The sequence below is a fragment of the Stenotrophomonas lacuserhaii genome (assembly GCF_039674585.1).
Classification (GTDB): domain Bacteria; phylum Pseudomonadota; class Gammaproteobacteria; order Xanthomonadales; family Xanthomonadaceae; genus Stenotrophomonas; species Stenotrophomonas pennii_A.
Genome location: NZ_JBDJNU010000017.1, coordinates 1 through 57,671 on the forward strand (window position 1 = coordinate 1; position 57,671 = coordinate 57,671).

46 protein-coding genes (1 of these 46 running past the window's edge) are annotated in these 57,671 nt (G+C 63.0%); 23 read left to right on the forward strand and 23 right to left on the reverse strand.

Annotated elements, in window-relative coordinates; all coding sequences use genetic code 11:
* Nucleotides 1–56: 56 nt before the first annotated feature.
* From ABE522_RS08700 to ABE522_RS08715, 4 genes are all read right to left on the reverse strand, one after another.
* Nucleotides 57–857, reverse strand: a complete 801-nt coding sequence (locus tag ABE522_RS08700; RefSeq protein ID WP_346591350.1) for a siderophore-interacting protein — start codon at nucleotides 855–857, stop codon at nucleotides 57–59.
* Between the two features lie 54 nt (nucleotides 858–911).
* Nucleotides 912–1,439, reverse strand: a complete 528-nt coding sequence (locus ABE522_RS08705) for a PadR family transcriptional regulator (protein WP_346591351.1) — start codon at nucleotides 1,437–1,439, stop codon at nucleotides 912–914.
* 147 nt (nucleotides 1,440–1,586) lie between these two features.
* Nucleotides 1,587–1,967 carry an STAS domain-containing protein gene (locus ABE522_RS08710; protein ID WP_346591352.1) on the reverse strand — a complete coding sequence of 127 codons (381 nt, stop codon included), beginning with the start codon at nucleotides 1,965–1,967 and terminating at the stop codon, nucleotides 1,587–1,589.
* Between the two features lie 3 nt (nucleotides 1,968–1,970).
* Complete coding sequence (locus ABE522_RS08715; protein WP_346591353.1) at nucleotides 1,971–4,343, reverse strand: SpoIIE family protein phosphatase; 2,373 nt, start codon at nucleotides 4,341–4,343, stop codon at nucleotides 1,971–1,973.
* A gap of 249 nt (nucleotides 4,344–4,592) precedes the next feature.
* On the opposite strand from ABE522_RS08715, the gene aceE reads away from it, so the two are divergent.
* The 7 genes from aceE to ABE522_RS08750 all read left to right on the forward strand — a co-directional run bounded on the left by aceE (nucleotide 4,593) and on the right by ABE522_RS08750 (nucleotide 20,682).
* Nucleotides 4,593–7,280 (forward strand): pyruvate dehydrogenase (acetyl-transferring), homodimeric type, encoded by a 2,688-nt coding sequence (gene aceE / locus ABE522_RS08720; protein ID WP_042612723.1) that lies wholly within the window; start codon nucleotides 4,593–4,595, stop codon nucleotides 7,278–7,280.
* Nucleotides 7,281–7,443: 163 nt separating this feature from the next.
* Nucleotides 7,444–8,760 carry an ATP-binding protein gene (locus ABE522_RS08725; protein WP_346591354.1) on the forward strand — a complete coding sequence of 439 codons (1,317 nt, stop codon included), beginning with the start codon at nucleotides 7,444–7,446 and terminating at the stop codon, nucleotides 8,758–8,760.
* Nucleotides 8,757–9,476, forward strand: a complete 720-nt coding sequence (locus tag ABE522_RS08730) for an HNH endonuclease (protein ID WP_346591355.1) — start codon at nucleotides 8,757–8,759, stop codon at nucleotides 9,474–9,476. Before ABE522_RS08725 ends, ABE522_RS08730 begins: the two co-directional genes overlap by 4 nt.
* Nucleotides 9,477–10,506: 1,030 nt before the next feature.
* Nucleotides 10,507–11,802, forward strand: a complete 1,296-nt coding sequence (locus ABE522_RS08735) for a DNA cytosine methyltransferase (protein WP_346591356.1) — start codon at nucleotides 10,507–10,509, stop codon at nucleotides 11,800–11,802.
* Between the two features lie 207 nt (nucleotides 11,803–12,009).
* A complete protein-coding gene (locus ABE522_RS08740; RefSeq protein ID WP_346591357.1) occupies nucleotides 12,010–13,818 on the forward strand; it encodes a hypothetical protein in 1,809 nt (602 codons plus the stop codon).
* Nucleotides 13,815–15,251, forward strand: coding sequence for a hypothetical protein (locus ABE522_RS08745; RefSeq protein WP_346591358.1), 1,437 nt, complete (start codon nucleotides 13,815–13,817; stop codon nucleotides 15,249–15,251). The genes ABE522_RS08740 and ABE522_RS08745 overlap by 4 nt, the downstream gene beginning before the upstream one ends.
* Nucleotide 15,252: 1 nt before the next feature.
* Nucleotides 15,253–20,682, forward strand: coding sequence for a DNA translocase FtsK (locus tag ABE522_RS08750; RefSeq protein WP_346591359.1), 5,430 nt, complete (start codon nucleotides 15,253–15,255; stop codon nucleotides 20,680–20,682).
* A gap of 12 nt (nucleotides 20,683–20,694) precedes the next feature.
* On the opposite strand, the gene ABE522_RS08755 is transcribed toward ABE522_RS08750, so the two are convergent.
* Nucleotides 20,695–21,219, reverse strand: a complete 525-nt coding sequence (locus ABE522_RS08755; RefSeq protein ID WP_346591360.1) for a very short patch repair endonuclease — start codon at nucleotides 21,217–21,219, stop codon at nucleotides 20,695–20,697.
* 629 nt (nucleotides 21,220–21,848) lie between these two features.
* On the opposite strand from ABE522_RS08755, the gene ABE522_RS08760 reads away from it, so the two are divergent.
* Entirely contained in the window at nucleotides 21,849–22,484 is a 636-nt protein-coding gene (locus ABE522_RS08760) for a DUF1629 domain-containing protein (RefSeq protein WP_346591361.1), read from the forward strand.
* 35 nt (nucleotides 22,485–22,519) lie between these two features.
* The gene (locus ABE522_RS08765; protein ID WP_346591362.1) at nucleotides 22,520–25,849 is read left to right on the forward strand and encodes an XVIPCD domain-containing protein; all 3,330 of its coding nucleotides are present in this window, start codon (nucleotides 22,520–22,522) and stop codon (nucleotides 25,847–25,849) included.
* A 158-nt stretch (nucleotides 25,850–26,007) separates the two neighbouring features.
* Here the strand turns inward: ABE522_RS08765 and ABE522_RS08770 are convergent, their stop codons facing one another.
* The 4 genes from ABE522_RS08770 to ABE522_RS08785 form a co-directional block, all read right to left on the reverse strand.
* Nucleotides 26,008–27,330, reverse strand: a complete 1,323-nt coding sequence (locus tag ABE522_RS08770; RefSeq protein WP_346591363.1) for an XVIPCD domain-containing protein — start codon at nucleotides 27,328–27,330, stop codon at nucleotides 26,008–26,010.
* Between the two features lie 27 nt (nucleotides 27,331–27,357).
* The gene (locus ABE522_RS08775) at nucleotides 27,358–28,113 is read right to left on the reverse strand and encodes a hypothetical protein (RefSeq protein ID WP_346591364.1); all 756 of its coding nucleotides are present in this window, start codon (nucleotides 28,111–28,113) and stop codon (nucleotides 27,358–27,360) included.
* A gap of 439 nt (nucleotides 28,114–28,552) precedes the next feature.
* Nucleotides 28,553–28,846, reverse strand: coding sequence for a hypothetical protein (locus tag ABE522_RS08780; protein WP_346591365.1), 294 nt, complete (start codon nucleotides 28,844–28,846; stop codon nucleotides 28,553–28,555).
* The gene (locus ABE522_RS08785) at nucleotides 28,843–29,259 is read right to left on the reverse strand and encodes a hypothetical protein (protein WP_346591366.1); all 417 of its coding nucleotides are present in this window, start codon (nucleotides 29,257–29,259) and stop codon (nucleotides 28,843–28,845) included. Before ABE522_RS08785 ends, ABE522_RS08780 begins: the two co-directional genes overlap by 4 nt.
* 476 nt (nucleotides 29,260–29,735) lie before the next feature.
* On the opposite strand from ABE522_RS08785, the gene ABE522_RS08790 reads away from it, so the two are divergent.
* The 3 genes from ABE522_RS08790 (at nucleotide 29,736) to ABE522_RS08800 (ending at nucleotide 31,893) form a co-directional block, all read left to right on the forward strand.
* The gene (locus tag ABE522_RS08790; protein ID WP_346591367.1) at nucleotides 29,736–30,191 is read left to right on the forward strand and encodes a hypothetical protein; all 456 of its coding nucleotides are present in this window, start codon (nucleotides 29,736–29,738) and stop codon (nucleotides 30,189–30,191) included.
* A gap of 23 nt (nucleotides 30,192–30,214) precedes the next feature.
* The gene (locus tag ABE522_RS08795) at nucleotides 30,215–30,964 is read left to right on the forward strand and encodes a hypothetical protein (protein WP_346591368.1); all 750 of its coding nucleotides are present in this window, start codon (nucleotides 30,215–30,217) and stop codon (nucleotides 30,962–30,964) included.
* Between the two features lie 416 nt (nucleotides 30,965–31,380).
* A complete protein-coding gene (locus tag ABE522_RS08800) occupies nucleotides 31,381–31,893 on the forward strand; it encodes an XVIPCD domain-containing protein (RefSeq protein ID WP_346591369.1) in 513 nt (170 codons plus the stop codon).
* A gap of 90 nt (nucleotides 31,894–31,983) precedes the next feature.
* Here ABE522_RS08800 and ABE522_RS08805 read toward each other — a convergent pair whose 3' ends face one another.
* Complete coding sequence (locus tag ABE522_RS08805; RefSeq protein WP_346591370.1) at nucleotides 31,984–32,202, reverse strand: hypothetical protein; 219 nt, start codon at nucleotides 32,200–32,202, stop codon at nucleotides 31,984–31,986.
* A 319-nt stretch (nucleotides 32,203–32,521) separates the two neighbouring features.
* Between ABE522_RS08805 and ABE522_RS08810 the strand changes: the two genes are divergently transcribed.
* On the forward strand, nucleotides 32,522–33,682 hold the full coding sequence (locus ABE522_RS08810; RefSeq protein ID WP_346591371.1) for a YncE family protein: 1,161 nt from the start codon (nucleotides 32,522–32,524) through the stop codon (nucleotides 33,680–33,682).
* Between the two features lie 1,043 nt (nucleotides 33,683–34,725).
* On the opposite strand, the gene ABE522_RS08815 is transcribed toward ABE522_RS08810, so the two are convergent.
* The 7 genes from ABE522_RS08815 to ABE522_RS08845 form a co-directional block, all read right to left on the reverse strand.
* The gene (locus tag ABE522_RS08815) at nucleotides 34,726–35,133 is read right to left on the reverse strand and encodes a hypothetical protein (protein ID WP_346591372.1); all 408 of its coding nucleotides are present in this window, start codon (nucleotides 35,131–35,133) and stop codon (nucleotides 34,726–34,728) included.
* Nucleotides 35,134–35,239: 106 nt separating this feature from the next.
* Nucleotides 35,240–35,446, reverse strand: a complete 207-nt coding sequence (locus ABE522_RS08820) for a hypothetical protein (protein WP_346591373.1) — start codon at nucleotides 35,444–35,446, stop codon at nucleotides 35,240–35,242.
* A 26-nt stretch (nucleotides 35,447–35,472) separates the two neighbouring features.
* Nucleotides 35,473–35,817, reverse strand: a complete 345-nt coding sequence (locus ABE522_RS08825; protein WP_346591374.1) for a hypothetical protein — start codon at nucleotides 35,815–35,817, stop codon at nucleotides 35,473–35,475.
* 584 nt (nucleotides 35,818–36,401) lie between these two features.
* Nucleotides 36,402–36,704, reverse strand: a complete 303-nt coding sequence (locus ABE522_RS08830; protein WP_346591375.1) for a hypothetical protein — start codon at nucleotides 36,702–36,704, stop codon at nucleotides 36,402–36,404.
* A gap of 211 nt (nucleotides 36,705–36,915) precedes the next feature.
* Entirely contained in the window at nucleotides 36,916–37,389 is a 474-nt protein-coding gene (locus tag ABE522_RS08835; protein WP_346591376.1) for a hypothetical protein, read from the reverse strand.
* A 68-nt stretch (nucleotides 37,390–37,457) separates the two neighbouring features.
* A complete protein-coding gene (locus tag ABE522_RS08840; RefSeq protein ID WP_346591377.1) occupies nucleotides 37,458–38,015 on the reverse strand; it encodes a hypothetical protein in 558 nt (185 codons plus the stop codon).
* A gap of 522 nt (nucleotides 38,016–38,537) precedes the next feature.
* Nucleotides 38,538–41,228, reverse strand: a complete 2,691-nt coding sequence (locus ABE522_RS08845; protein WP_346591378.1) for a UvrD-helicase domain-containing protein — start codon at nucleotides 41,226–41,228, stop codon at nucleotides 38,538–38,540.
* A 636-nt stretch (nucleotides 41,229–41,864) separates the two neighbouring features.
* Here ABE522_RS08845 and ABE522_RS08850 point away from each other — a divergent pair.
* The 3 genes from ABE522_RS08850 (at nucleotide 41,865) to ABE522_RS08860 (ending at nucleotide 43,932) form a co-directional block, all read left to right on the forward strand.
* A complete protein-coding gene (locus ABE522_RS08850; RefSeq protein WP_346591379.1) occupies nucleotides 41,865–42,677 on the forward strand; it encodes an alpha/beta fold hydrolase in 813 nt (270 codons plus the stop codon).
* Nucleotides 42,678–42,751: 74 nt separating this feature from the next.
* Entirely contained in the window at nucleotides 42,752–42,916 is a 165-nt protein-coding gene (locus ABE522_RS08855) for a hypothetical protein (protein ID WP_346591380.1), read from the forward strand.
* A gap of 47 nt (nucleotides 42,917–42,963) precedes the next feature.
* Nucleotides 42,964–43,932 carry a polysaccharide deacetylase family protein gene (locus tag ABE522_RS08860; protein WP_346591381.1) on the forward strand — a complete coding sequence of 323 codons (969 nt, stop codon included), beginning with the start codon at nucleotides 42,964–42,966 and terminating at the stop codon, nucleotides 43,930–43,932.
* A 338-nt stretch (nucleotides 43,933–44,270) separates the two neighbouring features.
* On the opposite strand, the gene ABE522_RS08865 is transcribed toward ABE522_RS08860, so the two are convergent.
* From ABE522_RS08865 to ABE522_RS08885, 5 genes are all read right to left on the reverse strand, one after another.
* Nucleotides 44,271–45,116, reverse strand: coding sequence for a class I SAM-dependent methyltransferase (locus ABE522_RS08865; RefSeq protein ID WP_346591382.1), 846 nt, complete (start codon nucleotides 45,114–45,116; stop codon nucleotides 44,271–44,273).
* A gap of 72 nt (nucleotides 45,117–45,188) precedes the next feature.
* Nucleotides 45,189–45,476 carry a hypothetical protein gene (locus tag ABE522_RS08870; RefSeq protein WP_346591383.1) on the reverse strand — a complete coding sequence of 96 codons (288 nt, stop codon included), beginning with the start codon at nucleotides 45,474–45,476 and terminating at the stop codon, nucleotides 45,189–45,191.
* Nucleotides 45,477–45,533: 57 nt separating this feature from the next.
* The gene (locus tag ABE522_RS08875; RefSeq protein WP_346591384.1) at nucleotides 45,534–45,911 is read right to left on the reverse strand and encodes a MerC domain-containing protein; all 378 of its coding nucleotides are present in this window, start codon (nucleotides 45,909–45,911) and stop codon (nucleotides 45,534–45,536) included.
* A 59-nt stretch (nucleotides 45,912–45,970) separates the two neighbouring features.
* Nucleotides 45,971–47,575, reverse strand: coding sequence for an ATP-binding cassette domain-containing protein (locus ABE522_RS08880; protein ID WP_346591385.1), 1,605 nt, complete (start codon nucleotides 47,573–47,575; stop codon nucleotides 45,971–45,973).
* 156 nt (nucleotides 47,576–47,731) lie between these two features.
* Complete coding sequence (locus ABE522_RS08885) at nucleotides 47,732–49,333, reverse strand: EAL domain-containing protein (RefSeq protein WP_346591386.1); 1,602 nt, start codon at nucleotides 49,331–49,333, stop codon at nucleotides 47,732–47,734.
* 242 nt (nucleotides 49,334–49,575) lie between these two features.
* Here ABE522_RS08885 and ABE522_RS08890 point away from each other — a divergent pair, with 242 nt between their 5' ends.
* Complete coding sequence (locus ABE522_RS08890) at nucleotides 49,576–50,346, forward strand: lytic transglycosylase domain-containing protein (RefSeq protein WP_346591397.1); 771 nt, start codon at nucleotides 49,576–49,578, stop codon at nucleotides 50,344–50,346.
* Nucleotides 50,347–50,451: 105 nt separating this feature from the next.
* Nucleotides 50,452–52,527 carry an NHL repeat-containing protein gene (locus tag ABE522_RS08895; protein ID WP_346591387.1) on the forward strand — a complete coding sequence of 692 codons (2,076 nt, stop codon included), beginning with the start codon at nucleotides 50,452–50,454 and terminating at the stop codon, nucleotides 52,525–52,527.
* 29 nt (nucleotides 52,528–52,556) lie between these two features.
* Here ABE522_RS08895 and ABE522_RS08900 read toward each other — a convergent pair whose 3' ends face one another.
* Nucleotides 52,557–52,934: a YciI family protein gene (locus ABE522_RS08900; protein WP_346591388.1), complete on the reverse strand. Its 378-nt coding sequence runs from the start codon at nucleotides 52,932–52,934 to the stop codon at nucleotides 52,557–52,559.
* Between the two features lie 206 nt (nucleotides 52,935–53,140).
* Here ABE522_RS08900 and ABE522_RS08905 point away from each other — a divergent pair, with 206 nt between their 5' ends.
* The 5 genes from ABE522_RS08905 to ABE522_RS08925 form a co-directional block, all read left to right on the forward strand.
* A complete protein-coding gene (locus ABE522_RS08905) occupies nucleotides 53,141–53,560 on the forward strand; it encodes a YciI family protein (protein ID WP_346591389.1) in 420 nt (139 codons plus the stop codon).
* Between the two features lie 40 nt (nucleotides 53,561–53,600).
* Nucleotides 53,601–54,023: a VOC family protein gene (locus tag ABE522_RS08910; RefSeq protein WP_346591390.1), complete on the forward strand. Its 423-nt coding sequence runs from the start codon at nucleotides 53,601–53,603 to the stop codon at nucleotides 54,021–54,023.
* Nucleotides 54,024–54,025: 2 nt separating this feature from the next.
* On the forward strand, nucleotides 54,026–55,282 hold the full coding sequence (locus tag ABE522_RS08915) for an RNA polymerase sigma factor (protein ID WP_406846328.1): 1,257 nt from the start codon (nucleotides 54,026–54,028) through the stop codon (nucleotides 55,280–55,282).
* A 167-nt stretch (nucleotides 55,283–55,449) separates the two neighbouring features.
* Nucleotides 55,450–57,099, forward strand: a complete 1,650-nt coding sequence (locus ABE522_RS08920) for a M28 family metallopeptidase (protein ID WP_346591391.1) — start codon at nucleotides 55,450–55,452, stop codon at nucleotides 57,097–57,099.
* Nucleotides 57,100–57,510: 411 nt separating this feature from the next.
* Nucleotides 57,511–57,671 carry the 5' portion of a sensor histidine kinase gene (locus ABE522_RS08925; protein ID WP_346591399.1) on the forward strand. The gene runs 1,099 nt beyond the window's last position, so only the first 161 of its 1,260 coding nucleotides appear in the window; it begins with the start codon at nucleotides 57,511–57,513; its stop codon lies beyond the right edge, outside the window.

Here is a 57,671-nt window from a genome sequence, read left to right on the forward strand (position 1 = left end):
GGCGGGGGGCCGCCACATCCCGTATTGCGGGCCCGGGGCCGTCACTACCGGACAGTTCAGTCGCCGTCGGTGTCATCCGCGTGCGCCTTCCAGTACCCGGTGGACCGGATCCAGTCGCGCGGCACCGCATGGTGGCCTTCGAAGAACTTGCGCATCATCCGCGCGCGGCGCGATTCGGTGGCGATCCAATAGAACACATCGCCCTCCGGTGCCTCGAAGTCCACCAGCGCGTCTTCCAGCAACGAACTGCTGGCCGCAGGGAAGCCGTTGCGTTCCAGCCACTGGATGCGCACGTTGTCGCCCTGCGGCAGCTCCTGGCGCTCGGCTTCGTCGGCCACTTCGATCAGCACCTGCACTTCGGCGCCTTCCGGCAGGATCTCCAGCCAGCGCGCAATCGCCGGCAGCGCGGTTTCATCGCCGATCAGCACATAGCCGTCGTAGTCATCGGCCACCTGGAACGAACCACGCGGACCGCCCACCGCCAGCGTGTCGCCCGGCTGCGCGCGCGCGGCCCACGGACCGGCCACGCCGTGGTCGCCGTGCAGCACGAAATCGATCGCCAGCTCGCCGGCGTCATGGTCCCAGCCGCGCGGGGTGTAATCGCGGGCGGGTGAAGGCTCCTTGCCCTCCGGGTAGCGCGGGCCTTCGGCGGTCATGGTCGGCAGCACCATTTCGCCGCTGCTGTTGGGGAAGAACAGCTTGATGTGGTCATCCGGGCCGGGTGAATCGAAGCCGGCCAGGTCGGCGCCACCCAGCACCACGCGGCGCATGTTCGGGGTGACTTCTTCGGTGCGCAGCACGGTCAGTTCGCGGAAGCGGACATCCAGGCGCAGGCGCTTGTTTTCATGGGAAGACATGGGGATTCCTGAAGAGGGAAGGGGGCGCGACAGGCGCGGGGCGTCCGGGCTGGCTCAGGCGGGCGGGGGCGCAGGTTCGGGGGATTTGGCGGGCTCGGGCGGCTGGCCATCCAGCAGCGCGGCCGCACGCAGCAGCAGGGCGGCCACCTGGGCGGACTCGCCTTCCTGCCAGCGGCCGTGGTGGCGCAGCAGCGCGCCCTTGAACTGGCGCAGCGCATCGCGCAGTTCCGGTGGCATGTCGGCCTTGGCGATGTCGCGGGCACGGTGCCAGGCGCGGTGCTGGGCGGCCTTTACTTCGTCGCGGCGGGCCAGCAGCTCAGCGCGGCCGCTGTCGGTGATACGGAAACGCCGGCGCCCGGCATCGTCTTCGGCCAGCACCCAGCCGGCCTGTTCGAAGCTGGCCAGCAACGGATACATGGTGCCGGCGCTGGGCGTGTAGGCGCGTACGAACAGCTCGCTGACGTGCTGGATGAGTTCGTAGCCGTGCCGCGGCTGCTCGCCCAGCAGCGCCAGCACCAGCAGGCGCAGGTCACCGCGGCTGAGCAGGCGGGTGGTGGCGGGGGTGGGGCGTGGCGGGGACATTTCGATATATCGGTATCGGGTGGTGAAACGATATATCGATAGAGGGGGGGGCGCAAGGGGGCGGGCTGTGACGACCAACGGTCGTCACCCACCGGGGTGGGTCGTCAGCCGCCGGAGAGCTGACGACCAGCGGTCGTCACTACCGGCTCAGAGTTCGCCGTTGGCTACTTTCTTCTGGATGGCCGACAGGTAGTCGTCCAGTTCCTGCTGGGACGCGAAGACCTCTTCCACCGGTACCGCCTTCACCAGTTCGAACACTTTGCGCACGCCCGGCTGCGGCTGCATCACCAGTACCCGGCCGGCATGCGGATGCAGGGCCTTGCGGGCGCGGAAGATGGAGCGCAGGCCGGCGCTGGATATGTACTCCAGCCCGGCCAGGTTCAGTTCCAGGATGTGGGTGCCATCGTGCAGCAACGGTGCCAGTGCGGCGTCCAGTTGGGCATGGGTGCTTCCGTCCAGCCAGCCGGACACGAACACCCGCTGGTACGGGCTGTCGCCGGGATCGATGCGCAGGGTCAGGTGGGACATGGACTAGTTCTCCGTACGCGCTGCGGACGGCAGCAACAGAAGATGGACGTGGTTGCTGCCATCGCGACGGCAGTACTCGATGTGGTCGCTCAGCGAGCGCACCAGGTGCAGGCCCCAGCCCCCGATGGCGCGGCGTTCGACGCTCGCGTCCAGGTCTGGCGCGGGGACGACGGTGGGGTCGAAAGGCTGCCCGTCATCGCGCACGTCCAGTGCGAGGCCATCCTCATCCAGGGTCGCGATGACGTCGAGAGTCACACGCGACAGAACGTGCTGATGCGTCATCGCGTTGCTGCCCAGCTCTTCCACGACCAGCCGCGCCAGGGCCACCCGCTCGCTGTCCACCTGCATGGCGTGCAATCCCGCCACCAGCCGCTGCAGCAGATAGGCCAGGCCGTCCGTGGTGGCCGTTGCATGCAGCCGCAGCGGCGGCCACAGCAGCTGCCGCCCCACGCTGACCAGGGCCAGATCGTCCGGGTTGCCGGCGCCCTCGCAGAAGGCGTGCAAGGCGTCCACCACGCGGGTGCACACGCGGCGGTCGTCGGGTTCGTCGGCCAGCACATCGCGCAGGCGGTCCAGCCCGAACCAGCGGCGGCGCGGGCACTGCGCCTCGCTGATGCCATCGGTGTAAGCGAGCAGGTACTCGCCTGGCGACAGCAGGCCGCGCGCGCACGGATAGCCGGCGTCGGTGCTGATACCCAGCGCGGGCCCACTATGCATCGCCTGCACGCGCACGCGCCCATCGGCCTGGCGCAGCAGCGGTGACTCATGGCCGGCGCTGGCCAGTTCGAAGCGGCCGCTGGCCACATCCACCACGCCGCACAACACGGTGGCGAACATGCAGGCCTGGTTGCGTTCGGCGATCTGTCGCCCGGCTTCGGCCAGGATGGTCGGCGGATGCCGATGGCGCAGCATCGAAGCTTCCAGCACGGTCAGCACGCGGGCCATGAACAGCGCCGCCGGCACGCCGTTGCCGGACACATCGCCGATGACGAAGCACAAGGTGGTGCGGTCCAGCTGGGCGATGTGCTGGAAATCCCCGCCGACTTCGCGCGCGGGCACCAGCACCGCCGCGCTGCGCAGCTGGAAACCACCGGCGTGCAGGCGCGGCGGCGGTGCCAGCATGCCCTGCTGGATACCGTGGGCTATGCGCATCTCGCTTTCGGTGCGTTCGCGCGCGCTGGCCATCCGCGCGATGGTGTCCATCTGCTGCAGGATGGAACAGCGCGCCCCTTCCAGCGAACGGGTGAGCTGGCCGACTTCGTCGTCGTGGCGCGGCACCGGCAGCGGCTGGTGGAAGTGCCCGGCGCTGAACCGCCGCGCCGCCGCGGTGAGTGCCTCCATCGGCTGCAGCAGGCGGATCGCATGCCGGCGCACCAGCAGCAGCCACACCCCCACCCCCAGCAGCCCGAGCCCGACCGCCCAGCGTGCCACGTCGCGCAGGTCGGCCAGCAGCAGGTCGCGATCGGCCGACAGCACCACCATCCAGCCGGGTTGCTGCAGCGGGGCGATGCGGCTGAGGAAGCGGGTGCCATCGCTGCCGCGGTGGTCCAAGCCCTCACCGGGAACCAGGGCCGGCCGGCGCTCGTCGAACAACGGCGCCAGGTCCGGGCGAAGCCGCAGGTACCGTTGCAGGGACATGCCCGGCTCGATTTCCGGCACCGAACTGAGCACCACGCGGTGGTCCGGGCCGAGCAGGGTGGCGCGCAGGCCGACGGTGACCGGCAGTTCGCCCAGGTCCTGCTGCAGCCGCGCCAGCGGCACGTCCACGCTGACCAGGCCGGCCGGCAGCAGCTCGCCCGGCAGCCGCAGCGGATTGCTGTAGGTGATGAACAGGCGACCTTCGGCCTGCGGGTTGGCGTATGGCGCCGACCACCACGGGCCACTGGCGCGCAGGGCATCGCGATACCAGCTGCGCCGGTGCGTATCAAAGCCCAGCTGGCCGCTGCAGGACTGCTGCACGCTGCCATCCTGCAGTACGTCATTGCACGCATAGCCATCGGGCAGGTCGACCACCCGGCCGGGTTCGATGATCACCGTGGCCCCGTCCACGTTGGGGTCGGCCACCACCGCCGCGCGCAGCAGGCCATCCAGCTGGGCGGCATCGAACGCCTCGCGCCCCAGCGGGGACAGCAGCATGTCGCCGGTGATTTCGGCCGAACGCAGCGAATTGCCCAGGCTGCGCGCGGTCTGGTCGGCCAGCGAATGCAGCTGTTCGGCGGCCTGCCGGTGCACCAGCGAGCGCGCACCCAGATAGAACAGTGTCACCAGCAGCAGCAACAATGCGGCCTGCACAAGGCTTGACCACAGCATCAGGCGCGTGCGCAGGCTACGGCCGGCGGCACGGTCGGGGGCAGCGGCAGCGGGGTGGATGCGCATCGCCTGATCCTTGGTTTTCCGTCCCGGATCAATGGCATGGCCGGGGCGGGCCGGGCAAGGAACAGGTTCCGCCGCGCACGTAACACCTTGGAAACATTGGCCGGGACAACTTCGGACAGTCCGCAGGGACACAGGCCATTTACGACCATACGCAGGCGTAGCCAAGTGACGGAAGCCACTGGTGCGCTACACTTTGCGGTCTAGAAATCAATAACAGTCGCGCGCGTGCGTGCGGTAATGGGAGCGCTAATGAACTGGTTGAACGAGCTGCTGAACAACGACCCGAACCCGGTGGAAAGCCAGGAGTGGATCGAGTCGTTGAAGGCCGTGATTGATGTCGAGGGCCCCGAGCGCGCGCATCAACTGTTGGAAGGCATGGTGGAGCTGACCCGTCGTTCGGGTGCGTACCTGCCGTTCTCTCCCACCACCGAATACGTGAATACCATCGCGCCGAACCTGGAGGCCAAGAGCCCGGGCGACGCCGACCTGGAATGGCGCATCCGTTCGATCATCCGCTGGAACGCGATGGCCACCGTGGTGCGCGCCAACCGCAAGCCGGGCGACCTGGGCGGCCACATCGCCAGCTTCGCATCGGGCGCCACGCTGTATGACGTCGGCTTCAACCACTTCTGGCGCGCGCCGAGCGACAACCACCCCGGCGACCTGCTGTTCATCCAGGGCCACAGCGCCCCGGGCATCTATGCGCGTTCCTACCTGGAAGGCCGCATCGACGAAGCGCAGCTGGACAAGTTCCGCATGGAAGTCGATGGCGGTGGCCTTTCCAGCTACCCGCACCCGTGGCTGATGCCGGATTACTGGCAGACCCCGACCGTTTCCATGGGCCTGGGCCCGCTCGCCGCCATCTACCAGGCGCAGTTCCTGCGTTACCTGGAAAACCGTGGCCTGATCGAAAAGTCCGACCGCAAGGTGTGGTGCTTCATCGGCGATGGCGAGAGCGACGAGCCGGAAACCCTGGGCGCCATCGCGCTGGCCGGCCGCGAAGGCCTGGACAACCTGATCTTCGTTGTGAACTGCAACCTGCAGCGCCTTGATGGCCCGGTGCGCGGCAACGGCAAGATCATCCAGGAACTGGAAGGCGTGTTCCGTGGCGGCGGCTGGAACGTGATCAAGCTGCTGTGGGGCGGTTACTGGGATGCCCTGCTGGCCAAGGACACCGATGGCGTCCTGAAGAAGCTGATGATGGAAACCGTCGACGGCGAATACCAGAACTGCAAGGCCTTCGGCGGCGCGTATACCCGCGAGCATTTCTTCGGCAAGTACCCGGAGACCGCTGCGATGGTTTCGGGCCTTTCCGACGACGACATCTGGCGCCTGAACCGTGGTGGCCATGACCCGCACAAGGTGTTTGCCGCCTACCACCAGGCCGTGAACACCAAGGGCATGCCGACCGTGATCCTGGCCAAGACGGTCAAGGGCTACGGCATGGGCAGCGCCGGCGAGGCACTGAACCCGACCCACCAGACCAAGAAGCTGGACGACGAAGCGGTGCGCCACTTCCGCGACCGTTTCAACATTCCGGTGACCGACGAGCAGCTGAAGGACGGCCAGGTGCCGTTCTACCACCCCGGCCCGGATTCGCCGGAAGTGAAGTACCTGCAGGAGCGTCGCGCCGCGCTGGGTGGCTACCTGCCGCAGCGTCGCCGCAAGGCCAGCAAGAGCTTCAACGCACCGAAGCTGGAAACCTACGAGCGCCTGCTGAAGAGCAGCGGCGAACGTTCGTACTCCACCACGATGGCCTTCGTGCAGAGCCTGAACATCACCCTGCGTGACAAGGAACTGGGCCCGCACATCGTGCCGATCGTGGCCGACGAGGCGCGTACCTTCGGCATGGAAGGGCTGTTCCGGCAGATCGGCATCTACGCCCCGTTCGGCCAGAAGTACAAGCCGGTGGACGCGGACCAGCTGATGTTCTACCGCGAAGACCAGAGCGGCCAAGTGCTGCAGCAGGGCATCAGCGAGCCGGGTGCGATCGCATCGTGGATGGCCGCTGGTACCAGCTACTCGGTTTCCAACGTGCCGATGCTGCCGTTCTACATCTATTACTCGATGTTCGGCTTCCAGCGCGTGGGCGACATCGCCTGGCAGGCCGCCGACATGCGTACCCGCGGCTTCCTGCTGGGTGGCACCGCCGGCCGCACCACGCTGAACGGTGAAGGCCTGCAGCACGAAGATGGCCACAGCCATCTGGCCGCTGGTGGCATTCCGAACGTGCGCAGCTATGACCCGACTTTCGGCTTCGAAGTGACGGTGATCCTGCAGCACGGCACCAAGGCGATGATGGAAGATCAGATTGATGAGTACTACTACATCACCCTGATGAACGAAAACTACACCCACCCGGAAATGCCGGAAGGTGCGGCCGAAGGCATCGTCAAGGGCATGTACCTGCTGACCGACGCCGGCAAGCCGAAGAAGAACGAGCTGCGCGTGCAGCTGCTGGGTTCGGGCACGATCCTGCGCGAAGCGATTGCCGCGGCCGAGCTGCTGGACAAGGACTTCGGCGTGACCGCCGACATCTGGAGCTGCCCGAGCTTCAACGAACTGCGTCGCGATGGTTTCGATGCCGAGCGTTACAACCGCATGCACCCGGAAGGCGAACAGCGCAAGGCGTACGTGACCGAGCTGCTGGAAGGCCGCCAAGGCCCGGTGATTGCAGCGACCGACTATGTGCGGGCGTATGCGGACCAGATCCGTGCGTTCATCCCGGGGCACTACACCGTGCTGGGTACGGATGGTTTTGGCCGTTCGGACACGCGTGCGAACCTGCGTCGGTTCTTCGAGGTTGACCGGTACTACATCGCGCATGCCGCGATTGCGGCGCTGGCCAAGGAAGGGAAGATGACGGGCAAGGATGTGGCCCGGGCTATCAAGCAGTACAAGATTGATGTGGAGAAGTCGAACCCTGTTGGGGTTTGATGAAGAACTGCGGTTGAATGCAGAAAAGGGAAGCCTCGGCTTCCCTTTTTTGTGTCTAAGCCCCCACACTTCCATAATATATGCTGTGTGGCGGAATGAGAATTCTTTGCTCAACACCTCAATATTGATGAATCCATAACTGTCATTCTCAAAGGAGGAGAAGATGGTTTCAATCAGAGCGGCGGAGGTCAGGGGTTATCAGGTTAGTTTGTACGGTGACTACCTAGGCGACAACAGGATTACGCTAGTTACAGGTCCCAATGGAGCGGGCAAAACCCACCTACTCACATCTATAGCGGCACGCATCAAAAATGATGACTTCTTTACCGGTCAGATTGACGGAACGGTCGCGAGATTGATCTGCCAAACCTACAGTCCTTTTTCCAGATTCTCGAGTAACGGAGAAAGGAATGCGAGTGTCGTGAGCTCATATCGCGACGGGGCTGACGATCTGTCATTCTATATTCCGCTTGGAGTTACGGCTGACAAGGCGTTCAGGCCGAGGAGGGTGACGATCGATGTCCTCGAGCGCGCAATAATAGGTGTAAGTCAGAGTGATGAGAGGGCTGAGCACTTCTTTACCTTCTTGAAGGCGGCTGGGTTTCTCGAAAAATGCGAGCTCGCCTTCAATTTCCTGCCAAGGGCGCAGCAGTTCCTTGAGGCACTAAAGAGGGATCCTCAACAAACTAGATGGTTGTTGGAGTCTACCGATGCGTTTGCGCCCCTGCGTGAACTAAAGCGACAATGTGCCGGCGAAGATTGGGGGGAAATCGCGAACGTTATACAAACGTCTGTTGATACGCTTGGTGAAACGGTTCGTAAGGGTACCTTTACAATCCAGTTCGGCAGAGATGTAGCCAGCTCCTCGCTGACATTTGCGAGGTTCCAATCCCTAGCCGTACTCCGGCGCTTGAAACTTGTGAGGGTGTCAAAGGCGGCGGTATTTAGGGGGGGTGGCGAGGCTCTGAGTGTTGCGTCGGCGAGCTCTGGTGAGCAGCAGCTCCTTTGCTCTCTGTTGGGCCTCGCCGGAACACTGAGGAACAATGCTGTGGTTCTAATAGATGAGCCGGAGCTTAGTCTTCACCCCAAGTGGCAGATAGACTACGCAAAGCACATGGCTCAACTGATGAGTATTGTTAAAGATTGTCATGTGGTGATCGCGACCCACTCTCCGCTAATCGCTCAAGGGTTTTCGAGTTATGGGTGCAGGGTAACCAAGCTTGGTAGTGGCAGACATGGTGAGTCGGCTGACCATCAATTTGGCTCCGTTGAGAAGATATTGGTCGATGTTTTTGAGTCGCCCGTTCCATCTAGCTTGTTCCTGGCGGATGAGATCATGCGTGCTATATCAGAAGCCGAAGAACGTCCGGTGGCGGCAACGGATGCTATCGATCGTCTCCAGGAACTTTCCAAAACATACAGCGGAAATTGCGAGGATCAAAGCCTAATCAATGAGGCGATAAGGTTGATGAAGCAATGAACAATGGACTAGTTCGGCCGCCGAGCGGAATGGACATCGGGGTTAGCACCGCAAAATACTTTGCATTAGTCTGCGGACTTACTGATCGGGTCCACTGGGAGGCGCCTCCGGCGCACTTGGAGGCGGACTTGAAAACATTAAAGTCGAGCCTCAAGGATCATTTCTATTACGGGCAAGCAAGGCGCTGTTGCTATTGCGGCATTGAGTTGCCGAATAACAAGCTTGCATACCAGCTGGATCACGTAATATCCAGGAATGATAGGGCGGACTTCATGGTCTGCTTGCTGAACCTCGCCGTCGCCTGTGGGCCTTGCAACGGGGCAAAATCCAAGAAGGCAGCTTTGGCGACCGGGATTGTTGCAGCAGAACTTGCCGTAGTGCCTATGTCGTCGGAAGCGTACGCAATTGTCCATCCCCAGTTCGACGAGTGGGGTATTCATCTGAGGTTGGACGAGTTTAATCGCGTGCTGCATCGAACGGAAAAGGGGCGGTGCACGATCACCATCTGTAAAATTGATAAACTTAATGCGGCTAGGCTCTCAGACCATTTTGCAGCTGGGGATCGGCCGAAGGTCGTAGACCTCGTGGTAAGGGTGGGTTCGTACAAGCAGAAGGGTCGGAAGATTGCGGCAATTCAGTTGCTCGAGAAGCTCGCTAGGCGGGGATCGCACAGGGCGCGCGTGGCCGTTGGCAGGATCTCGCTTGAAGTGATGTAACGCCTGAAGGTCGTCAGGGGCGCAAACCGTCCATGGCCTCCAGTGCGAAATGTAATCAAGCTACATGACGGGCTCGTCTCAGAGCGAAAAATGCTCCCGCTTGAAGATCAAGGGTTGAAAACAGGATCGTATCCTAGCGCGTAGTTAGGGTGGTTCTCTATCCGAGCGACTCGGCCCAGGGCACGGACTCAAGAATGGAAGACGCCGTTCGCGAGGCCTTCAAATCGTACGGAAGGACTGACAGCAAGGAGCAGTGGTTCCTGTCACTGATCAAGAAGCAGGTTGTCGCCTCAGGGTTCTTCGGTAAGTGGGGTGAGGCTCCATGCAGGGCCTCGCTCTGTCTGAAATCTCGGTGTTTATCCTTAGATCAACAAGTTCGAACTTGGGTTTTGGCTTAACTCCCGGCACCCTTCTGATTTTGGGTAGATGAGCTTGCTGCTCGTGATGGTGGTTGGCTTCCACGATTTTTCGGGCCTTGAAGCTGCGGGCGAACTATTTCGCTCGGCACGGATACGCGCGCATACGTAGCCAGTTCCCTTCTCCGTGTCTAAGGATTGGTTCATCGTTGCTCTTGACGCTCACAAAGTCTGGGGTAAGCGACTTGTGGAGGTGCCGAGCTTTTTGCTCCTAAGCAGGGCGATGCATAAGGCAATGAGGGAGCACCGAATCTCATACGTTATGGATCCGCGTTCCAGTCTATGTGCCTACAGGAGCTGAGTCGTCTTGGATAAGGTCGTGGTTGCGGCACGCTAAGCTTGCGGCAGAACTGAGTGAAACAGCGGGCCGCGGGCGGCGGCTAGCTCTTACGGCTGGGTCCTGTCAAAATGTGGCCAACTGCGTCTAGCTAGCCTCGTGTGGGCTGGGTTGGGCAGCACAAGTGTGTGCACCTAAGGGAGCAGCGTAGGTCGCAACGGCACGAGGCTCTTCATTAGGGCCCCATCACATGCCGCGGCGCGAGCTGGCGAGGCCTTCTAGGAAAGTAATTAGGTTGCGCCAAGGTCGCCCCTTGGCGGGACGATTGGGGACGACCTTGCAACAGAAATTCTTGAGCGTAGTGGACCTGTTCGCAGGTTGCGGTGGCTTTGGCCTAGGGTTGGAGGAGGCTGGCTTTACTCCGATCTTTGTGAATGAGCTCAACGATGACGCGCGTAGTACGTATCTGGTGAACCGACGCCAGCGTTACGAGCACTTTCGTCAGGATATGGACGAATCCCGCTGGTTAAACCCGTTCAGCTCTTCCGATGCGCGGAAGATGACAAAGAAGTCCTATCTCGATGAGCTCCAGGGGCGCTTCCATTCAGCGTTCGGTATCTCCCACGGTGAAATTGACCTTGTCGTGGGAGGCCCTCCCTGCCAGGGCTTCTCGGGAATTGGACATCGGCGATCGTACGCGGTGGACAAGCACGATGTGCCCTCGAACCACCTATTCAAAGACATGGCGAGCATTGTTCGCCATTTGCAGCCGAAAGCTTTCGTCTTTGAGAACGTGCGCGGTCTCCTTACAAGCCGTTGGACGCCCGACGGCGAGAATGGCGAAATCTGGCACGCGGTGAAAAGGTCCTTTGCGAGGATCGGAAACTACAGGCTTGCATCTCAGCTGGTGCATGCAAAGGACTATGGGGTCGCTCAGAATCGGCCCAGAATTATGCTGGTCGGCATTCGAGAGGATATCGGCGGTGCCGCTACGCGCGCCAATGAGGTCGACTGCATCGACGACACTGCGGTCGGCCTTGGATTCCTTCCCCGGCCAAGCGGTGGCGCCCCAGATCTGATCGATTTGTTAGGTGATCTAGTAGATCCGTCCCATTTCAATGGTGGGCGAACCGATGTATATCCAAGGCCTGCACTGACTGATGTCCAAATTCAGTTGCGGACAAATCTCGCGGGTAAGCTGTCGGGCATGGGTGAGCCAGTCACTGATCACGAGTACAGCAAGCACAGCGAGCAAGTCCGGGCAAAGTTCCAGGCGATGATCAACCAGGAGCACTACGTCGGTACAAAAAAGTTCGCCCAGCGGCTCCTGCCGGCAATCTGGGGCCGCAATGGACCTATGATCACCGCAACCTCTTTGCCCGACGATTACGTGCACTTTAAGCAGCCACGAACTTTGACTGTTCGGGAGTGGGCGCGCTTGCAGGGCTTCCCGGATTGGTACGAGTTCCGTGGAAAGCGCACCACCGGGGGAATCCGAAGGGCAGGCAATCCGCTGGAAGGAATTCACTTACGCGAGCTGCCCAAGTACACCCAGATAGGCAACGCAGTACCGGTACCACTTGCACGCGCGATTGGTAACAATCTGGCCGGAATTCTACGCCGCGATCGTTAGGTGGCGATGATCGTCGCTCTTCCATGGACTGAGGAACAGGGGATTATGGGAACTCTTAATGTTGACGCCGAACGAGGCGGGGATGAGGAGTCAGTTCGAGATGGGGTCAACCGCCTACAACGGCGCGCATTCGGCGGAGAGGACGTAGCGGTCAGGCCGAGTGCCGAAGACGACACATGGTGGCCCCGGGCTCCGCTGGTTCCGGGGGTGCAAGAGGCGATTGATAGATTTATCGCGAACAGCGCTGCGGATACTGCGCTCGAAGTGGTATTCCTCGTCGGCGGCGCGGGCAATGGCAAGTCATTTGCGGCGAGGTATCTGGGAGACCAGTTGGGCCTGAAGAGCAACCCGTCCGATTTCCTTGCACACCGGATCTACTCCGGCTCAATCAATGGTGCTGACTTCCATCTTTTGAATGACGGCACGATAGCCCCCAGTAAGGACTACGAGAATCAAGATGCCGCGCTTGCGGAGGATTTGGCTAAGTGGTGGAGTTCCTCCAAAGACAACCCGGTGCGCAGTTTCTGCTGCGTAAATCGAGGGATCATCTCTGACGAAATTCGTGCATCGCAGCAGATGGCCGGCGGTGCGCATCTGCTCTCCCTCTCAATCTTGCGTTGGCTTGCCAATCCTGATGAGGGGCATTTCGAAGCACTTGGGGCAGATGATATTTGCTCCCCTGAAGCCGATGGCAATCACGCTGCCCACAATATCGAGTTCAACTTGGACGGAAGGCAGATTCGCTTAATCGCCTTAGCAGTTGACTCACATTCGCTCTTCGCACCCGATGGACCCGGGACATCCCGCGCTCAGGCACTTTTTAGTGAGCTGATTAGTCGATTCGGCGCAGTTCGTGGTCAGCGCCCAGAGCTCTGCCCTATCCGCGCAAACATTCAACAATGGCAGACAGGCAAGGGTATTCAAGCGTGGCAGGAGCTGCTGTCCTCCGCTGAGATCGCGTCTGGTCGACTGTATAGTTACCGGGACGTATGGGGGGCGGCGGCTCTGTCCGTGTTAGGCCCGCGGCTTGACTACGGATCCGTGGATGGAGAGTTGCTTGATCATGTAGACGCGATGCTGGCAGTGGCAGCCGGAAAGGGGGAGCTGAGCACGCGGTTGGCAGCTCTCGTCCGACTCTCTCGACTCAGGGCTCACAGCGCTCTGTTCCGAGCTCCATCGCCCATAATCGGCGCGCTGGGGACAGAGTACCCGCCCGCGACTCCAATTCACGCCGGACTCGCCCTCGTAGATCCCGCCATATGGAGATCGACGGACTCACGGTCAGTAGAAGCTACCATGCAGCGTGTCGCGATGGGCGATCTCCCTAGTGGGGACGCTCTCGCCCTTCTCTCCGGTTCGCTGGCGTGGTCTCCGTTCGACGCCTACCTCGAAAAGACTCTTATGGAGTTCTTGGAATCGCCGAGTTGCGGTGATATCGAGCGCCGCAGGTTGGTCTCCTGGTATGGAGCTTACGTGGCGAGACTAGTAGGCATCGGCACGAGTACCTACGGCAATGCGGAGATCATTAAGCAATGGCGTAGGTGCAAGCGCAGCTGTGCGAACAAGCCAGTTCCCTTGCCAAGCGATCTGGAACGATCGATACGCTCATTGATCTTCCCGCAGCACCCAGATGGTCCGGCGAACAGCATGCTGATGCCAGCATTCTCTGTCCGTGCCGAGCCAATTTCGTCCTTGAAGGAACAGGTTCACCCCCGGCTTGTCGAGGTGGTGCCAATCAGTGCGGTAACCCTCAGGGTTCGTACGATGGGTGGACGCCTACTTATTGAGTGCTACACCTCAGAGAGTGGGAGCGTAGTTGGTCAGCTCGCACTCGACTTCGCGCTTCTGCGCGAGGCGCAGTCGTTTAGCGAGGGGCGCTCTGGGCAAACGGAGTCTACGGCGTACATTGAGCCCCGAATTGAGCGCTGTAGGTCGTCAAGCATCGCGGCAATTGATCATGCGCAGCAAACACTGGCAGTGGTCGCCAATGGAAGGCACGAGGAACTTGCGATATGAGCAGCATCTACTTCCCGGAGCTAAAGCGGCCGCAATACCCGTCTAGTCCCGAGATCCTACTCTCAGCCTTGGCATGGTCGGTAGTTGAGCGTCCATCGAGCGCTCCGGACGCCGGCCTCATTTATGTCCGCAAGGAAAGCAAAGCGAAACGTGGCGTACAGATCCGACAAACAAAGCCCAAAGATGGAGATGAGCTAGCGCGCTTCACCGCCGCGTTGCTAAGCGCGGGTGTACGAACAAAAGATGGCGAGCTTCCTTCTCTCGTAGTCGATGCTATAGCGGACTCGCTTGTGGGTGTGAGGTCAGATAAAGGGGTCGGATACACTTCATCAGCGATTGGCCTTTGTGGCGCGCTCCTTCAGGACCCAATCGGCGGCCTCGGCGCGCAAAATCCTCCGAACTTCGCTAGCCTGCTCAACACTATGTATGCGCTAGGGGGCGGGCGCGGTTCAGCCGCGGAGCGCTGGTTCGACGTTGCGTCTCATTATGCTGGGGATCCAGTGCTCAGCCGCATTGAGAAGGCTCTCGCGAGCACTTCTCTGTCGGAGTACCTTCCCGAGGCGTGGCCTCAGGCTAAGGCGATTTTGGCTGAAGGAGCCAGATCAACGACTTTGCCAGATTGGTGGACGGCTGATGTCTTGAACCAGCAGCTCGGCACGCCCTTCTCCTGGTTCCGCGATAGCTGGGACAGGTTGTGTTCCGAGCAGTGGTACTCCGCGCTTTCGCCGCGAAAATGGTCAGCTTGGGCCGTGTGTGTGCTGCGCAATGCACTTGGCTTCGCCTTTCTGTGGGAGGCAAACTTTTTCGCGGAGCTTGCTCGCGGAGCCCGCGATGGCAGTCGTGACGCCGCTAATGTGGCGCGACTCTCCTTGCTGCCAACCCGGCCTTTGATCCCGTATCAAAAGGGTAGCATTGCCCAGATGGACGTCATGCCAAGCATGAAGCAGAGCCTGATTCATGGTTCGACGTGTCGCAAGGCAATCGAGGCTGTGCTGAAGGAAGAGACGGCAGAGTGCAAGCAGCTCGCCGACGTCATCACGCTACTGCGAACCAAGCATTCGAAGGAACTCAAGGAGCGGCTGGAGGTAGGTGATGACTCTGGCACCACGAACCTTGTAGAGACGGTGAGGTACTCGTTGATCGCACGTACGGGATCTGACGTTCCCGACCACTACGCATTCCTGAGGCGAGTCAACCGGAACTTCACGCACGTATCGCCCGGACCCGAGTGGATCGTTGTCATGGCGGCAATGTCGTCGAGCTCGCCAGGTACCGAGCTTCGGTTGGGTGATGTGCAGCGGCAACTGGACGCACTAGGCTTGAAACCGCGCATCGATTTCCTGTTGGCAGAGCTCGAGCGCGCCGGTCTTTGTGCGGGCGCCGCTGACGGGGACGAGGGAATCGAGATCAATCTTGGAATCGGGGGAAAGTAACATGCCATTGATCGGCAAGGCCATTGCGATTGTCGCTGCAAAAATGGGCGGACAACTCATGCTTGAGTTGCCCGATGATCTGCCGCCTGATTTCATCAACGATGTCCTGCAGGGCGCGAACTCGACTTTCGACCAGATGCCCAGCTTCGCGATGCTCGTGCACGAGAAGGCAGACGATCTCGTGGGAGTAGAGCCTCGAGTAGACTTCCGGGAGCTGGCGATGTATCGGCAAGGGCAGCATCTTGCGGTGACGTATGCCAGCAAGAATCGCGGTATGGCCACATACAGTAGCGTCTATCCTCTTCTACTGAGTGCTGGGTTCCCATCTACCCAGTCCGGCGAGACGGGGGCAGGCGTCGCTACGCTTGTTGATCTGTCGGCCGCTATTGCAGCCGTGTTGCTCGAGCATTGCGCCGAACTGGAAATCGAGCCCGAGGAGCTAAATTCCATAACGCAGGAGATCCTGAAGTTCTTGGCCGACGTCTACGAGATCACTAGCGGTGGTCAATCGAGCGTTGCTAAGGATTGGTGGGTCCACGTCGAAAGCTGGGTAGATAATGTGATTGCCCATGCCCGTAATCGTGGATCGGAAACTGCCGCGTTCCTCTACGGCGCAGCCGGCCTGCCAAATCCAGGTCTCAAGAAGACGCTGGAGATCAAGCCAAAGAACTACGTCAAGACATTGCAAGAGCGATGGGTAGATGCTGATGGCATCAGGGCAGAACTTGCTCGGCTGCGAACCGGGCTTGGGGAAGACCAAGAGACAAGTCCGCTCGACCGGATTGACTGGGCAACGACGGTTGAGCATGCCCAGTACGATAGTGATTCGGCAGTAGCTAGAGTCGCGCTAGCCTCGCGAGCCGACCAGAAGTTGAAGACAGAAGGATGGGCCGAACTCGACGAGGCAGCGTTCAGCACGCCCGTTGTCGACGATCGTGCCCAACTGATCATCCAACGAGCTGGGGTTCCATTGCCGCGCCCTTTTACGCAGTCTCCCCCGGTGCTGGTAGCGACGGCCGCTGATGTCCACGATGAAATGTCCCGTCAGTCCATCTATGTTGGGGTGGAGCTCGTTATTCCTTTGGAACAGGACAAAGAAGTTCCAGATTCACTTAGGACTGGGAAGGGCGTTCCGCGAATTCAGGTGGCGGGTGTCGGTACTTGCCGAGCCTCATTTGAAATCAAGAAATCTGAGGTCACTGCGGGAGCCATTACTGTAGTTGGCGATCTGACGCTAACCCCTAGCAAGGCCAAGCCAAACAGCTTGGCGATTACTGTCAAAGGGCCGGAGTACCTGCGGGCAGTAGAGCCGCTCATCTTGGTTCAGGTACGCCCAGACGAATGTCTTTTTTGGGCTAGAGAAGAGTCGGCTGGCCGACGGCGTGGGCGCGCGCTCGGACCTTGGGTTTGCAAGGGGGGGGCAAACGAATCGACGGTTGCGTTGATCAATAAACCGTCTCGGTACGAGATGTATGCCGCATGGGGTAGCAATCTGGAGCTTAGTCAAACTGGCTGGTCACTGGGCGGCCAGCCGATGGAGTGTCTGGCGTGGGGCGGGACTAACGGCCAGTTCGCCAGTGCTATTGAGGACCTCACCTCCTCCGTGGACCTCAAGGCGAAATCCAACATCTGGTTCGCGCTAGATATAGCGTCCACCAGTAGTCGACCGATATCGCCCTTTACGGCAGCAGCAAGCGGTGGGCGTCCTGCGACGGACAAGCTTCTTGAACCTTCAGTTCTAGGGCAGCTTGAGCTGGAGATGCAGCATATCCTCATGGAGCTTGGGCCTGGGCATGCACTGGGAGCCATCTGCGCGACCAGCTCCAAGCAGGCGGAGGCATATAGCGGTTCAATTCCAGGGTGTAAGTCCGCAATCAGCATCCAGGAAAGGCTGGATCTTTACCCAAGTGCCCCTAGTGGCGATCTCCTTAACCTGCCGGCGTACGCCTCTCTTAGAACTGCATACCAAGATCTAGGCGTCCTGGAGCTAGTTACCACAATCGAGCAGCGAGAGCGTTCTGGCGAGCTCACGGTCTCCCGGATTCCGCTTGATGCACTCGACAAAAAGCGTGTGAACGATGTTCTTGCCGCTTACTCTTTGCTTCTCCAATCCATCGCTAGACTTTCTGTATCAGACCAGTTCTGGGGACGGAACCCATTCAGTGCCGTTGTGTTCTCCGAGAGGAGTGGCCTTCAGAGCGCAGCCGCGGTGCTACTCAGCCCACTCCATCCCATTAGGCTTGCATGGGCCTGGAAGGTTCAGGTGGGCCTAAGAGAAGCATACGCAGACGGCGCTTCGCCCGCGGCTACGCTGTCCCTACTCGACGGAACGAATTTTCCTGCATTCGTTGCTGCACTGAACGTTTTCGATCAAGAGACCCCCTTCTTGCCCGTGCCCGTGGACGCGCGACCAAGGGATTTATATATCGGTTGGCACGTAAGCGTTCCAATCCTCGACGGCTCTCCGGTGATTCCTGACTGGTTGCAGGGCGAGCGGTTTCCTGCCGAAGGCCTGTCGACGCTGACTCCTTCATCAATTTCGTCTGCGGTCGACGACTTTTTGCGTGTCTCTCCAGAAGTACAGACACTGCAGATTGCCCTAACAAGCGCGAAACAATCGCGTAGATCTGCTGCTATGGACGAAGGGCTTATTGTAAAGCTCAAGGACCTCGCTGCTTCGAGCTCAGAGATTTCGGGAGTAGCGGGGGTCACGATCAGAGACTCGAAGCACCGATTGGGTGATATTCCGGCGCTCGGTAGGCTCGACGAGGGTCTCCTTTCAGCGAGGCCAGGCTTCAATCTCACGTGGCGCTCCGCCCCAGACGGCGACACCAGCGAAAGCCACATCACGTTTGTTGAAGGTGGAGCCGCTAAGGCGGTAGTGATCAAAGGAGGCCGCTCGCAGGGTTGGCTGCCGACCCTTCCATTGCGACGTACCCCCATCAGAAAAAGCCCCGGTCGATTCACCACACTGGACTACAGCCTTGGGTACAGGGATGAAGCAGATTTTGAGCTCTCTTCGCTATTGGCGCGGTATGAAGGAGCTATGGGCGAGGCCTACATGGTCAACGTCATGGCGAATTTCGCAGTGGGTAAGACAACTCCCAATTGGCTAGTCGCTGGAGACTTTGGAGTAGACCCTCAGGCACTCGCACTTGCTGCGTCCAGCCATGTCGGTGGTAACTATGTTCTATGGGACTGGAGGCCAGCAACTACCGTAGGTGCATCCCGCGGCGAAGAGGCGCGGGTCCAACCCTATTTCGTTCTCGCAAACGTCCCTGCCGCACTAAGTGGGGCTATACGAGAGCGGCTCAAGCGTCTCAACCCTGCGGCGACGAGCGTGGAGATTGATTCAAGGGCGCGGCTTCTAGTAACAACCCTTGCGAGACGAGCAATCGGTCTAAATACTTTGCTGTCAATCGGTCATCATCAGGCGACCGGGGCCATAGGGTTTTTCTTTGCCCTCAGATCTCTAGAGCGATGGGTAGATGAAGCGCCCCCAGGCGAGTTGCGGCTGATCGTGCCTGTAGACGCCGTGGATCCGTTCTTGCGGGATACCGTTGGCTACGCGCGAGGTGCCAGTAGGCGACGCGCTGACCTCTTGGGAATAAGCGCGGCTAGCAGTGGCGCTGACTTCTCTTGCGTCAACATTATCCCAATTGAGATCAAGCACTACGGCCTAGTGAAATCCGAGGTTGAGGCGGCTTTTCCAAAAGCGGGCGAGGCGCGCCTTAGGGAGCATGCCGAACAGCTGAGGGACTACAGCAAGCAACTCGTAGAGTTGTGCTCAAACATCAGTTCGGCGGCAGGAAGCAAAGCATCAATCCTTGGCCAACGTCTTCTGGCTGTGCTTGACGCCGGCCTTCAACTGAATAGCAAGAGTAGCGAGCACGCAGTTGGCATCTTGCGTTGCGTGGCCGAAGGAAAAGCAAAATTCCACACTGGGATGGGAATTCTGATTTGGTATCAGGCTTGGGCTCGGAGCGAACAAGGCGAAAGCGCATCTTGGGATGAGTTCGGCGGCGAGTACGATGACGAAGGCGATCGGCGAATCGAAGTTCGGATTGACCCTGCCGCGTACGATGCAGTTCTCTGGGGGGGGGGAGGCGGGGACGCTGAGTGCCATGAAGTGGTGGTAGCTGCTCTGGCACATTCAGTTGAAGACTTGTGCTGCCAGGGAACGAGTCCAAGTGAGCTTCAGACTGACGTGGAAGATATTTCAAAGGGAAAACCTACACGCCTCGGTCAATCGAAAATTAATCAGGACATTGACTCTGGAGCAGATCCGGCTTTGAACTCGGATCCCGTCTACGTGCCGGAAGAGATTGGCCCCGAGGTAGAGCCTGCAACACCGCAACCACCTCCTTCCAGTAAGATCGATAAGAAGACCCTCGAGCAGCGATATGACAAGCTGATTTCCTACTTGTCCGAGTTTCACGTAAAGGTGAACCGGCCAAAAGCCGAGTCGCCATACAAGGAGGGCCCTGCTTTCGTTGAATATGCGGTCGTTCCGGCGTACGGAGTCTCAGTGAGCAAGATTGAGGCGCAGGTTCAGAATCTGAAGCTGAGGATGCGCCTTGCCGCAGACATGCAACTTGGTTGCTCCACTCACAATGGCAATGTTGTCATCACAGTGCCAAAGGCTGACTCTGAACGTTACTTCGTGGACGCTGAGGAAATGTGGAATAGGTGGCAGCGACCCTCCAAGGGATTCGCCGTTCCGGTGGGCGAGGACTCTTCGGGGGAGATCGTTGAAATTGACTTTTCCAGCTCAAACTCCCCTCATCTGCTAATGGCTGGTGTGACGGGGAGTGGTAAGTCCGAGGCTCTCCTGACCATCCTTCATGGTGCTGCACATTTCTATTCGTCAGAGGAGTTGAGGCTAAAATTGATCGATCCGAAGGGTACGGAGCTTAATTCATTGGAGGGCCTTCCGCATACGGATGGCCCCATCGGCACTATGCCCGAGGACGCAATTGTAATGCTGGAGGAGGGCGTTCAGGAGATGGAGCGCCGCTATGCTTTGTTCAAGTCGGCGCCTGGAAACGTGCGTAGCATTGCGGAGTACACCGCGTCAGGGAAGATACTGCCGCGGTGGATCATAGTCTTGGACGAGTACGCGGATCTGACAAATGACGACGATGAGAGGAAGAAGGTCGAGGCGAATTTGAAGAGGATCTCCCAGAAGGCCAGAGCTGCGGGAATACACTTGATAGTCTCAACCCAGAAGCCAATCGTGACCGTTGTAAACACCGTGGTTAAGGGGAACCTCCCAGGTAAGATCGCCCTAAGAGTGAATACGCTAGCCGAGAGTCGAGTTGTCTTGGATGAAGGCGGGGCGGAACAGCTCGTCGGCAAAGGCGACGCGCTCATTAAGACGGGAGGTGGAAAGCTTCGTGTCCAATTCGCCAGGTACAGCCTCGATGACTAGGTAAAGAATGGGTCATCGCGGAGTGGCGCGCAGTAGGCGCGCCACCTTGGCGATGGACTTCTCACGAAGCGCTGGAGTTCTCAGTTGACACTCCCAGATCTTGAAAACTCTCCAGCCATCTTTCCGGAGTGCTCGGGCTACACGCACGTCCCGCCTTCTGTTATTCAGGAACTTCTCTTTCCAAAACACAGCATTCGTCCCAGGGATGCGACCTCGCTGACAGCGATGTGCGTGCCAAAAGCACCCATGCACGAAAATGACTGCCCGGTACTTTGGAAGCACAATGTCAGGTCTTCCGGCCAAGTTTCGCGCGTGCAGTCGGAATCTGAATCCCAACTTGTGAAGTCCGCGTCTCACAGCCATTTCTGGCTTGGTGTTGCTCCCCTTGATTAGAGACATGCGCTCGCTGCGCATTATTTTCGTCAATGTATCGGCCACCGGTCGCCTCCTATATTGCGATGATTGAAGTATCCAGCTGAGGGGGTGAGAGGGCCGCATAATCGCTATCAGCATCCCCTGGCTGGTTCTGCGATTCATGCGACGCCCCCCCCGAGATTGAGGGGCGAGCAAGTTTGGAGTTCAACCCTCAATGGCAAGGAGATTGGATGTGAAGAAAGGCTTTTCCGAAGAACAGATCATTGGCTTCCTGCGCTTCCGGCTGCGACCGGATGACCTTCGGGGCGAAACTATGATGTAGAAGAAGAGCGGCGACGCAAATGGCGTTCTAGCTAGTCTTCCGCAGCCCCGGCGGTGGCCAAAATGTGTCCACCCGGCACAAGTCAAAGTCCTCGCCATAAGCCAGCGCAGCCTCCCTAGCCGGGAGATCGCAGTACCACGCAAGCTCCTTCCCATCCATCCCAGCGTCCGTATGGTCGGAGGCATAGAGCCGTCGCGTTGCTTTGTCAAAGTCCTGCAACCGATTGCGATCAGTTTGTAGCACCAGCGGCCCTCCGAAAGGTCCCGCTAGGATGGATGCACGCCGTCCCGGATGCTGAGACCTGGCTGTGATGCGATGCTCTCACTAAGTGAGCTCTGCCCTGAATAATGAGGCAAGCCACATCGCTAGAACCCGATCCATCCAGGCGTCGATCGACTAGCTCACCGTTGGCGCACGGGTTAACCTGTTAGCACTTAGAGCCCGCCCCCACCTGGACAGGACGCATTGCATGGCAAACACCAATCAGCCACGGAAAGGAGAGTTCTTCCAGCTGCGGCCGGATGACCTTCGAGGCGGCAAAGGCCATGGCGTCGTTTTTGCCAACGAACAGGCGCTGCTAACTCCGCCAAGGATCGTACTGCGTCCCAAGGCTGGAGGCTTTCCTCCGCTGCGCGAGCAGCCACGGTTGGTGTACAACCCCCGCGAAGGTGTGTTGCCAGAGGACCTTGAGGGGGGCATGAGTGGCTACTGGTTGGTGTCCGACCGGCTTCGTCAGGTAATGGAAACAGTGGATGCAGGTGCCTTCGCCTTCGTAGAGGCTGACTATTGCCTCGTAGATGGCTCGAAAGGACCCTTACGATTTCTGTGTGACGTCGTCCGTACATTGGATGCTCTGGACGAAGAGGCGTCTCAGCTCAACGTTGAAATTAGCGACGAGTTCGAGGATGGCAAGTTCTATGGGCTGACTGGCGACGTGCGGTTGGCGTTCAAGCCTGAAGTGCTGGGCTCTTCGCACGTGTTCAGGCTCAAGTTCCACGGAGGAGTCTTCTGCGATCGAATCTTCAAGGATGCCGTTGAGCAGGCCGGGATTGTCACAGCCACAAAATCGAATGGGCTGTGGTTCTACGATGCCGTGAATTACTAGCTCACGCTGGCGAATGAGAGGAAGGAACCTGACTCATGGCGAACTATCGAACGCATTTCCAAGACCATCACACAATCGAGCAGCAGACCCTGAAGAGCAGCTCTTTGCTTTCCAGGCTCCAGCAATCAGAAAAACTCGACATTCATGCCGTTGAGAGCAGGCTGTTCTTGCCCGCTAGCCCCGAGTTTGCTCATGCATTAGGCATCACACCCCACAGTGGTGGCCCCCTTGGTGCGTATCAGGACGGGGTTCTGCAACACCTGACCCGCATCGAACAGTCCCGAGACGGCCAAGCTATGCTGGAGGGCGATTCGGTTGCAATGGACCGCGTAGCAAAGCGTGTAGAGCTATTGCGCGACACGATTAAAGTTGGCCTGATCAACGGCGATCTCAACACGAATACGCCAGTCGGCGAGACTCCTGCGCTCACTAGTCAGAGAGTTCGGCACTTCTTCGACAATATCCCAGCCTACCATCGGGCACACGCGCAGCAGATCGAAGCACTAAAAGGCTTCACTGGCATAGACCACGGCTGGGGCGCAGTTGCTAGTTCAGAGTCGCGCATCGTCACCACGCTCAACCAGATTCACGTGGACAGCAGGCCACCGACGCGTGGCGGCAACATAGAACTCCAGCGTCACGGCCTGTCCCTGGCTATCACTAATGCACAACACGATGGCCGCGTGATTCTATCCACGCAGGGCATCCAGGCCGTTGAAAAAGTACTAGGTGAGGAGGCGGCCCATCGCATCCGTATCCCCCGCGGCCAGCAAGGCGCCGCGTCCCTCGATCTCCTGATGGGCGAGGCATCTGCCCGCACGCTCGTACGCTCCGGCGGACTGCTCGCCACAGGCGCCGATGCGGTACTCACCGCACGCCGCTCCGCGGAGCTGCTCGAACAGGGCAACGCCACCGCCGCCCAATCCGAACTCAACCACGCCATCGCCCGGAACGTGGGCGGCTGGGCCGGCGGTGCCTCCACGGCCATGGCCCTTGGCGGTAGCGGCTTCGTGCCAGCTGCCGTGGTTGCTGCGGATGCGTTGCTGCTGAGCAAGGCCTTCGACAAAGGCGCGGATCTACTGGACAACCGCGCCATCTACCACCAGACCGATAAGGCCGGTGTGGACTGGCAATTCAACGGCCGAAACTGGGAGCGGCAGGCCGCGATTGATCGCACGCCGGATGGCCGGAGTAACCCGGTTGAACAAGGCATAGCGGCCAGCTACGAAAAGTCTCAGGAGCTCGGCGCCATGGCCAGCGCCAAGGCGGTGGAACTGGCGCTGGCCAAGACCCCAACGCCCCAGGATCCCTTCCGCATTCCCGCCCAGCCAAGCGACCAACGCGGTTTGGACAACGCAGACTGGCACCGCAACCCGGATACCCAGGCCTGGGAACGCCAGGTCAAGACCGGGCTCTCCGGCGCCAACGACCGTGGTATCTACGAAACCCAGGTCGCGACGCCGGAGCGTGCCCAGCAGCTCAACCAGCAGTCGCTGGGGCGCATCGAATCCAACATCGCGGCAGGCCAGGAAGCAATGGCGGCGACTTACCTGGCAGGCCACGCAGCCCAACGCGCGCAGCACTACGGCGTCGCCATTCCTGCGGCGGTCGAGTCGGTCAGGGCTACCCCTGATTCAGTCCTCGGCTCGGATGGGCACCGCTACCAGCGTAGTGATGCTGGGCAGTGGCAGGGTGCGGAAGGGCAGGCCAGCGGCAACCTCGCCGCCGAGCTGGAGCTTACCAACCAGATGCGCCAGCCCTCGCTGGAGCAGTGGCAGGATGAGCTTGTGGCCATCCAGTCCCGGCCTGCGCCCTCGCCCGCACAGGTTGAACAGAATGAGCTGGTGCACCGCTACCGCAGTGCCGGTATAGATCTTTACGTAAACCCCGAAACCCAGCAGGCGATCGAGCTGGCTGTGCAGCGTACGCGCGAGGCCAGCGGCATCATCGGTCCGTCGCTGCAGCAGCTGCAGCGCAACGAGAGCGGGCAGTACGTGTATGACAGCCCCATTGCGCACTATCAGACTGGGCAGGATGGCGTGGCTCGCCAAGTGGCCGTTACGGGGAGCGATGAGCTGCGCCAAGCGCTGGGTGAGGTCCGCGCTCGGCACGCAGTGCAGGCCCCCGTTCCGGACTCACCGGAACTACGCATCGCCGCGCTGTCGCCCGATGAGCGCGAGGCCTACCAGCAGGCACTACGCGAGGCCAATCGCCAAGGCGTTTCCAGCGAGGAGGCGCAGCAGGTCGCCAGCTTCGCGGCAGTCAGCGTTCACACATTGCAGCCGGACGAAGCCAGCGCGCCGCAGGTGGCAGCAGATGCAGAGCGGCAGCGCGATGTGGCTCCAGCGGTGGCTCCATCCCCGCAGACAGTTCAGCCGGCCGCCGTAGCGGCCATGACTTCAGCGCCAGCTGCTGCGCAGCCCGTAGAACCCGAGCGGACACGGCAGACTCCGCCGCCCGTGCACCGCGAGCAGTCGCGGGCCGAGCCGGATGCACGTGCCGGCACCAAAGCGCCAAAGGAGGCGAGCCCGCGCGAGATGCCTGGCGCGCAGCGACCCGACGTGCCGCCGGCATCCCAGCCGACGGCTCGCGACGGCGCCGTGTCCCAACCCATCGCTGCCCAAGCGCAGCAGACACCGCACGAACGGCAGGAGGGTTCGCGACAGCATCCAGCGCTCACGCCTGAGCCGAACGTCCGTGCGCCGAACATCGCGAGCTCGGAGCAGCCGGCGTCGACGGTGCAGCAGCTCCCGACTCAGCCCGCAGTGGTTGAGGCAGCAACGCGATCACTACACGCTGCGACAGACCACCAGACGCCTCCGGCGCCGCCCACGCCTGAAGTCGAGGCCGCGCAGCAGCCAGTGCATTCGTCGAAGACCACGACAGTAGCCGCTCCCGCTGCCGATGAAGCCGTGACACCACGTCCGCCCTCATCACCGCTGCAGGCTGACCATCCGGACCATGCGCTCTACCAGCAGGTGCGCGATGGTGTGGCTGCGCTCGATGCCCGGCACGGGCGCAACTTCGATGAAACCAGCGAGCGTATGAGTGCCAGCCTGCTGGTGCTCGCCAAGGACAGCGGACTGGAACGGGTGGACCACGTACTGCTGAGCCAGGCTACGCCTGAATCCCACGCGGGAAGGAATCTTTTTGTTGTCCAGGGTGAGCCAGATAATCCAGCCCACCTGCGTGCCGCGATGCCCACCGAACAGGCAGCGCAGGCGCCGGTTGAGCAGTCCCTGCAGCAGTTCGAAGCGGTAAGCCAGAGGCAGGCCCTTGAAGCGTCCGAGCGCCAGCAGGAACAAGCGCAGCTCGACCAGATTCAGCAGCAGGATACGCAGGCACGTTCGATGGGGATGCGCTGAATGAGGAGAAGCTCACGCAGCGTGAGGCGGCGGCGCAGACGGCTGGTGGCATGCAGAGGGGCTAGTGCCAGCACAGAGAGCCATTCAGGATTAGCGCGGGCTACATCGACGGTGCCCAAGCCCGCTGCGCTACGCACTGGCACGAGCAGGCGGAAAGCTCACCCCATCCGCATAGCCTGACTCTGGCTCTCCCTCGTAACCAAATCCTGCTCAGCCTGCTGGCTCTGCGCCGCAGCCTGTAACTGCTGTTCCTGGCTGACATTCGCCAACTGCCGCAGTGACTGCTCCACAGGCGCCTGCACAGCAACGTCAGTCGCCATCGAAGCCCGCAGATGCGCAGGGTCATTCAGCTCCCCCTGCACAACAAACACCCGCTGCCCCGCAGCACTCGCACCGGTGGCATCACTCAGCACCACATGGTCGGCCCGCTCCAGCCTGTTCTCCTTGGCAAGCGCCACAAGGCTCAACGTCATCCGTTCGCTCGTCTCATCAAACTCTCGCCCCAGCTTGGCATCCAGCGCGGTGACATGGCCGCGCACCTGCTGATAGAGCGGATAATCTGCATGCCCCGGTCCCATCGCCAGCCGTGTAGCAGTCTCGCCACGGGGTCCAGGCAGATCGTTGGAAACTACCTTCGGTGAGTCGATCAGCGTCCTGTAATTGTCGTCAGGATGGAACTGGGTCGCGCGCTGCTGCTGCTCAAGGCGGAGTTCGCGCGTGTCGTTCAGCCGGTCGATCATGGAGGCATTACGCTCGCGGATAGGAATCGCGCCTTCAACCTGGATGTACCACGCTCCTTCCCGCTGACTGTAGACATGGTGAGAGCTCTGCATCCCGATGACGTTCGGATCATTGGTTGGCATTGCTTCCTTGGCCATCGCTAACTCATACGCGCCGAGCTTCGCGACATATATGCTGGCTTGGGACCACGGCATGGCGGCGAAGGCGTTGCCGGTAGTGTCCAACGCGCGACGCGTGCCTCGCGCTTCGTTGTTCAGCATGTCTTCCCACACAGCCTCTGCGGCGTGCTCGCCGTCTTTTTTCCTCGTAGCCTCGAGCAGAACCCTTGGCGTCCAGCAGTTCGGATCGAGATTGTGCGCTTTGAATGCCTGGTCGTGCGCTAGCTGAACATCTCGGCCGGGGAGGTTGAGCGCGAGCTCGGCGTTGCCCGTATCCAACCAGTCGGCACGCAGTTGCAAGTCCCGCTTAAGAAGCGTCTGTCCGAACTCGTCCCACTCCCGCTCCGTCAGAGTCCGGCTGGTAAACGCGGGGTCGCGCTCGTTCTGGGTACGGGCCTGCGATTGCGCGTACGCGTTCGCGACCTGTCCTGGAAGGTTGTCGTTACGGACAACGCCAAGCGCGAGAAGCCCGTACCCGTCGGCGCCGTCCTTCTGCGCAAGGTAGTTCCAATAGAGCTCTCGATTGCCTTGGTCTGCGTACTCTCCAAGGATCGTCAGGTCCTTCCGGCTCAATCCAGCCATCTCTCATTGCTCCTTGGCTAAGCTGCGTTATCGAACCTTGTAACGGGCAAGTACATTCCGCGCCGCATCTTCGATGGATTTCCAGTCCTTCAGCAGGACGCTGGGATAGAAAAGGGTCACCGATAGGCTGTCAGCCTGGTTCACAAAATAGTGGGAACAACTGGCAACCCTGTCTGCACCATCGGATACCAGCGCGCCGTCTTTGATCTCCAAACCTTGGCTGCCGTTCCGGGGCTGGTCGCACTTGATGAAAGTCGACAGCGTGTCACCACTGGAGCGAGCGATGTACCAGTCATCCTCGTATCTGGGGTTGCGGACTGGTGGCCTGCCTCGCTGGTCCGAGTAAGCCTTGGAATAGGCCGCCATCCGGTCCTCATCGATTACGTACGGGGTAAGCCCGAACTGCTCAGGCGCAGGCCTTCGCATGTCCAATCGATTACGTGGATCCTGCCGCTCGATTGAGCCATCTTCGGTCTTGGATTCCGTACTGGTTCTCCGTTGCAGCAAACTGCCGATGGGCACTGCATCTACGTGATCAATGGACATACTGATCGCACGGTGATGATCGGACATTGAGCGCGTCGAGCGCGTCCCAGGAGGCGCGGCATCGAGCTTCGGCCACATCAACGTCAACCCGACCCCACCGCCGATAGCAGGCCCGATCTGGTCGTCGTAGTAGTTGGCTGGAAACGCGAACCGGTGCGGGCCGATCCTGGCCTCAACGGGCTTGGTGGTGTAGGTGTACCCATCCACAGTGCGGCTTTCGGCCGGATTCTCAGTCATGGCAGCTTCCTTTTCAGTCTTCTCAGACGATGGTCCCTGGGCGCAAGCCGTTGTGTTGAGCGCCACGGCCAATGCCAAGGCAATGCATCGACTGGGTGACAGGACACTCATGGGACCAATCCTTTACGGGTCATCCGGCAGATTGTAAGGGCGCAACTGTCAATGAATCGGTAAGTGGTCACATGGGGCAGCGACGACGATGCGCATGGGCTGAACTCGGGGGACTAGGTCCCGGTTCTGCCCCACGACCACCAGTCCAGTCGTTCCAGATCGTAGTCCCCCGCAAACTCCATCGCCGCCTGATCCCCCGGCAGGTCCACATACCGCTGCAGAATGGCCGTGTCCGCTCCAGCGGCCACGTGATCAATGGCGAGTAGCGCACCAACGTGGCATCAAACGCAGCCAGCCACGCTTCCGGCAGAGGTGCCACGCCAGCCACTCAAACCACCTCTATCCGCAACCGGATACCCAGCGCCCGCATGGCGCCCAGCACGCTGTCGAAATAGAGCGGGCGGGTACCGCTCAGCTGCCGGCGCATGGCGTCGCTGCTCAGTCCGCACTCGTACGCGACGTGGCTCATTCCATACAGCTCGGATGCCAGCAGGAGGGATCGCGCGAAAGTCGATTCATCGTAGTTGATCATATGCAGGCGGCCATCCAGGTACTCGGCCATTTCCGCTGCACGCAGGTTGGTCACGCGCGCGTTGGCGAATCTGCTGTCCGGCCCGTTCATGGCTGGCCCCACATCGCATCTGCCGAGCTGCGGACCAGCTCTCGTCCGGAGACGATCAGCTCTTCGATCAGGAAGCGGCCTCGCCCGTTATCCTGCTGACCGTCCTGCTGCTTCATATGCACCGAGTGCAGCACTTCAAAGATGGAGGCGAGTGCCTGCAGCGTGCGGATGGACACGGCCACATCAGCCTTTCGTTGAGGCTCGGCAGGGCAGCCGCAGGCGGTCAGCGGCACATCGGGTTCGGTGTCCCGCACCACGCGAAGGTGCATCACGCGGTGCGCGTTGGTGCGTGACGTCTCGAACTCTTCGAGCCTACGCTCCAGGTGCTCGATGAAATGCGGCGGGAAGTCGATCATCCTGTCGCCCATCAAGGCATACAGACGCTTTGCGCTGAGGGGGTAGTGCGAATCCATCGGCGTACCTCACAAGGCTTGAGGCCACCTGCGCCGAGGCGCTAGGTGGCGGGCGATGCGGGTTGCCATACCGGGCTACAGAACCAAAAAACCGGCGGATCAGGGATCCCCCACATCGCCCGCCATAAAGCCGGCACGCGATGCAGTGCATTCTCCGCCGTGCCCAAGGGGCAAAACAGAGCAAATGGTTCGAGTAGCAACAGGATGGCAATCCCGGCTGGCGCTCTTCGTCGCCAGCGCGTCCATACCATCAGCCATAGGCCATTGCGTACATGGGCGAATCTGCAAACGTGACAGGGCACGGTTCTTCTCAGGCTACGCAAGGATGATCCCGGCCCATGGGCGCCCGAGGATCACCGCAAGGGCCTATTGCGAACGTGGCGGCGGCCCGTCGCGACACGCGGCCTCACATTATTTTTGCAACTCATTCCCCGGCCATTGCTAAGTTCGCCCCATAGCCACCCATGGAACCTGCGATGACCCGGACGTCCCCTGTTGCCCTGCTCGCCCTCTGCCTCAGCCCCGCCTTGGCCTTCGCCCAGGCTGATCGCGAGGTCGCCGCAAACATGGTCACCCGCGCAGCCAACGTATGCCCCGGCCACAGCGCCGAGCGCACCACGCCGACAGTGAACAAGGTGCCGGTTGGCGCACTGCGCGTCATGATCGACCGTGGCTTGGTGATGTGCCCGGACCGCCGCCTGGATGCCTCCGCCCCGGCAGTGTTCTACGGCCGCATGGGCGTGTTCGCGTGGAACCCGGAGTCCGCTGACGCAGCGGCAGTGATCGTCAGCAAGATCGGTGAGATGACGCGTAAGGACGACTACCCGGTCGAGACGCTGGTATGGGATGCCAAGGGCAATGCGTTGACCCAGCAGACCGTGCCTGCGTTTGAAGCGCGCCCGGGCGCGGCGGTGCTTTACAAGCTGCGTTGAGGTGGGAATTGTCCCATCGGGCCGTGACGCTCATCACTTCTCGCTCAGCCGCTTCCCTTATCCTCGGCAGGGCAAGAAAACAGACCGCCCGCCACCCCGTGCGGGCACGCCTCGAACAGGGACGCATCATGCTGAACCCGACATCAGGACGTCTTCGAAATGCAGCGTTGACTGTCGCATTTGCGGCGCTTGCTGGCTGCAGTGGTCCGACGCCTGCGCCGCCGCCCGTAGCGCCTCTTGATGCCGCACAGGCTGCCGCACGCACGCAGGTGCCGCTGACACGGCCTGTGGCGTTGGACAAGCCGGGTGTGATTGCGGATATGGAGTTTGATCTGCCGCCCCACAGCTCGACGGCGGCTCCACGTTTAATGATCGGCCTTCGAATCCAGGACAAGGACGTCGGCCGACTGATGGAATACTCGGATGTGGTGGTACGCGAAGGGCTGCCGGCACAAGTTAGGCTGGAGCGGCTGGTGGATCGGTCTCTAGGCGATGTGGTCCTGGTCAGGACGAGCAGAGATATGCGTCAGGACATGCCTGTTGCGGGAGATGGACGAGTTCCGGGCGTCACCACGAGCAGTGTGGACGATGGAATGCTGCGCGGTGCTGGGCTGATAGATGACCAGCTCCATTACCAGGAACTCAAGTTTGTCCATGCCGACGGGCTCTCAACGGGACGATACAGGTTGACCATCCGGCTTGAGGAAGACCGCCCCACACTTCGTACTCGGCCGGCAGAGCTGCTGGTTGCCTACTCTTACTTGGCCAAGTAGTCATGAATCAGAACGAACGTTACACCGCAACCATCTATGTTGCCGCGCCCGGCACCTCGATCGGCAATGGCAAGACATCGTTGACGGGGCACATGTATCTTGTGCTTGGCAGCGGCGAAGATGCGAACAGCTACGGCTTTTCGCCGCGTGGAGATTTCGATTCCACAAAGCTCGGTAGGGTCTACGACGAAGACAGTGCGACGTACAAAGATCCTTACTACGCGCGTACGATTGAGATCACGCCGGATCAGTATCACCGGATGCGTGATTTCGCCGCAGATCCTGCCAAGCACGGATTTGACATGCGCTACGAGGCTGCTAGGAACAGTTGCACGGACTACGCATGGGGTGCCTTGAACCACGCGGGACTTCACGCAAACGTAGGCCCGGTCCCCTTCAAGGGCTTCGAGGGTATCTTGCAGCCGACGAAGAACATCCCCGCCATCGAAAGCATCAAGGCGCCTTTCCCGGACAGCGATCTGAACAAGATCGAGCGTAACCCCATGCCGGAACGCGACTGGAAGCAGTTCCTGCTGTCCGACAACGACCGCACGATGATGGACCAGGTGAACCGCGGCGTGGCCTCGCTGGATGCCGCCCATGGCCGCACGCCCGATGAGAACAGCGAGCGCATGTGCGGCAGCCTGTTCTGCCTGGCCAAGGAAAACGGCCTGTCCCGCGTGGACCATGTGCTGCTCAGCCAAGCCAACGAGCAGGGCCACGCAGGCACCAACGTGTTCGTCGTCCAGGGTGATCCGTCAGACCCCGCCCACCTGCGCGCCAGCATGCCCACCGCAGTCGCTGCGCAGACGCCCGTGCATGAATCGATGGAGCAGGCGCAGCAGATCAGCCAGTCACAGCAGCAGGTGGCCACGCAGGAGCAGAGCCAGGTGCAGGAACAGCCGGCCACCGTGCAGCGGATGGGGTGAGGCTCGCCTGCTGGAATGGGGTCGGTCGTGTAGAGCCGACTTCAGTCGGCTGCTTTGAGGTTCTTCAAGCTGTGCCGACCAAGGTCGGCACTACAGGCGCTGCCGATGCTCATGCGGGTCATCGTTCCATCCCAGCGCCGCCGCGAGCTTGGCTGAGATCCATTGGCAGACGGGGAACCAAGCCAGCGTAAAGATCAGCGAAAGCCCTGACAGCGACGAGGGAAGCATCCAGGACAGTATCCCGCCGCCAAGGAAAATTGCGAAAAAGAACAGATGGATGATCGCCTTGCGCCTGCCGTGAGTGGTCATTGGTGCTTCGCCTTGAACGTATCCACTATGTCGCGCGAAGAGAGGGGCGCCATTCGGTGCCAGTCCGGTGAGCGCCTAGGGGACGTCGGGCGATCATCCAGATCCTCGCGGTACCGCCCGTTTTCTGTCAACTGCGCACCGCCGGGCGACTAAAGTCGGCCGCCACTGGGGACGCCGCGTCCACGCAGCTGGGTTACCATGTCGTCCTCAGCCAGCCTGCCCACGCATTCGTCGTGTGGCCGGCCGCTTCGGTGTTTCTGCACCGCATACGCGGCCGCGCGAGCCAAGGATCTTTCCTGACTCACACAAGGACGCTGCAATGAATTCGATCTCCTCCAAGACCCCGGGCATGGCCCGTCGCTGCACGGTTGCTGCCTTGGCCGTGGCGATTGCCATCGGCATGGGCGCACCCGCAGCCTACGCGGCCACGTCGGCCGTCAGCAGCGCCGCCGCCGTGCAGCGCAGTGCCGTGGCGCAGGGCCTGTACGAGCTGGCCTACAGCGCCCGGCAGAACGCGGTGTACGTGGCCTCTTCGGGCGGCTTCGGCGACGGCGCCGGCCCGGCCCAGGTGATGAAGCTGGACCCGGCCACGTTGGCCGTGCAGGCCACCATCCCGCTGGAGCGCAAGGGCTTCGGCGTGGTGCTGGACGATGCCAACGACCGCCTGTACGTGGGCAATACCGTGGACACGTCGGTGACGGTGGTCGACACCGCGCAGGGCAAGGCGATCGGCGTCGTGCAGTTGATGGAAAAGAAGGTCGGCAAGGATGGCAAGGCCAGCTACACCCACGACCTGCGCGAGCTGGTGGTGGACGGCGCCAACCACCGCCTGTACGTCACCGGGCACTCCGGTGAGGGCAGTGTGCTGTTCGTGGTGGACACGCAGTCGCTGAAGCTGCTGGGCACCATTCCCGGCCTGGGCAACGCAAAGGCGCCCGGCCTGGCATTGGATGCCGCCAACAAGCGCGTGTACATCAGCAACCTGCTGGGCGAAGTGGTGGTGGTCGGTACCGATACCGGCAAGGTTGAGCAGCGCTACAAGGTCACCGCCGAGCAGCCGATGAACATCGCGCTGGACCCGTCCGGCCCGCGGCTTTTCATCACCGACCAAGGGTCGGAGATGATCCGCAAGTACCAGGGCAGCAGCATCGAAGGCTTCGCATCCACGCACCCTGGCAAACGCGTGCTGGTACTGGACCGCACCACCGGCAAGGAACTGGCCAGCATCCCGGCCGACGCCGGCACCCTGGGCATCCTGCTGGACGCGCCGCGCAAGCGCCTGTACGTGACCAACCGCGAAGCGGGCACGGTGACCGGCTATGACAGCGACAGCTACCAGAAGACCGGCGAGTGGTCGGTGCCCACGCACCCGAACAGCCTGGCACTGGATGCCAAGAACAACGTGCTGTACGTAAGCATCAAGAACGGCGACAAGGAAGAGAAGGGCGCGCAGGAAAGCGTAGCGCGCATCGCCCTGTAATGGGTAGTGACGGCCGCTGGCCGTCAAGATTCTGCGCGTGATGCCGGAAGGGGAGGGTGGGTGACGACCGTTGGTCGTCACTGATCCCTCCGGCGCCCGTCCAGCAACGTTGATCCTCGATGGATTACTTACGGGAGCCGTTGCATCGTATCTCTGAACACTTCGCATGCAGGCAAGCGGCAACCGGCCAGCATAGGCAAAAGAAAGCTGCCAGCGAGATGGCGACGATGAGCCACTCCTTTGTGACCACACCTAGAACAATCGGCACGCCCAAGGCGGCAAATGCAGTGTGTACGTATACCATGAGCAAAACATATCTGCCGTAGGGTATTTCCGAAACAATCCTATCGCCGCAGGCTGAGCAAGTCGTAACCTGGGATCGATTGAGCGCCCTCAAGACGCTGAACCTCTGCTTATGTGTTCCGCACGACGGGCAGGTGGCTGTGAAAATTGAACCCATTGGTAGATCTCGTTTCCAACGATCATTGCAGGGGCAATTGCATCTGGCGGTTGGCTGGCGCGGCCAAAAGTCCTCACTCCGCGAACCGCTGACGCTGCACTCCCGTGTCTTACCTTCTGCGCCTGTTGCGAAAATTTACTATTGAAAGAACGGCGAGAAGTAAGGAAAAGCATCCCAGGTAGCCGAGCAAGTAGTGTCGGAAGAACAGCTCCTCTTCTTCCAAAACCTTGACCGCCAACACTGCGGTGCATAGGGTGAAGATTGCGTAAGTCACGGCCGCGTTTATGAGATGAATGGTGTTCCTACTCATTGCGATCCCAGCCAGCCCTCTTCACCACCCAAGAAACAATCTTGTTAGTTGCAAAGACCCACGCGATTGCAAAGATTGGTGTCAGGTTGTTTGCTATGCCAGGTGTACTCCAGGCTATAAGAACCCCGCAAGCGTATACGAGCACAAATGCCAGTGAGGCGAGAAATCGTTTCATGTGACAATCTTCCTCTGGGAGGCATCCCCGTACCTCATTGCCATCACGTCCAGGTACAGGCCTGAGCGGCATGACGTCGATGGAATCCATGCAGCCACCTACGGATAGACCTCGACCGAAAGCTCCAGTGACAGCTCGGCCAAGCGCCTCATATCGTCAGTTGCAAGCGTAAAGCCGCTGTCCCCTTCGACGAAGACGCCGACATACAGCTCGGTTCGCCCGCCGGTGAGCGCGATCTGGCGGAAGATGCTCTGGTTCCCTTCGAGCTTATCGAGCAGTGGTGCCAGCGCTTCCGTAAACCTGCCCGGTGCTTTCGTTACGAGGCGGAAGTTGCAATAGCTTGCTCGATAGAACCCGTCAAGGAACTCTCCCGCTGGAGTTGTTCGCCTCAATCCGACGCTCTGGGCTATCCGCGGCTCAAGGCGTACGGCTTCGATCATCTCCTGAGCAGGCATCACCGGATGGCAGATACGCAAAGAGATCGAGAAGGTTTCGTCAGGGTGCATCAGCGATCCTCGGTTGCAGCTGCGGACATGGCGTCATGAAGATGATGCGTCCGGTAGTGACGGCCGCTGGCCGTCAAGTTTCCACGCCTGCTCAATGAAATCCTCGTCACTTGGACAGAAAGGTGCGGTAGATGTTTGTAGCCGCCACTATCCCGAATAAGGCGGCAGCAATTCCCATGGCATCTTCGGCCACAAAAGGAACGTCGTACAAAAATTTGTAAGCGAAGGCGAGGGCGACGTTGATGGGCAGCAAGCTCAGTCCGGCTACCGCCGTCCAACCTACAATCTTTATGGCGCGCCTGTAAATCAACATGGGTAGGCTCCTTCCTGGGGCTGCAATTAGATATCGATACGGCCGCTGGCACGGCACGCAATCTCGGCTCCTGCCGATGCCTGGATCAGGATGACGGTTTGGCAGCCTGAAACAAAGACATCACTTGAATTGTCGATGTCAAGGAGCTGGCAGGCGCGCTGATACTCAAATGAAGTGCTTTTTTGATGGAACACGGATACGTCAAGAATGATGTTCTGTAGAGAGAAGCCGTCTACGTATAGGTCGATAAGATTCATCAGCATGAGGTCAGCACTCGGCTGGCCTTCGGCGTCGGTCAGGCTCACTGCCAGCGTGCTACTTGATTCGTTCAAGCGCAGCCCGGTGATGCGGCAATCGTGCAGGTCACGCATTGGCTTTCTCCAACCCGGTTTTCACGGGCAGTCCAGGTCCACGCACTCCGTAGACCCACGGACGCGCATCTGGCGAGCTCTGGCCACCGTTGCTGCCTCCATTGCTCTCAAGGGTGGAATCCTCCATCCGCGTCGTAGAGTCTCGATTCGCCAAGGCGAGGGTAATGCATAAGCCGTAGATCATTTCCTCCGGCCCCCGACCTCTTTCCACTTCTCGCCAAAAAGATAGAGGCACTGAAAGCCGTAAAGATCAATCAGCCTCATCCCTGCAATGAGTGCCGCCGTTGAGAGCATCTCAACGACATCCCCCCGGATGTCGGGCATGAACACGTAGCCATACGCAAAAGGGAACGCGCCACATAGAGCCACGTATGTCAGTGCGTAGGAAGTCAACGCACGCCGACTGGTCGTATTCGCGACCGCGATGGACAATGGGATGACGAATGTGAAGGGTAAAAGCATGATTACCAGGATGTGCATCTTTAGTGTCGCTCGCAGCCAGAGAAGTCTGAGGTCCGGCAAGCTCGCTTCAGCCTCATTCGTTTCGCACCTGTGAGCGGTTCGCCATCGGTATGTGCGCCGCCCTACTCGAAGACACGCCTGTACCAGTATCCCCGCCTGTCGCGGAGGAACTTGAACTCAGGTACCTCTGAAAAAACGCTTAGTTGCTTCATGTCTACCCCGTACCTGTAGAACAAGGCGAGAAGTTCACGCAGATCATACTCATTCATGGCCGCAGGACTCACCACAATATCAAGGTATCTGCCGCTCCCACCTATCGAATGAACAAAGGTCATGGCTTTCAGCCAAGTAAAAAACGCTGACTCGTCGCCTGGAGAATAAAATACGGTTGCCTCAGCTGTCAGTGTGATCTTTTCGTCTTTCATCTTGTTCTTTCATCGGGAAAGATATTCACGTGCCCTTGGGGGCAGGGGGGGGTCTTACCTCACTATAGGTCAGGAGGAGGTTGTCTCTTTTCACGCCGGCCGCGAAAACCAAGATCTGAATGCACGCGCATGTGCCCTTAGTTTCATTTGGCTCACGAAGAACAGCATGAGTCCAAGGACCATTGCACTGAGATCGCCATTGATCGACGAGTCAATCTGCTTGCACATCTCCAGGACGGCCTCTCTGTCTGCGTGCTCCACGCAGGTCCGAAGCCCGCTGTACGTCCATCATTTGGGAGTCTGCAACCTGGACCACTGCTCTCCTCCTCAAGCTCCACAGTTTGCCCAGCTCGGTCAGGACGAGCGCCGCGACCATGACGTGGACAGAGCCTGTCGTGGAGTCCAGGTAACCAAGGAGCGGCACAGAAGGAATGACCAGTGCGATCCGGAACGGTGCCTGTGCCATAGCCAGGTAGCGCCCTGCAGGTCGGTTGCACGCAAGCAGATAGCCTGTTGCCAACAACGAAAGGAGCACCACAGCGTGGATGCATGAGACGACCAGCGGTAGCGAACTGCCGTACTGCTGGGAGGTCGTGAGCGCATCTACAACGTCATCCCAGAGCGGGATCCTGCCGTTCACCACGCCGACCACCATGAGCAGCACAACGGCGACGAGATCCAGCACGCCCCACGCACGTGTCCAGAGCGTTGCTCGGTCGCTGCGCTTCGTAGGCGCGATTACGTAAGACATCCTCAGACGCCCCCGCTCGCAAGGAAAAGGATGAACAGGAGAAGCATCGACTGCAGCGCACAGGAGAGGATGGCAAGAAGTGCGGGAATCCGCCTGGGCGCAAATGCGGATAACAGGTTCAACCCGAAAAAGAGAGCCGGCGCCACGACGCGGAATTCGAAGTCGGTGAGGTACGGATAGGGGAAGGACTTTACGGCATCTGGATAGTTGTGCTCGGGTACGCTGAAGAAGCCGATCGTTCCCATGATCAGCATTCCCAGCCATGCAAGCGTCAACAGGAAGAATGCAAGCCTTCTGCGCCCGCCTGCACTGAGGCGAGGCGAGCTCACGTCAACGCATTCCTCTTTCCAGTTCCATTTCTTCAACTTCAACAGCAGTCCGGGAGCATCTGCCGAAAGGAGGAGCAGCAGGAACCCGAACATCATCCAGTACAGATTCGCTTCGATGGATTCCGGCAAGCTGTCGCAGCTCGATACGCCTTCACCTGACGCGGCGAATTCGTAGCACTGCCGCAATAAACGGTATTCCCCTGCCGCGGACAGCTTTCCGTGGATGAGCATGCCTACTCCACAGGCAGATAGTGTGCGGGTCAGAGCCGACCGCATCGCGTGTCCTCAGGAAGTGAGTGGCACGAAGCAGATTGTGTGCCCGAGCAGGGCCTACCGAGCGGCGACCGCTCTCTCGCCGCGTCCCTGCATTGCATGCCGCCGGATTCTATTCTTCTCATCCCCTGAGTGGTTACGCATCGCGCGTACTGCGTGTTCCCTGCGCTGTTAATTTCCTGAATACTATGTGAACTTCCGGCGAAATCCAACCCGACGTCAGTTTGTCTGGCTTCGAAGGTCGTGCGCAGCGTCAAAAGCGACATATGGAGCGGGCGCGCTCGCGCATGAGCGAAACCTGCCAAGCACTTCCGGCTCTGATTTCAGGCCTCAGTTGTCCGCTTGATACCGGTAGGCGAGAGCTACACGGCTGTGCCGAGCCGACTTCAGTCGGCTCGGCTGTTAACGTGCGGACCCTGGTCTGCCCCTGTCACGCATGACGGCCAGCGGCCGTCACTACCGTTCCCGGGCGAGGTGCTGCTACGCGGTCAGCCGCGGCTTGTGCTCGCAGCGCGGGTACCCGGAGCACGAGTGGAAGTCACCGTACTTCCCGGTCTTCTTCACGATGACGCCGGTACCGCACGCGGGGCACCGCTGTTCCTTCACCGGCGTTCCGTCCAGCGTGGTTACCTGCAGCGCGCCGTCCCGTTCCAGCTCATCCAGGAATGCCGAGCGCTTGCCGGAAACAGTGAACATCGCCACCGAGCGCCGTGCCCGCGTCAACGCCACATAGAACAGCCGCCGTTCTTCGCCCAACGGATACGTGTCCCCACTGGGCATCGCCAGCGACAGCACGTCGTCGTCCGCGCGCAGGTTGGGGAAGGCGCGGTCCAGCAGCGCCGGCAGGATCACCACGTCCGCTTCCATGCCTTTGCTGCGATGGGCGGTAAGGAAGCTGACCTCCAGCGTCGCGCCGAAGCGTGAGCGCCAGTTGCCGGGCAGGTAGGCGCGGTCGGCGTTGTAGCGGCCCAGCACGAACACGCTCAGCTTGCCGTCGCGGCCCGCTGGCATCGCACCGCTCAGGCACGCTTCGTGCAGCTGCTGCAGGTACTGGCCCACGGCATCGCTGAGCTGATCACGCGCGGCAACCTGGAACGCCCGCAGCACCGGCCCATGACTCGGCGTGCTTGACCATACGTGCTTGCGGATCTGCGCCGGGTTGGCGGTGATGAAACGGCTGGATACATCGCACAGGGCCTGCGGGCAGCGGAAGGTCTGCTCCAGCCGCAGCACCTGCCCGTGGCCGAACCACTCGCTGAAGCGGGTCATCACCGAGACGTCGGCACCGGCGAAGCGGTTGATCGACTGCCAGTCATCGCCCACCGCGAAGAAGTACGTGCCCGGCTGCTGCACCAAGGCACGGCACAGGCGTGCCCGGGCGCGCGATGCATCCTGGAATTCGTCCGCCATCACCAGCGTATACGGCGATGCATGGCGGCCTTGTTCCAGGTGCTCCGCGGCCTGGTTGAGCATGTCCTCGAAATCAATGGCGTGCTCTGCATCCAGCGCATCGTCCCACGCCTGCAGCACCGGTCCGGCGATCTCCAGGAAGCGACGGTAGCGCTCCTTGAACTGGTCGTCGGGCATTTCGCGCAGTCGCGCGGCCATGTCGTCCAGGCCGAGGCAGTTGCTCTTGGCATGGCTGATGAAGGTGCGCATCAGGCCGATCAGCTCGGCGTCGGGCATCGGCTTCTGGCCGTCATCCGGTATGTCGCGGTCCGGGTTGGGATCGACCGTCACGCCCCCTGTGGCCAGTGCAAGCCCCAGATCGTCGAAGGCCCAGCCCATGCGCAGGTCGTGCGAGCTGGTGTCCAGATGAGGGCCTTCTGTGTGCGGCAGCGGATCGGTGTCCGCGCCGCCATGCCGGTGATGCAGCCCGGCGTCCGGGTAATAGAACTGCGTGGGCTGTGCGTGGAAGGCATCCTCGCCTGCGTCGAAGCGCTGGCTGCGGTCGTACGCATAACGCACGCCGTTGTAGAACAGCCAGTCGGCCAGGATGCGGTCTTCCACGCTGCGCACGCGCTCGCCCTGCAGGGTGCGCACGTAGCCGCTGCCGTCCTTGTCCCAGCCGTCGGCATCCATCGCACCGCCCTGCGCCGGCAGGTCGCGGCCGAACACCAGCCGGAACATGTCCCAGCGCGTGCGGAAGGCGTGCGAACGGTCCTTCAGCTGGTCGATGAGGTCGGCCAGCCGATGGAAGCCGAGCGTGGCATCCACCGCCCAGTCGGGCACCTCCGGCCGGCGCCCGGTGACGCTGGCGATGATCGCCAGGCCGAGCGCGTGGAAGGTGCGCGCCTGCACCACGCTGTCGCCCATGCCGAGGCGGGCGAACGCGCGATCAGTGCGTTGCTGCAGTTCGCCGGCGGCTTCCTTGTTGAAGGCCAGCATGACGATCTGGCGGGGCTCGGCGTAACCGCGCTGGATGGCATAGGCGGCCTTGGCCACCATGGTGGAGGTCTTGCCGGAACCGGCGGCGGCCACGACCTGCACGCGGTTGTCGAAGCAGATCACCGCGTGCGCCTGTTCGTCGGTGAGCGGGCGACTTTCCACGCCGTCCAGCAGGGCGCGCGATGCGATGCGTTCGGTGGCGAGGATCTGCGCGTTGACGGCTTCGCAGGCGGCGCTCCAGTCCTGCTCCCACAGCTCCAGTTCGATCAACGCCGATTCGCGTTCTTCGTCGTCCAGCGGCAGGTCGGCATCATGGAACAGGGCGTGGAGTTCCGCGGATGACAGGCCCATGGCGGGGCGCACATCCAGCAGCGCTTGCTGGTCGTCGTGGCCGATCCAGCGCCGTTGTGCGCGGCGTTCGGTCAGCAGTTCTTCTGCCTCACCGTTCCACTGGCGCATCAGGTCGAGGATATGCAGGAAGGCCGGACCACGCTCGCGCTGGTCCTGTGCCTGTTCGGCCGTGTCCAGGGCCTTGGTGAAGGTGCTGGCGTCGGTGTGGGAGAGGCCGTCCAGGGTGATCGTCGGGCCTTCGCGGCGCTGTATTACTACGCTGGCCCATAGCAGGCCGCGCTTCACGGTTACGCGCGCATCGAAACCGAGGGTAAGCCGGTGGATGGCATCGCCGAGGTGGATCACTACGTCCTCGCCGTCCAGGTGCAGTTCCCATGCGGCAGAGCGGGGCAGGGCGAGGGCCAGGCGCGAAGGTGTCCAGTGCTGCGTCATGCGTACTGCGGTCCTGCGGGATCGGTGTTTCAACGGTGGCGTCATGATAGGACAGCGTGGGGATGCGCGCGCGACGGACACCGGATCGGTAGCGCCGAGCCATGCTCGGCGGGATGCCTGCACCGCGCGGTGCGCTCGCCGACCATGGGTCGGCGCTACCAGAGCGGATTCGCCCGGTGCAGAAAATTCGGCGGCAATGTTCGTCCCGTGCGGGTTTTTGGGCGGGGACGGCGGATCGGTAGCGCCGAGCCATGCTCGGCGGGATGCCGGCACCGCGCGGTGCGCTCGCCGACCATGGGTCGGCGCTACCAAGGCAGGTTCGTGCGATGCGCAGGCGATCACGCGGCAGGTTCGCGGGGTGCAGGTGGTTCGGCGGGGAACGTGGACGGCGGATCGGTAGCGCCGAGCCATGCTCGGCGGGATGCCTGCACCTCGCGGTGCGTTCGCCGACCATGGGTCGGCGCTACCAAGGCAGGTTCGCGCGATGTGCAGGCGATCACGCGGCGGGTTCGCCCGGTGCAGGCGATGCAGCCCCGCCCCGTGCAGGCCATGTCACGACGCCGCCACGATCTTTCACGACGGCCCAAGCCCCGCCCCCTTAGCGTGGGGGACTTGTTCCCCTTGCATGGAGTTGCCATGACTGCTTCCCGCGTCCGCCTGCACGTTGAAGACTCCGGTGGGACAGGCCGTCCGGTCGTCCTGATCCATGGTTGGCCGCTGTCGGCTGATTCCTGGAAGGCCCAGGTGCCCGTGCTGCGCGATGCCGGGTACCGGGTGATCGCCTATGATCGGCGCGGCTTCGGGCGTTCGGACAAGCCGGCCGAAGGCTATGACTACGACACGCTGGCGGCCGACCTGGCCGGCCTCATCGAAGACCTGGACCTGAAGGATGTATCACTGGTCGGCTTCTCGATGGGCGGTGGCGAAGTGGCGCGCTACATCGCCAACCACGGCCAGGACTGCCTGCACAGCGTGGTGTTCGCCGCGGCGGTGCCGCCGTATCTGCTCAAGGGCAGCGACAATCCGGAAGGGCCGTTGAGCAAGGAAGCCGCCGATGAAATGGCCGGCGCGTTGGCCAAGGACCGTGAGGCCTTCTTCGACGACTTCACCAGGAAGTTCTTCAGTGCGGACGGCAAGCTGAAGGTCACTGAAGCACAGCGACTTGAAGCGGTGGCGCTGGCCCACCAGTCCGACCAGGTCGCGGCACTGGGCTGCCAGAAGGCGTTCGGCACCACTGACTTCCGCGAGGACCTGAAGAAGGTCACCGTGCCCACCCTGATCATCCATGGCGACAGCGATGGCACGGTGCCGTACGAAGGCTCCGGCAAGCGTACCCACCAGGCCATCCCGCGCAGCGAAGTGGTGGTGCTGGAAGATGCGCCGCACGGCTGCAATACCAGCCACGCCGATGATTTCAACCTGGCCCTGCTGAACTTCCTCAAGAAGTAAGCGTTGCCACTTGCCTGCAACGACGCCCGGCCGCCACGCCGGGCGTCATTGCGTCCACGCCACGGGAACCTGTCATGCGCAAGTCGACCACGCCGCCCTGGAAGAAGCTCAATCCCAAGGGGCAGGCATCGCGCCCGCTGACGGACGCGCAGAAGGCCGCCGCACGGCAGCGGGCGGAGGAGAACGGGCGACCGTACCCGAACCTGGTGGACAACATGTGGGCGGCCAAACAGCGGTAGAGTCAGGGGCTGCCCGACTGCCCGCCCACCGTGGCCCGATGACCTCCATGACATCCCGTTTTTTTGCGTTGCTGTTGCTTGCCATCGCAGGCGTAGGCCACGCGACCGAGATCGACCGCCGTATCGCGGTTACCATCGATGACCTGCCGTGGGCGCGACTGGACGAGATCCAGCCGCCGGACCTGCAGGCACGCCATCAGGCGTTGCTGGACCAGTTGAAGCAGGCGAACGTGCCGGTGGTCGGCTTCGTCAACGAGAACAAATTGGAAGTGGGCGGCGTGGTGCAGCTGCAGCGCGTGCAGATGCTGCGCGACTGGCTGGATGCGGGCTATCAACTGGGCAACCACACGTGGTCGCACATGGATCTGAACGCGGAAGGCGTAGAGGCGTTCCAGCAGGATTTCCTGCGCGGTGAGCGGGTGCTGCGCCCGCTGCTGGCCGAGCGTGGACAGGTGCCGGTGTGGATGCGCCACCCGTACCTGCGCGCCGGCCGCACGGCGCAAGACCGTGCCCGCATGGACGTGTTCTTCGCCGGGCACGGCTACCGCATCGCGCCGGTCACGGTGGACAACGGGGAGTGGGTATGGGCCTTCGCCTATGCCAACGTGCTCAACGAACAGGCCGATACACCCGCGCGCGAGGCCGTGCTGCGGCAGCTGCGGCGAGGCTACGTGCCGTACATGTTGAACAAGCTGGATTACTACGAAGCGCAGTCGGTGACGCTGCTTGGCTATGCGCTGCCACAGGTGTGGTTGATGCATGCCAACGAACTCAATGCGGCGACCTTAGCCGAGCTGGTGGCGGCGACACAACGGCGTGGGTACCGCTTCGTCACCCTGGACGAGGCGATGCAGGACCCCGCCTATGCGCGCGGGACAACCGGCTATGACGGCCGCTACGGGCCGAGCTGGCTGCACCGCTGGGCATTGGCGGAGAAGCGCCCGAAGACGTTCTATGCAGGTGAGCCGGAAGTACCGGCGTGGGTGAAGAAGTGGGCGAAGGTGGATTACGAATAGCCGCGGCGGTGGGAGGCACGGCTTGTAGCGCCGAGCCACGCTCGGCGAGCGCGGCGCGCGGCATGTATCAGACATCACGTTGTCGGAACAAAGAGCCGCCGAGCATGGCTCGGCGCTACCGCGGCAGTCCGTGCGGTTTCGTACGCGATGTAAGGCGGTGGCAGCAACGTGCGGCGTGGGTCGAGCAAGCTCGACCGCTACAACGGCGTGCGTTGCGCACGCTTTGGTAGCGCCGAGCCACGCTCGGCGAGCGCGAAGCGCGGCATGTGTCAGACACCGCGTTGCCGGAACGCAGAGCCGCCGAGCATGGCTCGGCGCTACCAGGGGCAGCAACAGGGTCAGCCGCGATAGGTCGCCAGCACGCCATCCAGCGCCAGCTCGGCCTTGAAACCGGCCTTTTCCAGCCGCTTGGCGACTTCGCGCGGCACATCGCGGCCACTGGTCAGCTTGTTCGGGGCGCCGGTGTAATGGAACAGCCTGCCATTGCTGCGGATCACCCGTGCAAGCTGGTCGTAGAACACCTGCGAATACAGTTCACCGGCGATGCCGAAGCGCGGCGGGTCATGCAGGATGGCGTCCACGCTGTTGCCGGGCAGCGCAGCGATCTCTTCGGATACATCGCCCTGCGCCAATTGCAGGCGGCCACCGGCACTGGGCGCGTCCGGATCCGGTGACCATGGGTTGAGCGTGCGCAGCCACAGTACGTCCGGGTTCTTTTCGAACGAACGGATCTGCGCGACGCCCGCATCCAGGCAGCAGGCAGCGAAGTAACCCAGTCCGCCGCAGGTATCGAGTACGGTCTTGCCCGCCGGGGCGATCAGTTCCACTTTGCGGCGCGCATCGTCGAATGGCGACAGCTTGGCGCTGGGCAGCATCTTGATGCCGTCGATTTCGAAGGTCGGCGCGCCCCATTCGGTGGGCACCAGCTTGATCAGCGATGCGCTGAAGCGCGAGATCGGCAGGAACTCCTCGCCATCCCAGTAGTACAGCGTGCGGTCCTTCACCTTGCCCGGCCACGGATAGGATTGGCCACGGAAAACGAAGCCATCGGCAGACAGGCCGACGGCTTCTTCGCTGCGTCCCAGGTCCAGCGAACCGGCCCAGCTGGGCGCGCCGGCAGCGGCCGCGCGCTGCAGGGCAGTGGCGGTTTCGCGGGTCAACAGGGGGCCGGAATAATGGGGCACGGGAGCGGTCGCGTGGCAATCAGGGGCCGCTAGTGTAGGACGCAGCGGGTGATCGCGTTACCGGGGCCGGGCTCAGTGCAGGATCATCGACAGCAGGAACAGCGCCAGCGGCACCGCGGAAAAGGCGGCACCGGCCAGTGCCAGCCACGGCCAGCGCTCATCGCGCACGCGCGAGGCGAGCACCGCGCAGAACCCACACATGGCCGCGGCCAGCACGCCCACCGCGGTGGCGCTGTTGCCGCTGGCGCCCATCGCGCGCGCCGCCTGTTCGATCAGCACGCCGATCACCATACCCAGCCAGCTGCACAGCCCGAACCAGGGCACCACGCCGCGTTTGATCGCACTTCCTCTTGCTGACATCGCCTGCGCTCCGTTGCCTGCACGGCCGGATGGCCGCCGCCTACAGTAACCGCTTGCTCAGCACTGGCGGTGACGGCGGCGCGCGTTCCACAGGTGGGTGGCGGCGAGCAGCACGCTGCCGATCACCGTGACCACCGTTTCGCTGTCATGGCTGGGGAACGCCAGCGCACCCGCCAGCAGCAGCGCCAGGCCGGCCGCTGCGGCCAACCAGGCCGGCGCCGGCAGCGGGTGCTGGCGGTGGGCGCGCCACAGTGCGAAGCCGGTGACCGGCAGGGCGATGGCCACGAACACGGCATGCACCCACTCCGCTTCGGCCCAGGCGCCGAACAGCGGAAGCGCGGCGGCCAACAGTGGCAGGGCCAGGCAATGCAGCAGGCACAGGCTGGACAGGGCGACGGCGCTGGCGTCGAGCAGGGCGGCTTGGCTGGGTTTCATTGGACGTGGGGAGCAGCACTGGGATGTTACATAGTAACACTATGCAGACGGGCGCTCTTTCACCACGGTCGCAGGATCCAGTCGGTTTCGTTCATCTGCAGCACGTGGGTGGGTTGCATGGCCTGCAGCAGGGCAGGGTCGTGGCTTGCCATGACCAGCGTGCCGGTGAACTGGCCGAGCAGGGTTTCCAGTGCGTGCAGCGCGTCCAGGTCCAGCGCGTTGCCCGGTTCGTCCAGCAGCAGCAGGCCGGGGGCCGGATCGGCATACAGGGTGCACGCCATCGCCGCCTTCAGCCGTTCGCCGGCGCTCAGCGTGGCGCTGGGCCGTTCGATGCGCGCGGCGTCCAGCCCCAGCAGGGCCAGCCGGGTGCGCAGTTCGGCCACCGGCGCGGCCGGACAGGCATCCTGAAGTGCCGCCAGTGCGCTGCTGCCCGCGTGCAGCGTGGCCAGCGACTGGTCCAGCAGGGCCGCCGGTACGCCGATGTCACAGCTGCCGCCACGCGGCGCCAACTGACCGGCCAGCACCCGCAGCAGGGTCGATTTGCCGCTGCCGTTGTCGCCCACCACGGCCAGCCGCTGGCCGCGCTGCAGGATGAGGTCCAGCGGTGCGCGGCAGCCGTGCGGCAGCTGCATGCCCCGCAGGCGGACGACCCGCTGGCTGGCGTGTTGACTGGGCGGTGCGAAGGCCACCAGTTGCGTGCCGGGGGCGACTCCGGCGCTGGCGTCGCGCAGGCGGTCGGCACTGTCGGCAAGGCGCTGGGCCTGCAGCTGCGCATGCCGTCCGGCGCTGGCTTGTGCGCGCTGTTTCTGCAGGCCCAGCAGGATCGGTGCCTGGTTGGCATCACGCGCGCTGCGTGCACCGCGCGACTGCCGTTGCTGGGCGCGTTCGTGCAGTGCGCGCGCATGCCGTTGCTGCTGCCGGTGTTGCTGTCGTGCATGGTCCAGCTGCGCCTGCGCGGCGGCTTCGTGCACCGCCTTGGCGTGAACGTAGTCCGTGTAGCCACCGCCGAAACGCTGCAGCCCCTGCGCATCCAGTTCGACGATGCAGGCCATCTGCCCCAGCAGTTCACGGTCATGGCTGACCACCAGCAGCCCGCCACGCCAGCGCTGCAGTGCTTCGCGCAGCAGGGCTCGCCGCCGTGCGTCCAGGTGGTTGCTGGGTTCGTCCAGGATCAACCAGTCCGCGCCACTGGCCCATGCGCCGGACAGCGCCACCTGCATCGCCTGTCCGCCACTCAGCCGTGCGGCCGGATCCTCCGGCTGCAGGTCGGTGGGCAGCCCGCTGCGCTGCCACTGCAGCCGCAGTTGTTCGCGCAGGTCCCAGCGCTCGCCCACGCGGTTGAAGTCTTCGATGTCGACCTGCCCTGCGGCTATCCGGTCCACTGCATCCAGCACATCGCCGACTCCGGCCAGGTCGGCCACGCGGCCCTGCGGCAGGCCACTCAGGGCGGGCAGCAGGAACACCCGCCCGCCCCCATGGCAGCGACCGGAGGTGGGTAACTGCACGCCAGCCAGCAGCCGCGCGAGCACGCTCTTGCCCACCCCGTTGGCGCCTACCAGTCCGGTGGCGACGGGGTCGAAGGTGAAAGACAGATCGGTAAACAAGGCACGCCCATCAGGCAGGCGGCAGGTCACGCGTTCAAGCGTGAGGGGATGCGTGGTCATGCAGACCTCCAACAGATGCCATCGACTCCCCCTGCGTACAGGGGCGGGAGAAGAATCAGGCCGTCGACGAAGACGGCGGCATCAGTGGCGCATTGGCGTAAGCCTCCAAGTGGATACGCCGATTATAGGACGGCCGCATGAACCGTACGAAGACGGCTACGGTCCTGGCTGGCGCTGGGTGTTCTGCATGTCTTCGCGCGCTGCGCCGTACAGTTCCTGGCGGCGCTTGTGGAAGGCAATGAATTCTTCGCGTGGCAGCGCCTTGGCGAACAGCCAGCCCTGGCCGAATTCCACCTGCCGGCTATGCAGGTAGGCCAGCTGGTCTTCGGTTTCCACGCCTTCGGCCACCACGAACAAGCCCAGCGTCTTGGCCATGTCGATGATGTGGCCGGTGACCGGGCTGGTGGCGCTGTCGGTGCCGATCGCATCGATGAACGACTTGTCGATCTTCAGCGCGTCCAGCGGCAGCTGCTGCAGGTACTGCAGGTTGGAGTAGCCCACGCCGAAGTCATCGATGGCCACTGCGTGGCCGGAATGCCGCGCCGCGGAGATCACCGCCCGCGCCTTTTCGATGTCCATGAAGCCGCGTTCGGTGGCCTCCAGCCAGATCTGCTGGTTGGCGATGCCGGTGCCGGCCAGCTTGGCGGCGATCACCTTCAGCGCACGCCCGCTGATCATGTCTTCCGGTGCCAGGTTGATGGCGATGTGCGCGCTGCGGTCGCCGACCAGCAGGTCGCGCATGTCCACGATCACCCGTTCGATCACCTCATCGGTGATCGCCCCGACCAGCCCGCTGGCTTCGGCCAGCGGAATGAACAGGTCCGGCCGCACTTCGCTGCCATCGGCGCGACGCCAGCGCACCAGCGCTTCGGCGCCCACGCAGATGCCGGTTTCCAGCTCGATGATCGGCTGGTAGACCACGTACAGTTCGTTGCGGCGGATGGCGTGGGCCAGTTCGCCTTTCAGTGAATAACGCCGCCGCGACAGCACCACGCTGCCGGCCATCGCGGCGGCGCCGAACAGCAGGCTGATCGGCACCAGCACCCAGGCCTGCTGCAGGAATATCCCGCCCATTCCGGTGCGTGGGAGGGTCGCCACCGCCAGCCACGCTTCGCTGCGTGCGCTGGTGAACAGCAGGCTGCCGTCGTCGCCGGTGCGGGGGTCGCGCAGCAGCGACTGCAGCAGCGCCTGGTCGGGCAGTGCCTGCTGGGCGATCAGCCGCCCATCCGGGGTCGCGATGGCGATGCGGATGTCGCGCGCGCCGATCAGGTCGACGAAGTGATAAGGGTCCATCAACGCCTCGTAGTCGCCCAGCCGCATGGACAACATGCGTCGCCCGTAGGGTGCGCGTGGTTCCACGTCCAGCTGCAGGGTGGCGCCGTCTGCGGTGGTATGGTCGGGCTGGCCTGGCGCGGGCACGGCGACCGGACTGCCCCATGAGGTGCAGCGCACGCGGCCCTGCTGGAAATAGCTGATCTGGTCCAGCGACGAGGTGGTCACCACCCGGGTCTGCATCAATTGGATGTGTTCTGGGCTGCACGGCGCCAGCGGGCTGTGCCGCATGGCCTGCAGTGCGGAGAATGCCTGCAGGTAGGAACGGTCGGCGCGCTCCAGGGCGCGGTCGGCGGTTTCGCGCAGTTGGGCCTGCGCGGTGTTGGCAGCATGGTGCCAGCTGAGCCAGGTCATCATCGCCAACGGCAGCGCAGCGGCGAGCAGGCCCACCAGGGCCATCAGCAGCAACATGCGCGTGCGGTTCATCGACAGCTCCGTGTCCGAGGGGAGGCGCTCGGCCAGGTCCTGCCTGCAGCCCGCCTTGCCGCCCAGCGTAGCTGAACGCAGGGGCGGATGGGGGGGGCGGGCGGCGAAGGCGCCGGCAGCGTGGGCCGTGTGCCGCGCAGGGCAACGGCGCGAGTGGCCGGAAGCGTCAGGTGGCGTCTTCACCGGGGATTCCGCACCGCAGGACCACCATGCCGCCGACCTCCTTGCCGATGCTCCTGCCGATGCGCGTGCCTGCCTGCTTCTGTGTGCTGTTGCTGGCGCTGGCCTGCGGGCCGGCGCAGGCGCGTACGATCTACCGCTGCGTGCAGGGCAACACGGTCAGCATGGCGACCGCGCCGGAGCCGGGGTCGCGCTGCACGGCCAAAGAGATCGACGACACCGCCGTGCAGGCCCCCAACCTGTGGGGGAACATGGGGGTGTTCAGCGGCACCCTGTACGAACGCGAGCAGGACGGCAGGCTGGTCTACTCCACCCGCAACCTGCCCGGATCGCGGGTGTACCTGAAGTTCACCGTGGCCACGCCGCCTGGCGAGCCGGCGCATGCCGGGCTGGGACGCGTCGGCGCGGCACAGCTGGCACCGCATGCGAAACAGTTCAAGGCGGCGGCCAAGGCCACCGGCGTGGAAGATGCCTGGCTGCGGGCGATCGCCCATGCGGAGAGCGGTTTCGATGCGGCCGCGGTGTCGCCGAAGGGTGCGCAGGGGGTGATGCAGCTGATGCCGGACACCGCCAGCGACTACGGCGTGCAGGATCCGCTGTCGGCCGCGCAGTCGATCGATGGCGGCGCCCGCCACATGCGCGCGCTGCTGCGTCGCTACAAGGGCGATCACGTGCTGGCGGCGGCCGCCTACAACGCGGGCATTGGCGCGGTGGCCCGCTACAACGGCGTGCCGCCGTACGCCGAAACGCTGGCATACGTGGAAAAAGTGATGGCGTTGTACGCGCGTTACCGCGAGGCGATGGGCATCCGCAGCGAGGTGCCTGCGCGCTGAGCGTGCCACCGGGGCATGCTCCGTGGATGCGCGCGCCGGCATTGCCTTGGCACGCGTTGCGGCAACGGCTATCGTCCTGCCTGCGAAAAAAACGAAGGGATGCAGATGGTGCGTGTGCGATGGATCATCGGGGTGGCCGTGGTAACCACGGTCGCGGTTGCGGCGACCTTCCTGCCGCGAACCGTCACCGAGGCGGTGCCCGCGGGACCGGCACCGACGCCCCTGGGCTGGACCGCGCAGCTGCAGCCCTTGGCCGGCGATGGCGTGCCGGGCCTGCGCGACGGGGCGGCAGCGCAGGCGCGCTTCTCCGACCCGTACGCACTGCTTGCGCTGGACGATGGCAGCCTGCTGGTGGCCGACGCCGGCGACAACAACCGGATCCGTCGGGTGGCCGCCGATGGCAGCGTGTCCACGCTGGCCGGCAGCACCGAAGGACTGGCTGATGGGCCGGCACTGCAGGCGCGGTTCCACACCCCTTCCGGGTTGGCGCGCGATGCGGCCGGGGCGGTGTACGTGGCCGATACCGGCAATCATGCGATCCGCCGCATAGGGCTGGATGGCCAGGTCACCACGCTGGCCGGCGGTACGCGCGGCTTCGCCGACGGACCGGCGGCCCAGGCACGTTTCGATGGCCCGATGGGCGTGGCGGTGGATGCGCTCGGCAACGTCTACGTCGCCGATACCTGGAACGACCGGATCCGGGTGATCAGCCCGGATGGCATGGTGCGGACCCTGGCAGGCGGCGGCGAGCCGGCGCACATCGATGGCTTCCCCGGCGTGGCGCGCTTCGACACGCCGGTGGCGCTGGCGTGGGACGGCGACGGTGCACTTCTGGTGGCCGATTTCCACAACAACGCGATCCGCCGGGTCGGCATGGACGGGCAGGTGGATACGCCGGTGCCGTCGTCCAACGTGATCAACGGACCGCTGTCGCTGGCGCGCAGCCATGACGGCGTGCTGTACGTGGGCGACCGCAGCGGGCGCATCGTGCAGGTGTCCGCGCAGGGCCACCAGATCGCGCTGGTCGGCACCGGGCAGGTGCCGCGGCTGGCCCGCCCCAGTGGCTTGGCGCTGGCCGCCGATGGCAGCCTGCGGCTGGCTGATGCCGCGGCGTGGCGCCTGCACCGGATGGTTGCGCTGGCACCTGGCGAGGCACCGGCACCGGCAGTGGTGGGGCCGGCGGTGGACGCGCCGTTGCCGCGCACGGAAGGCCGCTGGCCGCTGGCGCCGCAGCTGGGCTGGCACGAGGTGGTGGGAACGCTGGGCGAGGTGCGGGGCAACTTCAAGGGCGAAAGTCGCCACCACCTGCATGATGGCTTCGACGTGCGCGGCGATGTCGGCCAGACCGTGCTGGCGATCGCCGATGGCAAGATCGACAGCCCGTTGTCCAGCTGGACCGTGGGCGGACAGGCCGAAGGGCTGGAGGTCGGACCGCTGCGTTACCTGCACATGCGGGTGGGCCGTGATCCGCGCGGGGTGGCCTTCGATGATCGCTGGCAGCAGCTGTTCGATGCGGAGGGCAAGCTGGAGCGCATCCGCCTGCGCCGTGGCACGCGGATCCAGGCCGGCGACCGGCTGGGCAGCATCAACAGCCAGGCACACGTGCACCTGAGCGTAGGCAGCAGCGGTTTCCAGCGCAACGCGGCACTGCTCGGCTTCAACGGATTCGTCGATACCGTGGCACCGCGCATCACCGACGTGGCGCTGCTGGATGACGCCGACCAGCCGCTGCGCGCCGATGCACAAGGACGCCTGCCGGTGTCACGCAGCGGGCGCGGCGTGCAGATCGTGGTGGAGGCCTGGGACCAGGTGGACGGCAACCTGCCGCGCCGTCGGCTGGGCCTGTACCAGGTGGGGTACCAGATACGGGATGCGGCCGGGCAGCCGCTGGCCGGCTACGAACAGCCACGCTGGAACATCGTGTTCAACCGCATGCCGCCGCAGCAGCAGGCAGTGCGCATGGCGTACGCGCCGGACAGTGGCATCACCGTGCACGGCAGCGCGGTCACCCGCTTCCGTTACCTGGCGACCAACACCGTGCGCGATGGACTGATGGCGGCGGGCCGCTGGCAGCCGGCGGCCTTGCCCGCGGGTGAGTACGTGATCCGGGCGCATGCGCGCGACCACAGTGGCAACGATGCGCTGGGCGCGCGCGACCTGCGCGTGGTGCTGGTCGACTGAGCCGCGGCGCGCGGGGGCTGCGCGTCGGCTCAGGCGCCGACGCGCAGCCGTTCGGCGTCGAGGTCTTCCAGTGGACGCACTTCGATGCTGCCAAAGCGTGCCCACGGGAAGCCGCGGGCGATGCGCAGGGCGCTTTCGTGGTCGGGTGCCTGGATCAGGTTGAAGCCGGCCAGCAGCTCGCGGGTTTCTGCGAAGGGACCATCCAGCACGCGTTCCTCGCCACTGCGCACCCGCACTGTGCGGGCCTGTTCGATCGGCTGAAGTTTCTGCGATGCCAGCAGCGTGCCGTCGGCCTGCAGCGCGTCGGCGTGCTGCAGGCATGCGCGCATCAGCGCATCGAATTCCTCGCTGGGCAGGGCGCCAAGCAGGGCGGGGTCGATATAGATCAGCAGGGCGTACTGCGGCATGGGGGGCGTCCGTTGGCGGCGGGTGCCCATGATCGCGCAGACCCGCGCCAGGCTGTGTTGCGGCGCCGCATCGGGGCGTGCTCCCTGACCCTGCACGCGACCGGATGGCGGGCGATCCAGCGTTTGCAGGGGATGTCGATTTCCCTGCCCGTGGTTCGTCGACATCATGAAGGCCGGGCACTACCGGCCGCATTGGGAGCGCAGACATGAAAGTGATGGTTTTGGTCAAATCCAATGCCAGGATCGAGGCGGGCATCCTGCCCGGCACCGATGAAATGATCGCGATGGGCAACTTCAACGAAGAACTGGTGCGGGCCGGGATCCTGCTGGCGGGCGAAGGGCTGCATGCCAGTGCCCGCGGCAAACGCGTGCGCTTCGGTGACGCCACGCCGCCGCAGGTCGAAGCCGGTCCGTTTGCCGATCCCGGATCGCTGGTGGCCGGCTTCTGGCTGTGGCAGGTGCGCTCGCTGGACGAGGCGCTGGAGTGGGCGCAGCGCGCCCCGTTCGCGCCGGGTGACGTGCTGGAACTGCGGCCGATCATGGCCGAAGAAGATTTCGGCGACGCCTTCACCGCCGAACTGCGCGAGAAGGAACAGCGGCTGCGCGAACAGAGCACCGCGCGCTGAGAGCATTCCATCCATCCACGCTTGCACGGGAGTACCGAAGATGAAACTGATTCCATTCCTTGGCTTCAAGGGCCAGGCACACGAAGCGATGGCGTTCTACGCACAGGCGCTGGGCGGCAAGGTCACCGCGGAAATGCGATACCGCGACATGCCGCCTTCCGACGGCTCGCCCGGCTGCAACGAGATGCCGCCGGAGACCCTGGACCATGTCGCGCATTCGCAGCTGGAGGTGGGCGCGGCGGTGCTGATGGCCGCCGATGGCCCCGGCGAGGACGGCGGTGGCAGCACCACCATCAACGTGGACGTGGACACGCCGGAGGAAGCCGAGCGGGTGTTCGCCGCACTGGCCGAGGGCGGGGTGGTGCACATGCCCATCGGCGAAACGTTCTGGGCGCATCGCTGGGGCATGCTGCAGGACCGCTATGGCAAGCCGTGGATGGTCAACTGCATGAAGACGCCCTGAGCATGCAGGAGCGGCTGCAGGCACTGTGGCGGATGGAGTCGCCCGGATTGATCGCGCGCCTGGCACGGATGCTGGGCGGTGATGTCGGCCGCGCCGAAGAGCTGGTGCAGGACTGTTGGCTGGCCGCGTTGGAACGCTGGCCGCTGGAAGGCATGCCGGACAATCCAGGAGCCTGGCTGATGACCGCTGCGCGCAACCGTGCCATCGATGTACTGCGCCAGCGACAGCGCATCGCCGGGCAGCATGCGCAATGGGGCGAAATGCTTCATCCAGCCGCAGCGTCCGCGCCGGATGACAGCGATGCGTTGGCCGACGACATAGGCGATGACCTGCTGCGGCTGGTGTTCGTGGCCTGCCATCCGGTGCTGTCGGCCGATGCGCGGGTAGCGTTGACCCTGCGCCTGCTGGGCGGGCTGACCACGCAGGAAATCGCCCGCGCGTTCCTGCAGCCCGAGCCGACCATCGCCCAGCGCATCGTGCGCGCCAAACGCACGCTGGAACGCAGCCAGGTGGCCTTCGAGGTGCCGCGCAGCGCGGAGCTGCCGGGGCGGCTGCACTCCGTGCTGGAAGTGGTCTACCTGGTATTCAACGAAGGCTACGCGGCCAGCCACGGCGAAGACTGGATGCGCCCGGCGCTGTGCGAGGAGGCGCTGCGGCTGGGGCGGGTGCTGGTGGCGCGGCTGCCTGCGCATGCGGCGGTGCACGGGCTGCTGGCACTGATGGAACTGCAGGCGTCACGTGGCGCCGCGCGCACCGATGCCGACGGGCGTGCAGTGCTGTTGGAACAGCAGGACCGCGCGCGCTGGGACTGGCTGCAGATCGAGCGTGGGCTGGCGGCACTGCAGCGTGCGCGGGAGTTGCGCGGTGACGATGACCGCTATGTGCTGCAGGCCGGCATCGCGGCCTGCCATGCACGTGCGCGGGTTGCCGCGCACACCGATTGGGCGGCGATAGCGGCGCTGTACGACCGTCTGCTGCAGGTGCAGCCGGGCCCGGTGGTGGCGCTGAACCGGGTGGTGGCGGTGCTGCGCGCGGAGGGCCCGCTGGTGGCCTGGGGGCAGCTGCAGCCGCTGCTGCTGGAACCAAGGCTGCAGGCACATGCGCCGTTGTGGGTAGTGCAGGGGGAAGTGCTGGCCCAGCTGGGGCGTGATGAGGATGCACGTGCTGCGTTCACGCACGCCGCGGGATTAAGCGGGAACGCGCGCGAACGCGAGGCGTTGCTGGCGCGCGCGGGCACCATGGCGACGCCTGCGGATTGACGGCCAGCGGCCGTCACTACCGGGGCGTGGATGCGATTCGGTAGCGCCGAGCCATGCTCGGCGGTCGGTATCCGGCGCATTGGAAAGCTGACGGCCAGCGGCCGTCACTACCGGGGCAGGCAGCGGCTACACTCGGGGTCTTGTCGCAGTCCCTGCTGGAGAGAGCAATGAAGCGAGTGGTAATGAGCGTGCTGGCCCTGTCGGTGTCCACCGCAGTGATGGCGGCGACGCCGAAGTTCGATGGCGCGCGGATCTCCGCCGACGTCAAGGAACTGGCCTCCGATGCCTACGAAGGCCGCTCACCGGCCACCGCCGGCGAGGCGAAGACCATCGCCTTCCTGAGCCAGCAGTTCGCTGCCGCCGGCCTGCAGCCGGGAGGTGACCTGCAGGATGGCAAGCGCCTGTGGACCCAGGCCGTGCCGCTGCTGAAGGGCGACATCGTCGGCACCCCGCAGCTGTCCCTGCAGCAGGGCGGCAAGGCCGTGCCGCTGGAACAGGGCAAGCAGATCGCGGTGCGCGCGGCAATGAACGGCGCCGACCAGGTCGACATCAGCAAGGCCCCGCTGGTGTTCCTCGGCTACGGTGTGAAGGCACCAGAAAAGAGCTGGGATGACTTCAAGGGCGTGGACCTGAAGGGCAAGATCGCCGTGGTGCTGATCAACGATCCGGACTTCGAAACCGGCCAGGGCGACTTCGACGGCAAGGGCATGACCTACTACGGCCGCTGGACCTACAAGTACGAAGAAGGCGCACGCCAGGGCGCGCTCGGCGTGCTGATCGTGCACGAGACCGCACCGGCATCCTATGGCTGGGCCACCGTGGCCGGATCCAACACCAACACCATGTTCGACGTGGTGCGGGAGACGCCGGCCGACAGCCACCCATTGCTGGAAGGCTGGATCCAGCGCGACCTCGCGGTGGACCTGTTCCGCTCGGCCGGACTGGATTTCGAGGCACTGAAGACACAGGCGCAGCAGCGTGATTTCAAGCCGGTGCCGCTGACCGGTGCCAGCCTGGATGCGAAGTACGCGGTGAAGACCGAGGTGATCACCTCGCACAACGTGGCCGCGCGCCTGGAAGGCAGCACGCATGCCGATGAGACGGTGGTGTACAGCGCGCACTGGGACCATATCGGCGTGGGCGAGCCGGATGCCCGCGGTGACCGCATCTTCAACGGGGCGCTGGACAATGCCAGCGGCACGGCGTCGCTGGTGGAACTGGCGCGGGGCTTCGCCAAGGCGCCCAGGCCGCAGCGTTCGCTGCTGTTCCTGGCGGTGACCGCGGAAGAGAAGGGGCTGCTGGGTTCGGAGTACTACGCGACCCATCCGCTGTACCCGCTGGAAAAGACCGTGGCGGTGATCAACATGGATGGCATGGCACCGTTCAGTCCGTCACGCGATTTCGGCATCTACGGCACCGCGCGCTTCGAACTGCTGGACCAGTTGAAGGCCGTGGCGCAGCGCTGGGACATCCGCTACACGCCGGATCCGAAGCCGGAAGCCGGCCTGTTCTTCCGCTCCGACCACTTCCCGTTCGCCAAGCGTGGCGTACCGGCGCTGTCCTGGTCGGCCGGGCAGGACTGGGTGGAGGGCGGTATCGCGGCGGGCAGGAAGGCATCGGACGACTACACCGCCAAGCGCTACCACCAGCAGGGCGATGAGTGGCAGCCGGACTGGAAGTTCGCCGGCGCCGCGCGTGACCTGGAGGTGCTGTACACCTTGGGCAGCGAGCTGGCGAACTCACGTGCGTGGCCGAACTGGAACCCCGAAGAAGCGTTCCGCGCGGTGCGCGACCAGAGCGCTGCGCAGCGTCGCTGAGGCGGGGTGGTAGCGCCGAGCCGTGCTCGGCGGGTGATGGGAAGAGCGTGACGACCAACGGTCGTCACCCACCGGGGCAAAGGGCTGACGGCCAGCGGCCGTCACTACCGGGGTGGTAGCGCCGAGCCGTGCTCGGCGGGTGATGGGAAGAGCGTGACGACCAACGGTCGTCACCCACCAAGGCAAAGGGCTGACGGCCAGCGGCTGTCACTACCGGAGTGGTAGCGCCGAGCCGTGCTCGGCGGGTGGTGGGAAGAGCGTGACGACCAACGGTCGTCACCCACCGGGGCCGGGTCGGCCGTCATTGCCGGGGGGCGGTTGGTCGGCTGATTCCCGGCTTTCGTCGCCGGGTGCTTGCGGTGGTGGGCTGGCGCACTATGCTCGGCCCATTCCTTCGTGAAGGCAGCCTCCGTGTTCCCCAGCGTCTCCTTGATCTTCCGACACCTGTTGGCCTGGACGGCGGCGCTGATCGTGGCCGGCATGGTCTGGAGCGGGCTTTTCAGCGGCATGAACGATGGCCCGGGCTGGGTGTTCGGGCTGCTGGCGATGTTCCTGATGCTGTCCGCGCTGGG

Coding starts and splice junctions, on each gene's coding strand:
- ABE522_RS08815 (WP_346591372.1), bottom strand. CDS start 35,133: ATGCACCCTGACGAAACCTTCTCGATCTCTTTGCGTATCTGCCATCCG.
- ABE522_RS08900 (WP_346591388.1), bottom strand. CDS start 52,934: ATGCCGCAGTACGCCCTGCTGATCTATATCGACCCCGCCCTGCTTGGC.
- ABE522_RS08775 (WP_346591364.1), bottom strand. CDS start 28,113: ATGACTGAGAATCCGGCCGAAAGCCGCACTGTGGATGGGTACACCTAC.
- ABE522_RS08700 (WP_346591350.1), bottom strand. CDS start 857: ATGTCTTCCCATGAAAACAAGCGCCTGCGCCTGGATGTCCGCTTCCGC.
- ABE522_RS08745 (WP_346591358.1), top strand. CDS start 13,815: ATGAGCAGCATCTACTTCCCGGAGCTAAAGCGGCCGCAATACCCGTCT.
- ABE522_RS08830 (WP_346591375.1), bottom strand. CDS start 36,704: ATGAAAGACGAAAAGATCACACTGACAGCTGAGGCAACCGTATTTTAT.
- ABE522_RS08905 (WP_346591389.1), top strand. CDS start 53,141: ATGAAAGTGATGGTTTTGGTCAAATCCAATGCCAGGATCGAGGCGGGC.
- ABE522_RS08710 (WP_346591352.1), bottom strand. CDS start 1,967: ATGTCCCACCTGACCCTGCGCATCGATCCCGGCGACAGCCCGTACCAG.
- ABE522_RS08890 (WP_346591397.1), top strand. CDS start 49,576: ATGCGCGTGCCTGCCTGCTTCTGTGTGCTGTTGCTGGCGCTGGCCTGC.
- ABE522_RS08715 (WP_346591353.1), bottom strand. CDS start 4,343: ATGCGCATCCACCCCGCTGCCGCTGCCCCCGACCGTGCCGCCGGCCGT.
- ABE522_RS08770 (WP_346591363.1), bottom strand. CDS start 27,330: ATGGCTGGATTGAGCCGGAAGGACCTGACGATCCTTGGAGAGTACGCA.
- ABE522_RS08850 (WP_346591379.1), top strand. CDS start 41,865: ATGACTGCTTCCCGCGTCCGCCTGCACGTTGAAGACTCCGGTGGGACA.
- ABE522_RS08860 (WP_346591381.1), top strand. CDS start 42,964: ATGACATCCCGTTTTTTTGCGTTGCTGTTGCTTGCCATCGCAGGCGTA.
- ABE522_RS08915 (WP_406846328.1), top strand. CDS start 54,026: ATGCAGGAGCGGCTGCAGGCACTGTGGCGGATGGAGTCGCCCGGATTG.
- ABE522_RS08870 (WP_346591383.1), bottom strand. CDS start 45,476: ATGTCAGCAAGAGGAAGTGCGATCAAACGCGGCGTGGTGCCCTGGTTC.
- ABE522_RS08765 (WP_346591362.1), top strand. CDS start 22,520: ATGGCGAACTATCGAACGCATTTCCAAGACCATCACACAATCGAGCAG.
- ABE522_RS08705 (WP_346591351.1), bottom strand. CDS start 1,439: ATGTCCCCGCCACGCCCCACCCCCGCCACCACCCGCCTGCTCAGCCGC.
- ABE522_RS08805 (WP_346591370.1), bottom strand. CDS start 32,202: ATGACCACTCACGGCAGGCGCAAGGCGATCATCCATCTGTTCTTTTTC.
- ABE522_RS08855 (WP_346591380.1), top strand. CDS start 42,752: ATGCGCAAGTCGACCACGCCGCCCTGGAAGAAGCTCAATCCCAAGGGG.
- ABE522_RS08755 (WP_346591360.1), bottom strand. CDS start 21,219: ATGAATCGCAGAACCAGCCAGGGGATGCTGATAGCGATTATGCGGCCC.
- ABE522_RS08885 (WP_346591386.1), bottom strand. CDS start 49,333: ATGAACCGCACGCGCATGTTGCTGCTGATGGCCCTGGTGGGCCTGCTC.
- ABE522_RS08820 (WP_346591373.1), bottom strand. CDS start 35,446: ATGTTGATTTACAGGCGCGCCATAAAGATTGTAGGTTGGACGGCGGTA.
- ABE522_RS08895 (WP_346591387.1), top strand. CDS start 50,452: ATGGTGCGTGTGCGATGGATCATCGGGGTGGCCGTGGTAACCACGGTC.
- ABE522_RS08825 (WP_346591374.1), bottom strand. CDS start 35,817: ATGCGTGACCTGCACGATTGCCGCATCACCGGGCTGCGCTTGAACGAA.
- ABE522_RS08725 (WP_346591354.1), top strand. CDS start 7,444: ATGGTTTCAATCAGAGCGGCGGAGGTCAGGGGTTATCAGGTTAGTTTG.
- ABE522_RS08810 (WP_346591371.1), top strand. CDS start 32,522: ATGAATTCGATCTCCTCCAAGACCCCGGGCATGGCCCGTCGCTGCACG.
- ABE522_RS08760 (WP_346591361.1), top strand. CDS start 21,849: ATGGCAAACACCAATCAGCCACGGAAAGGAGAGTTCTTCCAGCTGCGG.
- ABE522_RS08750 (WP_346591359.1), top strand. CDS start 15,253: ATGCCATTGATCGGCAAGGCCATTGCGATTGTCGCTGCAAAAATGGGC.
- ABE522_RS08910 (WP_346591390.1), top strand. CDS start 53,601: ATGAAACTGATTCCATTCCTTGGCTTCAAGGGCCAGGCACACGAAGCG.
- ABE522_RS08880 (WP_346591385.1), bottom strand. CDS start 47,575: ATGACCACGCATCCCCTCACGCTTGAACGCGTGACCTGCCGCCTGCCT.
- ABE522_RS08730 (WP_346591355.1), top strand. CDS start 8,757: ATGAACAATGGACTAGTTCGGCCGCCGAGCGGAATGGACATCGGGGTT.
- ABE522_RS08780 (WP_346591365.1), bottom strand. CDS start 28,846: ATGAACGGGCCGGACAGCAGATTCGCCAACGCGCGCGTGACCAACCTG.
- ABE522_RS08920 (WP_346591391.1), top strand. CDS start 55,450: ATGAAGCGAGTGGTAATGAGCGTGCTGGCCCTGTCGGTGTCCACCGCA.
- aceE (WP_042612723.1), top strand. CDS start 4,593: ATGAACTGGTTGAACGAGCTGCTGAACAACGACCCGAACCCGGTGGAA.
- ABE522_RS08785 (WP_346591366.1), bottom strand. CDS start 29,259: ATGGATTCGCACTACCCCCTCAGCGCAAAGCGTCTGTATGCCTTGATG.
- ABE522_RS08840 (WP_346591377.1), bottom strand. CDS start 38,015: ATGCTCATCCACGGAAAGCTGTCCGCGGCAGGGGAATACCGTTTATTG.
- ABE522_RS08790 (WP_346591367.1), top strand. CDS start 29,736: ATGACCCGGACGTCCCCTGTTGCCCTGCTCGCCCTCTGCCTCAGCCCC.
- ABE522_RS08875 (WP_346591384.1), bottom strand. CDS start 45,911: ATGAAACCCAGCCAAGCCGCCCTGCTCGACGCCAGCGCCGTCGCCCTG.
- ABE522_RS08845 (WP_346591378.1), bottom strand. CDS start 41,228: ATGACGCAGCACTGGACACCTTCGCGCCTGGCCCTCGCCCTGCCCCGC.